This is a genomic window from Streptomyces sp. NPDC002838 (assembly GCF_040295365.1).
Taxonomy (GTDB): domain Bacteria; phylum Actinomycetota; class Actinomycetes; order Streptomycetales; family Streptomycetaceae; genus Streptomyces.
This window is the reverse complement of sequence record NZ_JBEOVF010000011.1, coordinates 1-56,392: the sequence shown is the minus strand read 5'-3', so window position 1 is coordinate 56,392 and position 56,392 is coordinate 1. Positions and strand designations below refer to the sequence as shown.

Here is a 56,392-nt window from a genome sequence, read left to right as displayed (position 1 = left end):
CTCCACCGGGTGCACGCCCACCGCTACAGTCCGTCGAAGGGTCGGACCGTACCAGCCGGTAGCCGGCGAGTAACTGCTTCAGCGGGAGGCACACACCATGTCGCGCGAGTCGGAGTCCGGACTGCCCATCGAGCCGGTCTACGGGCCGGACGCTCTGGAGGGCTGGGACCCGGCCGAGAAGCTGGGCGAGCCGGGCTCGTACCCCTTCACCCGTGGTGTCTATCCGTCGATGTACACGGGCCGTCCGTGGACGATGCGCCAGTACGCCGGCTTCGGTACGGCGACGGAGTCCAACGCCCGCTACAAGCAGCTGATCGCCAACGGCACGATGGGCCTGTCGGTCGCCTTCGACCTGCCCACCCAGATGGGCCACGACTCCGACGCCCCGATCGCGAGCGGCGAGGTCGGCAAGGTGGGCGTGGCCATCGACTCCATCGACGACATGCGGGTGCTGTTCGGCGGGATCCCGCTGGACAAGGTGTCGACGTCGATGACGATCAACGCCCCGGCGGCTCTGCTGCTGCTTCTCTACCAACTGGTGGCGGAGGAGCAGGGCGTGAGCGCCGACAAGCTCACCGGCACGATCCAGAACGACGTGCTGAAGGAGTACATCGCGCGCGGGACGTACATCTTCCCGCCGAAGCCGTCCCTGCGCCTCATCGCCGACATCTTCAAGTACTGCAAGGCCGAGATCCCGAAGTGGAACACGATCTCGATCTCCGGCTACCACATGGCGGAGGCGGGGGCGTCTCCGGCGCAGGAGATCGCGTTCACGCTGGCGGACGGCATCGAGTACGTGCGCACGGCGGTCGCGGCCGGCATGGACGTGGACGACTTCGCGCCCCGTCTGTCGTTCTTCTTCGTCGCGCGTACGACGCTCCTGGAGGAGGTGGCGAAGTTCCGTGCCGCCCGCCGGATCTGGGCGCGGGTGATGCGGGAGGAGTTCGGCGCGAAGAACCCCAAGTCGCTGATGCTGCGGTTCCACACGCAGACGGCGGGGGTGCAGCTGACGGCGCAGCAGCCGGAGGTGAACCTGGTCCGGGTCGCCGTCCAGGGGCTGGCGGCGGTGCTTGGTGGCACGCAGTCGCTGCACACCAACTCCTTCGACGAGGCGATCGCGCTGCCGACGGACAAGAGCGCGCGGCTGGCGTTGCGTACGCAGCAGGTGCTGGCGTACGAGACGGACGTGACGGCGACGGTCGACCCCTTCGCCGGTTCCTACGTCATCGAGAAGATGACGGACGACGTCGAGGCGGCGACCGTCGAGCTGATGGCGAAGGTGGAGGAGCTGGGCGGCGCGGTCAACGCGATCGAGCACGGCTTCCAGAAGTCCGAGATCGAGCGGTCCGCGTACCGCATCGCGCAGGAGACCGACTCCGGCGAGCGGGTCGTCGTCGGCGTCAACCGCTTCCAGCTCGACGAGGAGGAGCCGTACGAGCCGCTCCGCGTGGACCCGGCCATCGAGGCCCAGCAGGCGGAACGGCTGGCGAAGCTGCGGGCGGAGCGGGATCAGGGGGCGGTGGACTCGGCGCTGGCGGCCCTGAAGAAGGCGGCTGAGGGGGAGGACAACGTCCTGTATCCGATGAAGGAGGCGCTGCGGGCTCGGGCGACGGTGGGGGAGGTTTGTAACGCGTTGCGCGGGGTTTGGGGGACTTACGTGCCGTCGGATGCGTTCTGAGCTGGGCGGTTCCCTCGAATGAGTGATCGGGGGCGGAAACCGCACGTCCCCGGTTAATCTCGTCGAGGGTGTTCCCGAAAGGAGGGTGCCGTGGCTGTGATGCTGCACGAGTCGTCGCTTTCTGATGCTGCCGACCGGCTCTGGGAGGAGCTGCCCGGGCACCGGGTGGAGATCCTCAACGGGAGCATTGTCGTGACACCGCCGCCGGATGGGCCGCATCAAGTGACGCTGTCTTGGTTGATCGTGGAGTGCCACAAAGCGGGAGACCGACAGGCAGGGCTCAGAACCGTGTCAGGCATTGGTCTATGGCTGCCGACGGGACCCGAGGATTACGCGGTGCCGGACCTGGCCATTGTCGACGCCGACTTCCGGGACGCTCTCGTCGAGAAGAACTGCTACGCCCCTCACGTCTTCCGGTTGGTCCTGGAGGTGACCTCGTCCAACTGGACCAACGACACGGCAACCAAGGTCGACGTCTACGCCCGGACCAACATCCCCGCCTACCTCGTCGCCGACCGCAGGCACGACGAAGTCCTCCTGTATCGGGACCCCGTTGACGGCAAGTACCCCGACCCCGTCCGCTACAAGCGAGGCCAGACCGTCCCCGTCCCCGAGTCCGTCGGCGTCACCCTCGAACTCTCCGTCGACATCCTCCTCGACGGCGACGACTGAAAATCCAGAGTCGGAGTGTCGTACCCGCATGCGACACTCCTTTCCATGTTCGGCGTCATCGATCTGCCCACCTACCTCGCAGGACTCGTCCTGATCGTCCTGCTGCCCGGCCCCAACTCTTTGTACGTCCTCTCCGTGGCCGCCCGCCGAGGCGTCCGGGCCGGATACACCGCCGCAGCCGGCGTCTGGTGCGGGGACACCGTGCTGATGACGCTCTCGGCCGCCGGAGTGGCTTCTCTCCTCCAGGCCAACGCCGTGCTGTTCGGCATCGTGAAGTACGCCGGAGCCGGGTATCTGACCTGGCTGGCGATCGGGATGCTGCGGGCCGCGTGGGCGATGTGGCGGACCCGGCGGGAGCAGTCCGCCGACGACAGCCCGGCCGCCGGAACCGACGAGCGCCCCTACCGCCGTGCCCTGGTCATCAGTCTGTTCAACCCCAAGGCGATCCTGTTCTTCGTCGCCTTCTTCGTGCAGTTCGTCGACCCGGGGTACGCCTACCCGGCCCTCTCCTTCGTCGTCCTCGGCGCCTTCGCCCAGCTCGCCAGCTTCCTCTACCTCAGCGCGCTGATATTCAGCGGCACGAAGCTGGCCGCCGCCTTCCGACGCCGTAGGCGCCTGGCGGCGGGGGCGACCTCGGCGGCGGGCGCGCTCTTCCTCGGGTTCGCGGCGAAGCTGTCCCTGGCCGGCGCGTAGTCACCGGCGGAGGCCGAGCGGCACGAGGTAGCTCCCGAGCCCGGACGCCGAGTCACCGGCCCAGCCGACGTAACCGTCCGGCCGTGCGGGTCTCCGCACCGTGCCCAGCTTCCAGCCCAGGTTGTACGCCACTACGAACGGCACTTCGAGGAGGGGCCGGCGCTGCTGGTCGCGGGGATCGAGGCGCGGTACGGGGTCGGCTGAGACCGTACCGCCGCCAGGCCCTTGACGACAGGACCTATGCCCGGCTCGTACGAGCCCGCCGCACCGCCCGCGTCACCACCGGCGGCAGCAGGTCCACGGCGATACGCCGGGCGAGCGGGCGTCGGCGCTTCGGCGCCGGTGTCCGGGCCGGTGCCGGCGTCGGTGCCGACGCCGCCTTCGCCGGCTGCGGCGTGGGCTCGACGTAGTGCCGCGAGTGCGGGAACGGCGGCGGCTGCATCCCCTTGGCGCGGGCCCGGACCAGCCGGTGGCCCGCCGCCTCCTGCACGCTCAGACCGACGTCCGTGCGCTGCCTGAGCATGTCCAGCAGCTCCTCCTGGACCGGCTCGGGGTCGCCCCAGGTGCCGTACAGCTTCTGCGTGCTGAGGCAGATCGGGCGCAGACCGCGGTTGAGTACGGCCTCCCATACGGCGACGGAGACGCCCGGGGTGTGTTCGGAGCGGAAGTCGTCGAGGACGACGATCCCGTCGGGCACCAGGATGTCGCGGGCCGCGCCGATGTCGCCGTACACGTGCTCGTACAGGTGCGAGGCGTCGATGTGGACGAAGCGGCAGGTCTTCGGGGCGACCTTGTCGGAGATCACGGAGGTGGGGGCCTCGATCACCGTGGGCAGCTCGTCGTGGAAGGAGAGGTAGTTCCGCTCGAAGGCCTGCCGGGTGAGCGAGGAGTACGACTTCGCCGTCTCGGCCTTGTTGGCGCCGTCGGGCGCCTCGCCGCCGAACAGGTCGCAGACCGTGAACTTCTCGCCGTCCCTCAGATGGTGGCCGGCGAGGATCGCGCTCTTGCCCATGTAGGCGCCGAGTTCCAGCAGGTCGCCCTGGAACCCGTTTGCCTCCTGCCGTTCGAGAAACCAGGTGAACAGGACCTGGTCGAGCGGCGGGAACCAGCCGGGGACGTCCTTGAGCTCGCCGGGGGGCGGGGAGGACTGCTGTGCGTTGACCATGAAGCGAGCCTGCTCACTGGGAGCGGCACAAACTGTCTCCGGACTGAACGTCTGATGAACAACCGCCCGATCGGAGCAACCCCCGGGCTTGGTCCGGACCGGGCCCGGCTCAGCGCATCTTCGCCAGCGCCGCCCGCAGCTTCGGCGTCAGCGGCTTCTCGACGTAGCGGTTCATCAGCCAGGCCAGCGCCAGCATCGACGCGATCGTCAGGGCGAAGGTCTCCGCCGACGGCAGGCCCAGGCCGATGTGCAGGGCGCGCACCACGACCCAGCCCAGGTGCTCGTGGACCAGGTAGAACGGGTACGTCAGCGCCCCCGCCACGGTCAGCCAGCGCCAGTTGGCCCAGCGCAGCCAGCCCAGCGCGATCGCCGCGACGGCGAGGAAGCCGAAGGCGACGACGAGGACGATGCCCAGCGAGGTGCGGTGGGCGAAGGCGTTCGGGTCCGAGGCGTTCCACAGGCTGCGCACCGCGTAGTGCTGCCCGATCAGGAAGCTCACGGCCACGATGCCCCAGCCGTAGACGTCCTTGCGGTCGCGGTGGACGAGGTAGAGGCCGACACCGCCGATGAAGAACGGGGCGTACTCCGGCATGAACACGATGTCGAGCAGCGGCTGGTTCGCGCCCTGCGTGATCGCCGCCGCCAGGGTCCAGCCGGCGCAGAACATGATCACGCGCCGCCGCGAAGCCCCGGGCAGCACGACACACAGCGCGAACAGCGCGTAGAAGCGGACCTCCGCCCACAGCGTCCAGCACACACCCAGCACCCGGTCGACGCCCAGCGGGTACTGAAGCATCGTCAGGTTGACCAGCGTGTCGCTCGGCGACAGCGCCTTGTAGGCGACCATCGGCAGTGCGAACACGGCCGTCACCAGCAGGACCGCCACCCAGTAGGCGGGCAGCAGCCGGGAGGCGCGGGAGGCGAAGAACGACTTCAGGGGCCGCCCCCAGCCGCTCATGCAGATCACGAACCCGCTGATCACGAAGAACACCTGGACGCCGAGGCAGCCGTACGCGAAATAGTTGTGCAGCGTGGGGAACTGCTCCTTCGGCGAGCTCCCCCAGGCATGCGTGATCTCCCCGCCCCGGCCGCCGTAGTGGTACGCCGCCACCATCAGTGCGGCGACCAGCCGCAGCCCGTCCAGGGCGCGCAGGCGGTTCTCCCGGCGTGGTGCCGGCCGTTCCGGCCCGCCGGGCCCGGGCGTGGGCGCATCGATCACCGGGCGGACGGCCATGCTGGTCACGAACATCTCCTCGACGATCCCCGCGACCATCGCCGCGCCGGGCACTCCTGTGGGTTCGCCTCAGCACATTAGTCCGAATCGCAGAGATGTCTTGGTTGACGTTCCAACGATTAGCCGTGTGGTCCCGGTGAGTTCACCTGAATGTCGTTTTGGCTTTCTAAATTCTCCCAGAATCCCCCCACGCCGGGTAAACCCATGAACTCAGCTTGAGCTTGGTAAGAAAACAACAGGAGTGCCATGACGACGGTCCAGAAGAGACGTGCACGCGCGCGTGGAGGGGAGCTGGACGACTGCCTGCGCGCCTGCGCGACGCACAGCGGCAAACTCGTCGGCAGCGTCGACCGCCGCCGCGTCGAACTCGCCGAGCAGCTGCGCAAGCTGCTCGTCGTATGGGGCACGACCTCCGCCGCCGCCCCCGCGCCGCCCGCCCCGACCGGGGCCACCGCGCTGCTCAAGCGGGCCGTCAAGGGCGCCGCCACCCCCGCCTCCGGCATCGGCAACGAACTGCTCGACGCCCTGCTCGCCGTCGCCAACAAGGCGCTGGAGTGCGGCTACGACGACGAGCTGAACCTCGCCCTCGTCATCAGCGACACCGTCCTCGCCCAGCGCAAGAACTCCCGCGCCGGCTGGCGGCTGCGCGCCCGCCTCCTGGAGGCCCTCGGCGAGGAGACCGAGGCCCTGGAGGCCTACGAGCGCTACCTCGCCCTCACCGACAGCGACGGCTTCGGCGTCCGCGCCCGCATCGCCGGCCTGCGTGCCGCGGCGGAGAAGGAGCGGGAACTGCTCGCCCTGCTCAAGCGGCAGTGCCCGCGCGCCCAGGACTTCGCCCGCGGCCCCGCCACCGACGTATGGGCCGAAGGCCTGGCCGCGCACGCCGTCGGCGACTGGACGGAAGCCGAGCCCCGGCTCGTGGGAGCGCTCCTCGCGCTGGCCGCCGACAACGCCTCGGTGAACGACCGGCAGGAGTTGCTGAGCCAGTACCTGGACCTGCGCACCACCGTGGACCAGAACCTTCCCGCCCTCACCGAGGCCGTCGCGCTCTACGCCGAGCAGCGCCGCAACCGCATGCGCGGCCCCGTCACCGACCCCACCGTCGGCGGCGTGCAGTGGATCACCCTCGGCGAGTTCCGCAACCAGATCGCCGGCAAGTCCATCTGCCTGATCGCCAACTCCGGCCGGGTGGGCGCCAGTTCGATGGGCGCCGAGATCGACGCGTACGACCTCGTGGTGCGCTTCAACTCGTACAGGATCGACCCGAAGCACACCGGCAGCCGCACCGACATCCACGCCACCATCCACAAGCACGGCTTCAACTGGGACCAGCGGGTCACCACCCGGCTCGTCTTCGGCGGCGTCTCCGGCGACTGGAAGTACTCCCTGCGCAACCGCCTGGTGCCCGGCGCCCAGACCTACCTCGGCGACGAGTCGCTGCGCTGGCCCGTGCGCAACATCGGCAAGCTCGGCACCGACGTCTGGTCCGGCATCCCGACCACCGGCTTCAACATGCTGTACCTGCTGGACTTCCTGGACGTCAGCCCGACCCTGGACCTGATCGGCTTCGACTTCTACGAGAGCGGCGCCTACCGCGTCCAGGAAGCGATGAAGCTCGCCATCACGTCCGTGCACGAATACACCAGCGAGAAGGAATGGGTCATGCAGCGGGCCCAGAGCGTGACCGACATGAGGATATCCCTGCGATGACCATGACCTCCCCGGCCGGGACCACCGCGGCGGCCCCGGCGACCGACGCGCACGCGCTCACCGGCAAGCGCCGCATCGCCTTCGCGTCCTACGTCGACGAGAACTACCTCCCCGGCTTCCTCGCCCTGCTGCGCAGCCTCGCCCTGTCCAACCCGGGCGTGTGCGAGGACTTCGTCGTTCTCCACGACGACCTGCGCCCCGGCTCCATCGCGAAGATCCGCGCCCTGCACCCGCGCATCGTGCTGCGCCGCGTGAACGCCGACCACTACGACTCGTACAAGAAGGGCGACCAGGACAACTACCTGGTCCGCAAGGCCTACTTCATCCTCGACGTCTTCCGGCTGCGCGAGTACGACACGGTCATCACCCTCGACACCGACATGGTCGTCCTCGGCGACCTGGGCGAACTGCTCAAGCTGCGCGAGGGACTCGCGGCCGTCCCGCAGTTCTTCTACGGGCAGCACAAGCTCAACTCCGGTCTGCTGGTCATCCAGCGCGAGTACCTGAGCGACGAGTTCTGCGCCAGGCTCGACCGCTGCGGCCGCAGCGGCGACTACGAACTCGACAAGCACGACCAGGGCATCCTCAACGCCGTCCTCGACGGCGACTTCGTCCGCCTCGACCCGCGCTACAACTTCGTCAAGCGGCGGCTCTCCGGCGATCTGCCCGTCCCCGACGACACGGCGATCCTGCACTTCACCGGCCGGCACAAGCCGTGGCAGGGGGGCGAGGCCGGGTACGCGCAGGCGGAGGAGCGGTGGCGGTCGTACGACATGTCCGACGCCGAGTTTCACGCCGCATATCTGTCAGCGTCGGGCGGCCTCCACCACGACCTGATCGTGCACTACGGCACCCCGCACGTCGCCCGCACCGGGAATGTCGAGGCCGCCCGCAAGGTCGCCGCCGCTCACATCTCGACCGGCGACTACCAGGACGCCGTCGACATCCTCAGCAGCGTCCGCATCCCCCTCGACGAGGCCTGGCCGCACGAGGTCCTCGGCCACGCCCTGATGAGCGTGTCCCGCTACGACGAGGCCAAGACGCAGCTGCTGCTGGCCACCGCCGCCCCCAACCGGGCCGCCACCGCCTACGCCCGCCTCGCCCAGATGGCCTGGGTGCACGGCGACAACACCGAGGCGCTGCGGTACGCCACGGCCGGTATGTCCGTCGACCCGACCCACCGCTCCAGCCGCCTGTGGGCCCAGCGCGCGGCCGCCGTGCCGTCCCAGGAGCAGGGCAGTGCCGAGGACCAACTGGCGCACGTCGCCTTCTACATGGACCGCCAGGGCAACGCGGGCGACAAGCTGCTGCCGGAGAGCGTCCGCTCCGCCTTCGGGCCGGACACCACCTCCCGCCGCTGGCACTCGGTGCACGCCCACCGCCTGTTCGACGAGGCGGCCCTGCAGCGGGTCAACCGGCGCCGCGGCCTGGTCATCGGCGGCGGCGGCCTGTTCATCCCGGACACCATGCCCAACGGCAACAGCGCCTGGCAGTGGAACGTCCCGGACGAGCTGCTGCGGAAGATCGACGTACCCATCGCGGTCTTCGCGGTGGGCTTCAACGCCTTCGACGGCCAGTCCTACCGTGCCAACCGCTTCCGGGAGTCCCTGCGGCTGCTCGTCGAGCAGTCCTCCTTCTTCGGCCTGCGCAACCACGGCTCGATCGAGAAGGTACGGGCCATGCTCCCGGCCCACCTGCACGACAAGGTGCGCTTCCAGCCGTGCCCGACGACGGTCACGCGCCAGCTGGTGCCGGACTGGCAGGACCCGGCCCGCCGCGACGACACCATCCTGATCAACGCCGCCTACGACCGCGCGGGACTGCGCTTCGGCCACGACTACGGCTACTTCCTGGACCAAATGGCCCAGGTGGTACGGGACTTGGGCGAACTCGCCGAGGTGCGGTGCGTGGCGCACTCGCTCGACGACGAGAAGATCGTCTTCGACCTGCGCCGGCAGCACGGCATCTCGATGCCCGTCATCCCGATGTACGACTTCGAGAACGACGAGATCCGTGACCTGTACGCCCGCACCAAGCTGGTGATCGGCATGCGCGGCCACGCGGGCATGATCCCGTTCGGCTGCGGCACGCCCATCATCAGCCTGATCTCGCACCCGAAGATGGCCTACTTCCTGCGGGACATCGAGCGCCCCGAATGGGGTGTGTCGGTGCACGACCGCCACCTGGCCGCGCGACTGGTGGAACGCTCGAAGGACCTGCTGGCAGACCACGACCGGACGGTCGCCGACGTGCACGGCCGGCAGCAGGAGCTGTGGAAGGTCACCGAGGCGAACGCGGCCGACCTCCGGGTCATCCTGGGCGGCTGACGGACGGCGACCGCCCTGGCCGCTGCCGCCTCCCTGGAGGGGCGGCCGGCGGCCCGGGCGGCCGGGGGCGGACCCCCGCGCGAGGACGGCGATCCGGCTCTCGGGGGGCTGCCGGAACAGGGCAGTGCGGGTCGGCGTGGGCCGGTGTCATGATGACGCCGTCGGCGTCCGGCCTTCCGCCGGGTTGTACGCGAGGCCCAGCTCGCGCAGGATTCGGGTCAGGTCGGCCGGAGCCGCTGCCAGGCGGACCGGGGTGCCCGCGTCGTCGAGTTCGGCGACGTGCCAGCTTCTGCTGATCGTCTCGTCATCTCCCCGGGCGCGCCGCACGTTGACGGCGGTGAGCCGCCCCACCGGGATCGGCCTCTCCGCGAACCGGCCGGGACCGCCGTGGGGCACCACCGCGGGCGGGCCGCCGCCGAGGACGATGTGGGTGCCGAAGCCGTGCGGGTTGTAGTCGGTGTGGTCCAGGAAGCGGGCGGCCAGGAACACCTCTCCCCGCACGGGGGGTGTCTGGACCGCTCCCGTCTCCCCCGGTGTACGGATGCGTGTGGCGCGCCATGCCCAGGCGAACAGGCCCAGGCTGACCAGCGAGCCCGCTGCCCACCACGTGATCGGCGTGCGCGACGAGAACAGGGTGGTGGGGTGGAGGTAGCACAGTGGCAGCAGCCACACGGCGGTGACGACCAGCACGCCCGCGAACGGCAGTGCCGACGGGAGCACCTCGTCGTCGGCCAGCCGGCGCCCGCGCCGGCGCATCAGCAGCAGGGCTCCCGGGTATGCCGCCCCCAGGCCCAGCCCGGCCGCGATGACGGCCACGTCACCGGCGGGCGTCATGTGCTCGCGCCAGGCGTGCCGCTCGCCGGCGACCACCCTGATCCCACCACGCCAGAAGGTCACCTCGACCCGGTCACCGGCCGCGAACCCCTGGGCGCCCTCGTACGAGACGCTGACCCGCCGCACCGGCTCGCCGTCGGCGAAGTACAGCCAGCTGGGCTTCTTGCCCCTCGCGGGCTCGGCCCGCGCGATCACGGCCGGCACGGTGGTCAGGCACTCGCCGCGCGCCGCGGCGGGCGTCTCGGCGGCGCACGGCACGGCCGCCTCCCACGCCCGCCTCTGCGCAGTGGCGCCCGGCACGGACGACGCGGCCAGACCCGCGCCCGCGAACAGCAGCACGCACAGGGTCAGCAGCAGGCGCCGGCCACGCCCGGCAGTGCGGTACGACACGACGGGGAGATGCGTCGACTCGGGCCTGCCGTAGCGGCGGTGCAGTGCTCGGAGCGCCTCCACCTCCGAGTCGAACGCCGGGTCGTCGTATTTCGCGGTCTGCGGCAGGGGCAGGCGCAGCTTGCGTCCGCCGCGCAGCACCAGGTCGACGCGACGCACCTCGCCGTTGCGCGCACGCTGCATTCGTATCTGCAGGTCCGCGACCTCGCTCCACGGCACGTTCCGGCGGCGCAGCATCATCCGGGAGCGCACGCCGTACGCGTCGGCGCGCACCTGAGCCGTGGCCCAGAGGAGCAGCACAACGGCTATCAGCACCACCGTCAGGCCGACGGTCATCCACAGTGCGAACCACTTGCCCCAGCGCTCAGCGTGCAGCAGCACCGTCAGGAGCGCCCAGACCCCCACCACGGCGCCGAATCCGGCGAAGAGTCGGCCGGGGCGTCTGATGAGGGGACGGCAGGTCATGTCGGGCGCTTCTGGCATGCGGAGATCCTGACATGCTGGAATCGCACGCACATGTGCGGTGTGCGGCAACGCCCTGGGCACGGACATTGCCGGGTCGCGGAAGGCACTACCGGCTCGGCGGGCCGGCGACAGCCCGGGATATGACGTCATCCGGCATCCGGGCCGTTCCCGGCATCCCGCTGCGGGTGGTCCAGGATCGGCAGGCCCGGGCCGTACCGTACCGTCCGGCATCCCGCCATCAGCCCCGGCCCGACGTGCCGCTTCCAGCCGTGGTCAGGCGCTCCGCGCCGGCCGGCTGGGCGGGATACGACTACTGCCGCTCCCACTCCCGTTTCTACTCGGGTCTGAAACTGCACCTGGTGTGCACCCCGGCCGGGCTGCCCGTCACCTGGGCCCTCCGACCCGAAGATCGAGGAACGGCAGGTGCTGGCCGCTTTGACCGACGCCGAACGTGCGCCTCCAGGTGCTGCCGTTCCACGCAGGCGGACACCCGTGCATCCCAGGAGCGTTCACGCTCTCCGGCAGCTATCGCATCGAGTCCCCCGGGCTCGGCCGCCTGTCTGTCGGCTTCTGCACGTTGGTGCCGCCCGGCGAGCCGGATCAGGCGCTGTACCTCTTCACCCCGGAGCACGAGGGTCCGCCGCGCGCAGTATGGGCGGCGGCGGTTGCTCGGCGGGCCGGCCGCGGCTGAAGCCGAAGGGCCTGCACCCGGGCGTGCGGGTCCTTCGGCCGTCTGCCGGCGCCTCGCCAGCAACTTCAGGATGAAACGAGCTCAATCTTGCGGCGTGAACAGCAGATTCCGCGTCTTACGCGGCCGGGGCGCGTACCACGGCACGAGGGTCCCATCGGCCTCGGTGACCCAGTTGCAGTCGTAGCGCAGGGGGTTGAACTCGGAGAGGAGCGCGTCCATCTCCGCGTCCCGCAACGCTTCGAGCATCACAGTCGGCCGGTCGCGCTTCAGCACCTGTCGGGCTCCCTCTAGGACCGACATCTCATGGCCCTCGACGTCGATCTTGATGAGGTCCAGCTTGGTATCGGCGAACACCTCGTCCAGGGACAGCAGCCGGATCCGCTTCAGCTCGGCGTCGGCGGCGGCCGCCTCCAGGGTCGAGCCTGTGGAGAGTAGGTTTCCCGAGAAGCGGACGCTGATCTCGGCCCACCCCGCGTGGCTGGAGACCCCAGCCTGATAGAGCTTGACGTTCTGGACGCTGTTCGATCGGACGTTCACCGAGAGGCGGGCGTGGATCTGGTCCACTGGCTCGAAGGCATGCACCTTCGCCTTCGGGTTGGCTAGGGCGGCGATCATCGAGAAATAGCCGACGTGCGCGCCGACGTCGGCGATCGTTGCGCTCTTCGCGGCCAGCTTGGACCAGGTGGCGAGGCTACCGGGCTCGTAACCGAACTCACCGTTCCACAAGGTGTCGAGCGCGACCGCGTCATCATTCACGCAAAACATGACAAACGGTGGACAATGGGGAGAGTCGATCTCGGCGAAGCCCCGGTACGGGTGCTTCTTGCGGTGGGTGCGGATGATGTCACCGGTGGAGACCGGCCGGACCGATGGTGCGTGGGCCAGCATGCGGGCGTTGGCTTCATCGAGCTGGGGTATACGCATCACGCGATCGTAGGGGCGTGATGGCGGGTTGTCCGAGGTTCCGGAGCACTCCGAGAAGGCCAGACCACCGATGTGATCTGGCCTTTTCCGGGGCGTCACCCTGGGGTGCCGCGGTGTTCACCCCTGATTCGCTCAGCGCTTCACGGCCTTCTTCAACGCCCGCGCCCGCCGCACCACCCGCCGCGCGGTCGAGTTGCGCGGTAGAAACGCCAGCCTCTCCGGAATCCCCCCCGGCAACCCCAGCGACGTCAGCCGCTTGCGCTTGAAGTAGCGCTGGGTGCGCGGGCCGAAGTGCTTCGAGAGGTAGCGCTCCGCCACCGGCCGCAGCCTCGGGTAGATCTGCGGCTGCATGCTGAAGCCGACCGCGGTGACCAGGCCGTTCAGCTCGTCGGCGGGGACGGCCCCCTCGCCCTTGCGCTCCTCCAGGTCCGGCAGGAAGGCGTCGGCCAGCACGGCCGGGACCCGGTTGCTGTTCTGGTAGGGCGTCAGCCGGTCAAGGAGCGGCTCGGTGCCGATGCGGGCGACCGGCAGGTCGTAGAAGGAGGAAGCCGTGAACAGCGCGGTCGAGAAGCAGCCGACGACCAGCCCGGGCCGCGCCTGCTCGAACAGCACCTCGGCGAGGACGGGCGTGTCCAGGACGGTGAGGTCGACGCCCAGCTTCTCGGCCTCGGTCTCCAGGACCCGGCTGTAGCGGGCCGGCGCGGTGGGGTGCGGCTTGAAGACGACCGAGCGGTGACCGCGGGCGACCGCGCCCCGCATCATCCGCACGTGCAGGTCCTCTTCCTCCTTGGGGGAGAGGATGTTCAGCGCGGACAGGTACTGGCCCAGCAGCAGCGCCGCGTTGTCCGGCAGGACCGGCAGCTCGGCGACGGTGGCGGTCAGCTCGCCCATCACCTTCAGGAACGCCGGCGCCGGCACCACGTGCGGCGGCACGTCGAACTCGGTCAGCAGCATCGGCGTGAGGCCCGGCACCAGGTCCAGATGGAGCAGGCGCCGCACCCGCGTGCCGACCAGCGGGTCGAGCTTGTTGCGGGTGGGGCCGTAACTCATCAGGCCGTCGGCGTAGACATCGACGGGGGCGCCGGTGAACAGCTGGGCGACGGTGAGGGCGGGGGTGACCTGGATGGACTCCAGGGCGAGTTCCACCCGGTCGTCGCCGAGGCCCCACAGCAGCCGCAGGTAGCGCTCGAAGAGGGGGATGTCGTCGGGGCGCGGGGTCCAGGAGCCGGGGTGGAAGGGGTGAATGGCCTCGTTCCAGGACACCACGTCGTCGAAGTGGCTGCGCAGCGGCTCGAAGCCCGGCATCTCGTCGAGGGGCGGAGTGGTCTCCGGGTTCGTGGAGTTGTTGAAAACCAGAAGTATCCGTCGGTCCGGCTCGGTGAACAGGTCGGAGTCGATCGCGGCGGCCAGGGTGGCGGCGCCGTACAGCGTCGAGGCGCAGAAGATCTGAGTCGTGCGGGGCATCAGGCGGCCGCCTTCGCTGTGGTGGCCCGGCGCCGCAGCCGCCTGAGCTTGGAGGAGCGGCGCATGTCCATGGTCTCGAGTACGTCACCGAGCGCGTCCTGCGGCATGCGCTTTATCGCCGCCGCGCTCATCGCCCGCAGCCGCTTGGCCACGGCCGGTTCCCACTTGGACTCGTCGGAGAGGTGGTGGGCGATGATCGCGCAGTACGTGCGCACCGCCTTCGGCAGCAGCCGGTCGGCGTCCGGATCCGCGGCCGTCTCCTCGATCACCTGGTCGAAGGCGCGGATGAAGTCGAGCTGGCGGACGTCACCGATCTGTGTCAGGGAGGAGGCGACCCCGCGCCGGTAGAACACGCCGAGCAGGCTCACCACGGCGAACGACTCCGCCTCGCGGTGCAGCTTCCAGATCCACGGCCGGTCCTCGGCCGTGCGCAGCCCGTCGGTGAAGTGCAGCACGCCCTTGTCGAGCAGGCGGCGGTGGTAGGCGCCGGCCCAGGCGTAGGCGTAGTCGACCGAGGTGGTGCGGTCGGCGGGCAGGATCGCCTCGCGCGGGTTCATCACCTCGTCACGCAGCCCGACCGGGGCCCGGTGCACGGAACGCGCGCGGGCGGTGGCCTGCACATGGTCGGTGCGGATGAAGTCGCAGCCCAACTCCTCGATGGCGGACACCAGTTCGGAGAGGTAGCCGGGGGCCATCCAGTCGTCGCCGTCCAGGAACGTCAGGTACTCGCCCTGCGCCGCGTCGAGGCCGGTGTTGCGGGCGGTGGCGAGGCCGCCGTTCACCTCGTGGCGGATGTAACGGATCTGGGCGACGTCCGAGAGTTCCTCGGCGGCTCGTTCGAGAATCGCCGGGGTTTCGTCCTTGGATTTGTCGTCCACCAGCACGAACTCGAAGTCGCGCCGGGCGTTCATTCGAAGGCTTCTGAGGGTGTCCGGGGCGTATTGCTGCACGTTGTAGAACGGCACGATCACGGAAAGCTTTGGCACCTGCAAAAGGTTAGAAGGCTGCCCGGCTGCGGAACTTTCCGGTGAGGGTACGGGGGGTGAACTCAATGTGTCGGAACGGTGCATCCCGTGTACTTTCCGCTCTCCGGCGGGCCAGTTCGGCTCGCGGTGGGCTGTTGTTAACTTTTCGTTGATTCACGGTTGGGCCGGACCTAGAAATTGCTTCCTAGCGTCTTCCTCGTGCCACCAAGCAAAACGAAGCCCCCGCGAATCGCCGTCCTCGCGGACTCGGACACCCGCTGGAAATGGGGTGCTCTGACCGCGGACCGCATCGCTCCGGGCCCGTCCATGGAAGCCGCAACGCGCGAGGACGCGCAAGTCCGCCCCGCGCTGAGCGGATTCCTGCTGCGCGGCCGGGCCACGCCCACCGCGCGCCAGCTTCAAGAGGTGGGGGTGCGCGCCGATTCCCTGCGGGAGGTCACGGCCGTCGAATTCCTGCGCGCCATGGCCGAGGAGGAGTACGACGTCGTCGTCGTCGCCCTCGTCGGCGGCGGCGTGCAGGCGATGCTGCACGGCCTCAAGCGCGTGTGGGAGGGCCGCGAGAAGCGTCCCGTCGTCGTCACCGGCTACGTCGGCGTCGTCTACGAGAAGCTCGCCGACGGCCTGCTGCTGCGGCACGGCGCCGACCTCGTCCTCGCCAACTCCCGCCAGGACGCGGAGCGTTTCCGCGCCGTGTACGAAGGGGTGGGCGCCGACTCCTCGTCGGTGACCGAGGTGGCACTGCCGTTCCTGGGGGGCGCCCCCTACGCCGGTGAGCACGACCCCTACACCGTCGTGTTCGCCGCCCAGCCCTCCGTGCCGGACAGCCGCAAGGACCGTACGTACCTGCTGGAGCGGCTCGTCCGGCACGCGCGGCTGCACCCCGAGCGCGAGGTGCTGCTCAAGCTGCGCTCCAAGCCCGGCGAACACACCACGCACATCGAGGAGTTGCCCTACCAGAAGCTGGCGCAGCGACTGGAGCTGCCGTCCAACTTCCGTCTGGTGTACGGCAACATGGGCGAGGTCCTCGACCGGACCGACCTGCTGGTGACCATCAGCTCCACGGCCGCCCTCGAGTCACTGCACCGCCGTGTCCCCACCGTCGTCCTCACCGACCTCGGTGTCCGTGAGGTGCTCGGCAACCACCACTTCGTCGGCTCCGGATGCCTCGCCTCCTGGGACCAGCTCGACGCCGGACACCGGCCGTCGCCCGACGAGGAGTGGGTGGCCCGGCAGGGCGTCGCCGCCGACGGCTCGTACGCGACCGCCTTCGACGCGGCCCGCGAGCGCATCGCCAAGCTGCTCGCCCTGCCCGGCGGCCTGCCGCCCCTCACTCCGTACTACACACCCGCGACCGCGCCCGGCTACCTGCCCGGCATCCTCGCCCGCCACCACCTCGGCCCGGACGGCAGCCCGCTGCCCGGCGCGCCCGCGGCCGACAAGGACCCCGGCCCGGTCCGGCAGATCGTGCGCCGGGCGGCGCGCGGCGCCTACCGGCACGGGGTGCAGCGGGTCGCGCCCGTCATCCGGCGGATGGGCGAGCTGTGAGCCGCCGCCCGATTCCCTTTCAAGGAGCTGAACCCATGTCCAACCCGGAAGCGGGCCAAGGCGCTTCGGTGCGCCGGGTGCTCGCGGTGATCCCCGCCCGCGGCGGCTCCAAGGGCGTCCCCGCGAAGAACCTCGCCCCCGTCGGGGGCGTGCCGCTGGTGGCGCGGGCGGTGCGCGAGTGCCGGGCGACCCGCCTGGTGACGGACGTGGTCGTGTCCACCGACGACCAGACCATCGCGGCGGCGGCCCGCGAGGCCGGCGCGGAGGTCGTGCTGCGGCCGGCCGCCATCGCCGGCGACATGGCGACCTCGGAGGCCGCGGTCCTGCACGCGATGGACGCGCACGAGGCGCTGCACGGGTCGGCTGTCGACGTCGTGCTTCTGGTGCAGTGCACCAGCCCGTTCAGCCTCCGCGAGGACATCGACGGGGTGGCCGGCGCGGTCGTGGAGAACGGGGCCGACACGGCGGTGACCGTGGCGCCCTTCCACGGGTTCATCTGGCGGGACGCGGATGAGACGGCTGATCAGGCCGACACCGGTGAGGTGAGCGGCGGTTACGGCGTCAACCACGACAAGTCCTTCCGCCCCCGCCGCCAGGACCGCCCCCAGGACCTGCTGGAGACCGGCGCCGCCTACGCGATGGACGCGGCCGGCTTCCGCAAGCACCAGCACCGCTTCTTCGGCCACACGGAGCTCGTACGCACCGACCCGGCCCGCGTGCTGGAGATCGACGACCCGCACGACCTCGCCCGCGCCCGGGCACTGGCGCCGCTGTTCGACGCCGACCGGCCAGGCGCCCTCCCGACCGCCGACGACATCGACGCGGTCGTACTGGACTTCGACGGCACCCAGACCGATGACCGGGTGCTGATCGACGCCGATGGAAAGGAGTTCGTCTCCGTGCACCGCGGAGACGGCCTCGGCATCGCCGCCCTGCGCAAGAGCGGCCTGAACATGCTGATCCTGTCCACGGAAGTGAACCCGGTCGTCGCCGCCCGGGCCCGGAAGCTCAAGATCCCGGTCCTGCACGGCATCGACCGCAAGGACCTCGCGCTGAAGCAGTGGTGCGAGGAGCAGGGCATCGCGCCTGAGCGCGTGCTCTACGTCGGCAACGACGTCAACGACCTCCCGTGCTTCGCCCTCGTCGGCTGGCCCGTGGCGGTCGCGAGCGCCCACGACGTCGTGCGCGGCGCCGCACGCGCGGTCACCACCGTCCCCGGTGGCGACGGCGCGATCCGAGAGATCGCCAGCTGGATCCTCGGGCCTTCTCTCGACATCCCCGCCAAGTCCCCTAAGTAAGGACAGTTCCTGCCATGAGCACCAACTCCCGTCTGCGTCAGTTCGGTTCGAAGACCGCCGGCCCGGGCCAGCCGGTCTACATCACCGGCGAGATCGGCATCAACCACAACGGTGAGCTGGGGAACGCCTTCAAGCTGATCGACGCGGCCGCCGAGGCCGGCTGCGACGCCGTCAAGTTCCAGAAGCGCACCCCGGAGATCTGCACCCCGCGCGACCAGTGGGACATCGAGCGCGACACCCCCTGGGGCCGGATGACGTACATCGACTACCGCCACCGCGTGGAGTTCGGCGAGGACGAGTACCGCCAGATCGACGACTACTGCAAGACCAAGAACATCGACTGGTTCGCCTCCCCGTGGGACACCGAGGCCGTCGCCTTCCTGGAGAAGTTCGACGTCCCCGCCCACAAGGTGGCCTCCGCCTCCCTGACCGACGACGAGCTGCTGCGCGCCCTGCGCTCGACGGGCCGTACGGTCATCCTCTCCACCGGCATGTCGACCCCGAAGCAGATCCGCCACGCGGTCGAGGTCCTCGGCAGCGACAACATCCTGCTCTGCCACGCCACGTCGACCTACCCGGCCAAGGCCGAGGAGCTCAACCTGCGCGTGATCAACACCCTCCAGCAGGAGTACCCGAACGTCCCGATCGGTTACTCCGGCCACGAGACCGGCCTGCAGACCACCCTGGCCGCCGTCGCCCTCGGCGCCACCTTCGTCGAGCGCCACATCACCCTGGACCGCGCCATGTGGGGCTCCGACCAGGCCGCCTCGGTCGAGCCGCAGGGCCTCACGCGCCTGGTGCGCGACATCCGCACCATCGAGGCCTCCCTCGGTGACGGCGTGAAGAAGGTCTACGAGTCCGAGCTCGGCCCGATGAAGAAGCTGCGCCGCGTCACCGGCGTCATCGCCGAGGCGGAGATCGCCGCGGCGGCGGGCGAGCCGGTCTCGGTCTGAGCCCGGTCCGAACCCGTTCTGAACCTGTTTTGAACCACCCCCCACCAGAGAATCCCTTACGACGGGACGGTCGTATTTAGATGAGCCCCCGCGCCGGGTCCGCCGGCCCACGCACTCTCGCCTTCGTGGAGAGTCCGGTACAGCTGCTGAACGTGCTGGAGTGGGCGCACGCGCATGCGCCCGGCGCGGGGCTCACCCTCGTCGTCCTGTCCCCGATCGACCCCATGACCCGCGGCCAGCTGCGCCGCATGTCCGAACTCGCCCGCGAGGAGGGCCACGAGGTCCGCTGGGAGGAGGCGCGGGGCGGTGCCATGGCCCCGTTCCAGACCATCGGCGGCCTGGCCGGGATGCTCCGCAGGGCCGACCGGGTCGTCCTGGGTGACCCCTTTTCCCGCTACGTACAGCTGCTGCTGACGATCACCAAGGCCCGCGACCTGGTCGTCGTCGACGACGGCACGGCCACGATGGAGTTCGTCGCCCAGCTGGCCAGCGGCGAGCGCCTGGTGCGCTGGCACCGCAAGGGCGGCCGCCCCGGCCCCCGCGACCTGGTCTTCGCGCCGGTGTCGTCCGCGGCCCGCAAACGTCTGACCCCGGGCGAGGACCGCCGGGTGGAGATCTTCTCCTCCATGCCCATGGGGGAGATGCCTCCGGGCGTGACGGTGACCGCGAACTCCTTCGCCTGGACCCGCTCCCGCTTCGGCCCGCCCCGCATCACCAAGGGCGCCGACATGGTCGGCACCTCGCTGGTGGAGACGGGCGTGGTGGACGGCGACCGGTACCTGGAGGCCGTCGCCTCCCTGGCGAAGGCCCACGGCGCCACCCGCTACTTCGCCCACCGCCGCGAGAGCACCGAGAAGCTCCACCGGCTGGCCGTGGAGACGGGCCTGGAGATCGTCCGCCCCGACCTCCCCCTCGAACTGATCGCCCGCCGTGGCCCGGTCGGCCGAACCATCCTGAGTTTTCCGTCGACCGTCGTCCACACCCTGCCGCTCGCGCTCTCCGGCACGGAGGTCAAGGTGGCGGTGTGCGACATCGACCCCGGGTGGCTGACGGAGACCGCCTCGCCGCGGGCCCAGGGCTTCCTGTCGGGAGTGACGGGGACGGCCCGCGACGTGCACCGGCTGTCGGCGGTCACCGCGGTGTGACGTACCCCCTATGTCGGCTTTCTCACCAAAAGGAACGCCCGAGGCCGCGTCTCCTCCTCGTACGGCTCCCGCAGCACCCGCGCGTGCACCTGGAGGCCCGCCGCGGTGAGCTGGCCGGCCACCGCGTCCGGCGTACGAAGGTAGTAGTCGAGCGAGATCTCCTGCCCGAACCGCTCCGTCAGGTGCAGGTGCTCCTCCTTGTCGCCGGCCTGGAAGACGAGCAGCACATGGCCGCCGGGCACCAGCACCCGGTGGAACTCGGCGAACGTCTCCGGCAGGCGGTCGTCCGGGACGTGGATGATCGAATAGAGGGCGGCGATCCCGCCGAGGGTCCCGTCCGGCAGGTCCAGGGACGTCATCGAGCCCACGTGAAAGCGCAGGTCGGGGTGGGCCCGGCGGGCCAGCTCCACCATCCGGGGCGAGACATCGACACCGAACACCGACAGGCCCAGCGCGTGCAGTCGCGCGGTGATGTGGCCGGGGCCGCTGCCCAGGTCCGCCACGGGGGCCGACCCGGTGGCGCGCACCTGCTCGGCGAAGGCCGTGACGAGCGCGCGGTCCAGGGGTCTGTCGCCGAGCCGGTCGGCGTGGCGCTCGCTGTAGGGGGCGGCGATCGCGTCGTACGACGTACGGGTGGCCGTTAAGAAATCCGGGCTCTCGATACTCACGCTCCCGCACCCTACTGAGGCGACCACCACACCCACCCGACCTACAGATGAACAGTCCGACAGGTGAACAGACCGGTCTCACTCGCGCGAGGCGTGGTATGCGTGAGGTAGTGGATGGGTGTCATGCGGCGTGTCACCGGCGTCACCCGGCATCCACTCGGCCGGAAGTCGGGCGAGTGTACCCATCCGGAACGGTACATATGCGTTCGGCGGTCAGATTTTCTTCCCCTGACGGGCTGATCTTTTGTTGATCGAGGTCAGTCGACCGCCCGGGCGTCCTACCCTTCAGAGGGTGAACCACTTGATGTCACTACAGTCCGAGGCCGATCTTCCCGGGGAAGCCCTGCTTCCCGGGGCGCTCCCCGAGGCGCTCCGTGCCGAGCTCATCGCCTTCCGGCGCGATCTGCACATGCACCCCGAACTCGGCAACCAGGAGTTCCGCACCACCGCGGCGATCAAGGAGCGGCTGGAGAAGGCCGGCCTGAAGCCGCGCGTGCTCGCCGTCGGGACCGGCCTCGTCTGTGACATCGGTGACTCGGACGGGGGGCAGCCCATGCTCGCCCTGCGCGCCGACATCGACGGCCTGCCCATCCCGGACATGAAGACCGAGTGTCCGTACCGCTCCACCGTGCCGGACCGCGCCCACGCCTGCGGGCACGACGTGCACACGGCCGTGGTGCTGGGCGCCGGACTCGTGCTCGCCGACCTGCACAGACAGGGGCTGCTGCCGCGGCCCGTGCGGCTGCTCTTCCAGCCCGCGGAGGAGGTGCTGCCCGGCGGCGCCGCCGACGCCATCGACTGCGGAGTGCTCGAAGGGGTCGGGCGGATGATCGCCGTGCACTGCGACCCCCGGGTCGACGCCGGGAGGATCGGACTGCGGGCGGGGGCCATCACCTCCGCCTGCGACCGGCTGGAGATCGCCCTCGAGGGCCCCGGCGGGCACACCGCCCGCCCCCACCTGACCACCGACCTGGTGACGGCAGCCGCCCGCGTCGTCACCGACGTGCCCGCCATCGTCGCCCGCCGCGTCGACACCCGCGCCGGGATGGCCGTGACCTGGGGCCGGATCGAGTCCGGCCACGCCCCGAACGTGATCCCGCAGCACGCCGAGCTCTCCGCGACCGTACGGTGCCTGGACATCGACGCGTGGCGGCAGGCGCCCGACATCGTGGTCGCCGCGATCGACGAGGTCGCCAACCTGCACCGCGCCAAGTCGGAGATCAACTACGTGCGCGGGGTCCCGCCCGTGGTCAACGACGCCGGGACGATCGACCTGCTCCGGGACGCCATGACGGCACGCCGGGGCGCGGACTCCGTCGAGGGCACCGAGCAGAGCCTCGGCGGGGAGGACTTCTCCTGGTACCTGGAGCACGTGCCCGGCGCCATGGCCCGCCTCGGCGTCCGCCCGCCCGGCGAGCGGACCGTACGGGACCTCCACCAGGGCGACTTCGACGTCGACGAGTCGGCGATCACCGTGGGCGTGGAACTCTTCACCGCGGCCGCGCTCATCGACGGCGGACCGTAGGCGTTCGGCTACTGAGGTTTTCGATCGTCGCTAATCTGCACGGGTGACCACCGACCTCACCCTCCTGCCACGTGTCGCCTATCGCGGACAGGAAGTCACCGCGCCCCGGCTCCGCGGCCTCCTCGCGCTGCTCGCGGGCGACTTGCGCACGGGCTGCAGCACCGAACGGCTGGTGGCAGGGCTGTGGCCGGACGAGTTGCCGGAGCGGCCGGCGAAGGCGGTGCAGGTCCTCGTGTCCCGGGCGCGGGCGCAGCTGGGCGCCGACGTCCTCGCCAGCACGCCGACCGGATACCGGCTCACCCTCGCCGAGGACCAGGTCGACACCTCCGCCCTGCTGCTGCACGCCGCCGCCAGCGCGGACCGGGCCAGGGCCGGGGACCACGCCGGATCGCTGGCCGCGGCCGAGGCCGGGCTCGCGCTGTGGGAGGGCACCCCTGACGGGGCCTACGACACCGACGACCCCGTAGCCGCGCTGCGCACCGAGCGCGCCCCCGTCCGCGGCACTCTCATACGCGCGCGGGCGCTCGCGCTCGCCCGCCTCGGACGGCACGCGGAGGCGGCCGGGCCGCTGGCCGTGGCCGCCGCGGAGCATCCGCGCGACGAGGAAGTGCTCGCCGAGCTGCTGCGCGGCGAGGCGGCGACGGCGGGCCCGTCCGCCGCGCTGATGCGCTACGAGGCGTACCGCCGAGAGCTGCGCGACGAGCTCGGCACGGATCCGGGCGCCGGACTCAAGGCCGTACAGCAGGAGCTGCTGCGCGGTGAGGCGCCGGTGGTCAGGCACGGCGTGCCGCACGAGCCGAACCCGCTCCTCGGCCGGGACGAGGACATCGCGGCGGTGGAGCGGCTGCTGCGCGCCTCCCGCGCCGTCACCGTCGTCGGTCCCGGCGGCCTCGGCAAGACCCGGCTCGCGCACGCCGTCAGCCGCCGGGCCGAGCAGCGCGTGGTGTATTTCGTGCCGCTCGCCGGCGTCACTGCGGACGAGGACGTGGCCGCGGAGGTGGCTTCCGCGCTCGGTGCGGGCGAGGGGCGGCCCGGCGTCATGAGCGGCCACGCCCCGGCCGACCCGGTGTCCGGCATCCTCGGCGTGCTCGGCTCCGGGCCCGCTCTGCTGGCGCTGGACAACTGCGAGCAGGTCGTCCGGGGCGCCGCCGACCTCGTACAGGCCCTGGTCTCGTCCTCGAAGGACCTGCGGGTGCTCGCCACCAGCCGGGCCCCCCTCGGCCTCACATCAGAGGCGGTGTACGCGCTGCCGGAGCTCGGTCTCGGCACCTCGGTCGAGCTGTTCACGCAGCGGGCCCGGGCCGCCCGGCCCGGCGTGGAGCTGCCGCCGGAGGCGGTGGCCGGGCTGTGCCGCCACCTCGACGGGCTGCCGCTCGCCGTGGAGCTGGCCGCGGCGCGGGTGCGAGTGCTGTCGGTGCCGGAGATCGCCCGCCGCCTCGGCGACCGGTTCGCGCTGCTGCGCGGCGGGGCGCGGGACGTGCCGGAGCGCCACCGCACGCTGCACGCGGTCGTGGACTGGAGCTGGAACCTGCTCGCGGAGGACGCCAGGGCGGCGCTGCGCACGCTGTCCGTCTTCCCCGGCGGCTTCTCGGGCGAGGCGGCGGAGCAGGTGCTGGGCGAGGACGCGCTGTTCCTGCTGGAGCAGTTGGCCGATCAGTCGCTGCTCACCGTCGCCGACACCCCGGCCGGCGTGCGGTTCCGGATGCTGGAAACCGTACGGGAGTTCAGCGCGGCCCGGCGTGCGGAGGCGGGCGAGGACGAGGAGGCCGTCGGCCGGTTCGTCGCCTGGGCGCGGGACTTCGGGGTCGCGTACCACGACTGGCTCTTCGGCTCGGAACCGCTGGCCGCCTGGGAGCGGATCAGGGCCGAGCAGGACAACCTGGTGCTGGCCCTGCGGCACGCCCTGGCCCGTACGGACGGCCCCACCATCGCCGCCCTCACCGCCGTCCTCGCCGCCCTGTGGTCCACCGGCTCCAACTACCCCCGCCTCACCACCCTCGCCGCGGACACCGGCCCGCCGCTGTCGCACTACTACCCCGAGCCCGAATACGTCGAAGTCACCCGCGCCGCCGCCGTGATGTGCACGGCGAGCCTGTTCATGGGCTACGGCCCGCACGCCGTACGCCAGCTCGTCACCCTCCGGCGGCTGCCCCCGGCCCCGCCGGACACCCTGGTGCGCGCCATCGCGGTGGTGCTGAGCGCGATCCCCGAGATGCAGCCTCCCGACTACGAAGTGCTGCGGAAGCTCTGCGACAGCGAGCAGCCGCTGCTCGCCGGCATCGCCGAGGGCGTCGCCACCTACGTCTGGGAGTACGAGCACGACATCGACCGCGCGCTCGCCTCGGCTCGCCGGATCATCGCCGCACTGGCGCCGGTCGACAACCCGTTCCTCCAGGTCATGGGCCACGCCCGGCTGGGTGACCTGTGCTTGCAGACGGAGCAGGGCGAGGCCGCGTACGGGCACCTCAAGGCGGCGCTCGACGTGCTGCCGCGGCTCGGTGACGAGCACGACTCCATCGGCGTCCGCTGGGGCCTCGTCCTCGCCTGCCTGCAGCGCGGCGACCCCGACGAGGCCGAGTACTGGCTGCGGCAGGCGGAGGGCGACAACACCCCGCAGAAGGACGACTTCTACAGCGCCGACCCCGGCGGCCGCGCCGAGATCGCGCTCGCCCGCGGGCTGACGGAGGTCGGGCTCGGCTTGTGGCGCAGCGCCGTGGAGGCGATGCCCGAGGCCGGCTCGATGCACAGCGGTGACCCCTTCCTCGACCGGTGGGTGCTGCAGATCCAGTCGGCGGCGGTGACGGCGCACGCGCACGCGGGCCGTCTGGGGCTGGTCGCGGAGCCGGTCGAGCGGTTGCGGCAGGGGCTGCGGACCCTGCTCTCCGGTCCGTCCGGCTCGCCCATGGAGCTCCCTGTGTTCGGGACGGTGCTGCACGCGCTGGGTATGGTGGGGCTCGCGTCCGGCGATGCCGGTGCCGTACGGATGATCGCGCTGGCCGAACGGCTGCGGGTGCTGCGCGAGTTCCAGCCGACGATGTCGGCGGACCGCGCCCGGAAGGCGGCCGAGGACGCCGACAGGGCGGCGTACGCCGACGCGGTGTCGGAGTACGCCGCCCTGGAGCGGGACGAGCTGCGGGAGGCGGCCCGCGCTGTCATGGCGGTTACTTCGGGTCGCGGTTGAACAACGCCGTCGACCAGCGGTAGCCGAGCGCGGTCAGGCCGACGCACCAGGCGATCGCGATCCACCCGTTGTTGCCGATCTCGGTGCCGAGCAGCAGGCCGCGCAGGGTCTCGATGGCCGGTGTGAACGGCTGGTACTCGGCGATCGGCTGGAACCAGCCCGGCATCGTGTCGGCCGGGATGAAGGCGCTGGAGATGAGCGGCAGGAGGATCAGCGGCATGGCCATGTTGCTGGCCGCCTCGGGGTTCGGGCTGGCCATGCCCATGCCGACCGCGATCCAGGTGAGTGCCAGGGCGAACAGCGTGATCAGCCCGAACGCCGCAAACCACTCCAGGGCTGTGGCGTCCGTGGACCGGAAGCCGATGGCCACGGCGACGGCGCCCACGAGGACCAGGCTGGCGAGTACCTGCAGCACGCTGCCGACGACGTGCCCGATGAGCAGAGAGCCTCGGTAGACCGCCATCGTGCGGAAGCGGGCGATGAGGCCCTCGGTCATGTCCATGGAGACGGAGATCGCGGCCCCGATCACGGTGCTGCCGATGGTCATCAGCAGCAGGCCCGGGACGACGTAGGCGATGTAGTCGGAGCGGTCGGCGCCACCGCCACCGATGCCCGCGCTCATCACGTCTCCGAAGATGTAGACGAAGAGCAGCAGCAGCATGATCGGCGTGAGTAGCAGGTTCAGGGTCATGGACGGGTAGCGCCGCGCGTGCAGCAGGTTGCGGCGCAGCATCGTGTTCGAGTCGCGTACGGCATGGGAGAGGGCGCTCATCGGACAGTCTCCTTGGGCTGGTTGGTCTTGGGCCGGGCGGTGCCGCCGGTCAGGGCGAAGAACACGTCGTCGAGGTCGGGGGTGTGCACGGTCAGCTCGTCCGCCTCGACGCCGGCCGAGTCCAGCCAGTCGAGGATGGAGCGCAGCTCGCGCTGGCTGCCGTCGCTGGGGATCTGCAGCGACAGCGCCTCGTCGTCCCTGGTGGCTTCGCGCAGGGCGACGGCGGCGGACTGGTACGCCGCCGGGTCGGTGAAGCGGAGCCGGACATGTCCGCCCGGGATGAGCCGCTTCAGCTCCTCGGCGGTGCCCTGGGCGGCGATCTTGCCGTCGTTGAGCACCGCGATGCGGTCGGCGAGCTCGTCGGCCTCCTCCAGGTACTGGGTGGTGAGGAAGACGGTGACGCCGCCGGAGACCAGCTCGCGGATGATCCCCCACATGTTGTGGCGGCTGCGCGGGTCGAGGCCGGTGGTCGGCTCGTCGAGGAAGATGATCCGCGGGTCGCCGACCAGGGTCATCGCGATGTCGAGGCGGCGCTTCATGCCGCCGGAGTAGGTGGAGACGGGCTTCTTCGCGGCCTCCACCAGGTCGAAGCGCTCAAGCAGCTCGACGGCGGTGCGGCGGCCCTCGTGGCGCGAGAGGTGGTGCAGGTCCGCCATGAGGAGCATGTTCTCCTCGCCGGTGATCAGTCCGTCGACGGCGGAGAACTGCCCGGTGACCCCGATCGCGGCGCGCACGGCCTGCGGGTCGGTGGCCAGGTCGTGGCCGCCGACGTGCAGGTCGCCGGCGTCGGCGGTGATGAGGGTGGAGAGGATCTTTACGGCGGTGGTCTTCCCGGCGCCGTTCGGGCCGAGCAGGGAGAAGACCGTGCCGGCCGGCACCGCCAGGTCGATGCCGTCGAGGACCGTCTTGTCCCCGTAGGCCTTGCGCAGCCCCTTGGCCGCGATGGCGGGTGAGTGCGAAGTCGTTGTCGTCATGCCGCAGAGGTTGCGGCAGGGCGCATTCAGCGCGGTTTCACGATGGTTTCAGCGCGCTGGACACCGGGGTTGCCTCGGAAGACGCGACCCGTGACCGCCTGTCGCTGAGGGCAGTCGGGAGGGCGACGAGGTGTGGACAGGGACCTGCGCAACTAGTCTGTTTACGGCTGAGAAGGTGACAAGGACGTAACCGGCGCCACGAATGGATAACGTCCAGCGGTACCCCGTTCCCAGGAGTGTCTACGCGCGTTACTCTGCGCCGAACTGAGCACCCTCTGCGGGGCTGTGGAGAATGGGGAACTTCTGATGCGTCCGATATCCAAACTGACCCGCGTCGCGGTGGGGGTCGCGTCGCTCGCACTCGCCGCAACGGCCTGCGGTGGCACCAGCAGTGAGAACAGTGACGCCGGTGCCAAGGAGGACCTTGGGCTCGCCATCGCCTACGACATCGGCGGCAAGGGCGACCAGTCCTTCAACGACGCCGCGTACTCCGGCCTGCAGAAGGCCCAGAAGGAGTTCGGCTACAAGACCGACGACGTCGAGCCCACCGAGGGCGAGACGGACGCCGACAAGGAGCAGCGCCTGGCCTCGCTGGCGCGGCAGGGGTACAACCCCGTCATCGGCATCGGCTACGCCTACGGCACGGCGATGAAGAACGTGGCCGCGAAGTACCCGAAGACCACCTTCGGCATCGTCGACTCCGTGGTCGAGGGCGACAACGTCGCCTCCCTCGTCTTCGCCGAGGAGCAGGCCTCCTACCTCGCCGGCGTCGCCGCGGCCAAGGCCACCAAGACGAACACCGTCGGCTTCGTGGGCGGTGTCGACATCCCGCTGATCCACAAGTTCGAGGCCGGCTACAAGCAGGGCGTCCAGGAGACCAGCGGCGGCAAGGTCAAGGTCATCTCGCAGTACCTGACCCAGACCGCCGAGGAGGGCGGCTTCTCCAGCCCGGACAAGGGCAAGGCCGCCGCCGAGGGCCAGATCGAGAAGAAGGCCGACGTCGTCTACCAGGCGGCCGGTCTGTCCGGTCAGGGCGTGATCGAGGCCGCCGCCAAGGCGAAGGTCTGGGCGATCGGCGTCGACTCCGACCAGTACCAGCAGGCGGCCCTCGCGTCGTACAAGAACTACATCCTGACCTCCGCCCTGAAGGACGTCGGCGGCGCGGTGTACGCCCTGGCCAAGTCCGTCGAGGACGACAAGCCGCTGACCGGCACCCAGACCTTCGACCTGAAGGTGAACGGCGTCGGCCTGGCCGAGAGCAACCCCGAGTTCGCGAAGATCGCGGGCCTCTCCGCCGCGGTGGCCGAGGCCAAGACGGGCATCATCGACGGGACGATCAAGGTCAAGACCGAGTAGTACGCCGAGTACGGCGAGGTCATGAGCGGGGGGGGGCCCCGGGGGGGCCCCCCCCGCTGTGTCGTACGCCTCGGCCACGGCCCGATAACAAGGTGGACAGAAGGGGTTTTCAGGCAGGTCTACGCGCGTTAATCTGCGGCGAAGCCAGTGCCGCAGCCGAACCAGTCCGGCGCTGGGCGACCCCGGGGAAGTGCGCGCACGTCCCCACGTCGCCGGCACGCCGAGAGCACGCACCGGCGGCGACGCAAGCCGCTACCGCGGCGGGCACGGGAACGCATCCGCATCACCCCGGACCCGCTAGTACGACAGGAGCACCACACATGCGCCGGATTTCCCGGATCACGGTCGCAGGCGCAGCGACCGCCTCTCTGGCCCTCGCCCTCGCCGCCTGCGGCTCCACCTCGACCTCCGGCTCGTCGGACGAGAAGGGCAACATGGGTCTCGCCATCGCGTACGACGTCGGCGGCAAGGGCGACCAGTCCTTCAACGACGCGGCGTACGCGGGCCTGGAGCGGGCGGAGAAGGAGTTCGGCTACGACACGGCCGACATCGAGCCCACCGAGGGCGAGACGGACGCCGACAAGACCCAGCGCCTGGTCTCGCTGGCGAAGCAGGGCCACAACCCGGTGATCGGCGTCGGCTACGCGTACGCGCCGGCCGTCAAGGAGGCCGCGGCGAAGTACCCGGACGTCACGTTCGGCATCGTGGACGACTCCACGATCAGCGCGAAGAACGTGGCCGACCTGGTCTTCTCCGAGGAGCAGGCCTCCTACCTCGCCGGTGTCGCCGCGGCCAAGAGCACCAAGTCGAACGTCGTCGGCTTCGTCGGCGGTGTGGACATCCCGCTGATCCACAAGTTCCAGGCGGGCTTCGCGCAGGGCGTCAAGGACACCAACCCCAAGGTCCAGGTCCTGTCCCAGTACCTGACCCAGACGGCCGAGGAGGGCGGTTTCTCCAGCCCGGACAAGGGCAAAACGGCCGCCGAGGGCCAGATCGAGAAGAAGGCCGACGTCGTCTACGCGGCCGCCGGTCTGTCCGGTCAGGGCGTGATCGAGGCCGCCGCCGCCAACAAGGTGTGGGCGATCGGCGTCGACTCCGACCAGTACAAGCAGGAAGCCCTCGCCAAGTACAAGGACTCCATCCTGACCTCGGCGATGAAGGACGTCGCCAAGGCGGTGTACAACCTGGCTAAGTCGGTCGAGGACGGCAAGCCCGAGACCGGTATCGTCAGGGGCGATCTGAAGACCGGCGAGGTGAGCCTGTCGAACTCCAACCCGAAGTTCGCGGATGACGCCGAGGTCCAGGAAGCCATCAAGACGGCCAAGGAGAAGATCATCAGCGGCGAGATCAAGGTCAAGAGCAGCTGATCCTGCAACACCCTGAGCAGCGTGTAACCGCGGGGTTACGTCCGCTCAACGGGGTACGGGGAGGCTGTCTCCCCGTACCCCGTTGTCACGGGCGTCGGGCCCCTTTCGATGCCGTAGGGGCGCTACGCGCGTAGGCGACCCCCGTCCCCAGGAGAGTGCGCCATCAACGCGTCCAGCAGCCCTCCGGCCGGAGCGGCGGTCAACGGTCAGACGACCGCCGTCGAACTCGCCGGGATCACCAAGCGTTTCCCGGGCGTCGTGGCCAACCACGACATCCACCTCACCGTCCGCAAGGGCACCGTCCACGCCCTCGTCGGCGAGAACGGTGCCGGCAAGTCGACGCTGATGAAGATCCTCTACGGCATGCAGAAGCCGGACGAGGGCACCATCGCGATCGACGGCGAACAGGTCTCCTTCTCCTCGCCGGCCGACGCCATCGCCCGCGGCATCGGCATGGTGCACCAGCACTTCATGCTCGCCGACAACCTGACGGTGCTCGAGAACGTGGTCCTGGGCAGCGAGAAGCTGTACGGCATCGGCGCCCGCGCCCGCCGCAAGATCAAGGAGATCTCCGAGCGCTACGGCCTCGAGGTCCGCCCCGACGTCCTGGTCGAGGAGCTCGGTGTCGCCGCCCGCCAGCGCGTGGAGATCCTCAAGGTCCTCTACCGCGGCGCCCGCACGCTGATCCTGGACGAGCCGACGGCCGTCCTGGTGCCGCAGGAGGTGGACGCGCTCTTCCAGAACCTGCGGGAGCTCAGGGCCGAGGGCCTGTCGGTCATCTTCATCTCCCACAAGCTCGGCGAGGTCCTCTCCGTCGCCGACGAGATCACCGTCATCCGCCGCGGCACGACCGTCGGCACGGCCGTGCCCGCCGAGACCACCTCGCGTCAGCTCGCCGAGATGATGGTCGGCAGCGAACTGCCCACACCCGAGACCGCCGGGTCCACGGTCACCGACCGCCCCGTCATCACCGTGGACAAGCTGCGCCTTGAGGCGGTGGGCGGCAAGGCCCTCCTCGACGACATCAGCTTCACCATCCACGCGGGCGAGGTCCTCGGCATCGCCGGCGTCGAGGGCAACGGCCAGACCGAGCTGGTCGACGCGCTCATCGGCCTCAAGCACGCCGACTCCGGCACGATCACGCTGATCGACGAGGAGATCACCGCCTGGCCCACCCGCAGGCGTCGCGAGGAGGGCATCGGCTACATCCCCGAGGACCGCCACCGCCACGGCCTGCTCCTGGAAGCCCCCCTCTGGGAGAACCGCATCCTCGGCCACGTCACCGAGAAGCCCAACGCCAAGGGCGTCTGGCTCGACCCGAAGGCCGCCCAGGACGACACCCGCCGGATCGTCGAGGCGTACGACGTCCGCACCCCCGGCATCGACGTCACCGCCGCTTCCCTCTCCGGCGGCAACCAGCAGAAGCTGATCGTCGGCCGCGAGATGAGCCACAAGCCGCGCTTCCTCATCGCCGCCCACCCCACCCGCGGTGTGGACGTCGGCGCGCAGGCCGCGATCTGGGACCACATCCGCGAGGCCCGCCGCGAGGGCCTGGCCGTGCTGCTGATCTCCGCCGACCTCGACGAGCTGATCGGCCTGTCCGACACCCTCCGTGTGATCTACAACGGCAGGCTGGTCGCCGACGCCGACCCGGCCACCATCACCCCGGAGGAGCTCGGCTCCGCCATGACCGGTGCCGCGACCGGTCACCTGGAACACGAAGAGACCCCCGAGATCCGCAAGTCTCCCGAGGCTCCGGAAGACGAGGCCCGCTGATGAAGAAGTTCGACAGGGAGCGCGTGCTCCTCGCGGTGGCCGGCCCGGTCATCGCGCTCGCCGTGGCCTTCGCCCTGAGCTCGGTCGTACTGATCGCCTCGGGCAAGAACCCGGTCGAGCCGTACACGCTGATGTTCGAGCAGGCCTCGTTCTCCGACATCCAGGTCCTGATCATCAACCAGGCCTCGATGTACTACATCGCCGCGCTCGCGGTGGCCGTCGGCTTCCGGATGAACCTGTTCAACATCGGCGTCGACGGCCAGTACCAGCTCGCCGCCATGATGGCCGCGATCGTCGGCGCCCACGCCAACCTGCCGGCCGCCCTCCAGGTCCCGCTGCTGCTCCTGACCGCCGTGTGCACCGGCGCCTTCTGGTCCGGCATCGCCGGTGTCCTCAAGGTCACCCGCGGGGTCAGCGAGGTCGTCGCGACGATCATGCTCAACGCGATCGCCACCTCCGTCATCGCCTACCTGTGGCTGCCGAGCGTCTTCGGCGTCAAGGTCGGCAACAACAACACCACCGGCGAGATGCACAAGTCGGGCTGGATCCCCGGCATCGACATGGGCGCGGCCGGCGAGATCTACGGCCTGGTCATCCTCGCCGTGCTGCTCGGCATCGGCTACTGGGTCGTCCTCAACCGCACCCGCTTCGGCTTCGACCTGCGCGCCTCCGGTGCCTCGGAGTCCGCCGCCGCGGCCAGCGGCGTCGACCCCAAGCGCATGGTGCTCACCGCCATGCTGCTCTCCGGCGCCATCGCCGGTCTCGCGGGCCTGCCGATCCTGCTCGGCGACGCCCACACCTACAACCTGAACTTCCCCACCGGCATCGGCTTCCTCGGCATCGGCATCGCCCTGCTCGGCCGCAACAGCCCCGTAGGCATCGCCTTCGCCGCCCTGCTGTGGGCCTGGCTCGACAAGGCCTCGCCCGAGCTGGACTTCCACGGCTACGACAAGGAGATCGCGGTCATCATGCAGGGCCTGATCGTCCTCTCGGTCGTCGTCTCCTACGAGGCCGTCCGCGAGTGGGGCCTGCGCCGCCAGCAGCGCCGGGTCGGCGCGGAGCTGGCCGCCGGTCACGTCCTCGGCTCCTCCGACTCCACCGACGGCAACAACTCCCAGAAGGAGGTGGCTGGCCGATGACCACCGCGACCGACGTCAACCAGCCCACGCTGCAGCCCGCGGCGCCGACCGGCCGCCGCCTGTCGCTGCCCGTCCTGCTGCTGGTCATCGCCGGAGCCCTGGCGCTGACCTCGATCGTGCGCATCATCACCGGCGCCGACGGCATCACCAACGTCAGCCAGATGTCCACCGCGCTCCAGCTCGCCGTCCCGATCGGCCTCGCCGGTCTCGGCGGCCTGTGGGCCGAGCGCGCGGGCGTCATCAACATCGGCCTCGAGGGCATGATGATCCTCGGCACCTGGTTCGGCGCCTGGGCCGGATTCCAGTGGGGCCCGTGGACCGGTGTCCTGGTCGGCATCCTCGGCGGCGCGATCGGCGGCCTCGTGCACGCCGTCGTCACCATCACCTTCAACGTCAACCACATCGTCTCCGGTGTGGCCATCAACATCCTCGCCCTCGGCGCCACCCGCTACCTCGCCCCCCTCGCCTTCGAGGGTCACCAGGGCGGCTCGGCCAAGCAGTCCCCGCCGGTGGAATCGCTCGGCAACTTCACGGTGCCGGGCCTGTCCGACGGGCTGAGGGACCTCAACGCGCACGGCTGGTTCTTCATCTCGGACATCGCGGGCCTGCTCGGCGGCCTGGTCACCAATGTCTCCTGGCTGACTCTCATCGCCGTCGCGCTGATCCCCGCGAGCTGGTGGATCCTGTGGCGCACCGCCTTCGGCCTGCGTCTGCGCTCCTGCGGTGAGAACCCCGTCGCCGCCGAGTCCCTCGGCGTCAACGTCTACAAGTACAAGTACCTGGCCGTGATGATCTCCGGCGGCCTGGCCGGCCTCGGCGGCGTCTTCCTGTCCATCGTGGCCAACCCGTTCTACCTGGAGGGCCAGGTCAGCGGTCGCGGCTTCATCGGTCTCGCCGCGATGATCTTCGGCAACTGGATGCCGGGCGGACTCGCCATCGGCGCCGGCCTGTTCGGCTACACCGACAGCCTCAACCTGCGCGGCGGCTCCGCGAACGTCCACGCGCTGCTGCTGCTCGGGGCGCTGCTGCTGATCATCGGCGCGATCTGGCTGGCGATCCGGAAGAAGTACGTCCAGGCCGCGATCACCGTGGTCGTCGGCGCCCTGGTCTTCGCCTGGTACGCCGGCACCGACGAGGTCCCGAACCAGGTCGTCTCCGCCACGCCGTACGTCATCACCCTCGTCGTCCTCGCCCTGTCGGCCCAGCGCCTGCGGATGCCGAGGGCGAACGGCATGCCGTACCGGAAGGGGCAGGGCAAGTGACCGACGTCGACTGGGAGGCGCTGCGTACGGCGGCCCGGGACGCCATGTCCCGGGCGTACGCCCCGTACTCGGGCTACCCGGTCGGCGCCGCCGCCCTGGTCGACGACGGCCGCACGGTGACGGGCTGCAATGTGGAGAACGCCTCCTACGGCATCGGCCTGTGCGCCGAGTGCGGGCTGGTCTCGCAGCTGCAGCTCACCGGCGGCGGCCGGCTGACGCACTTCGTCTGCGTGGACGGCCGGGGCGAGGTCCTCGTCCCGTGCGGCCGCTGCCGGCAGCTGCTGTACGAGTTCGGCGGCGCGGGCATGCTCCTGGAGACCCCGGCGGGCATCCTGCCGCTGTCCCAGATGCTGCCGCAGGCCTTCGGGCCGGGGCATCTCACCAAGTAACTCCCGTGCGGCCCCTCCGAGTTGCTGGCGCCAGTAGCTCGGGGGGCCGTGCGGTTTCTGAATGCTTTTTCGGAAGGAAGGCCAAGCCATGGCCATGGACGCCATCTCCGTCATCCGCACCAAGCGGGATCGCGGTGAGCTCAGCGACGAGCAGATCGACTGGGTCATCGACGCGTACACCCGCGGGGAGGTCGCCGACGAGCAGATGTCCGCGCTCGCCATGGCGATCCTGCTCAACGGCATGAACCGCCGCGAGATCGCCCGCTGGACGGCCGCGATGATCGCCTCCGGCGAGCGCATGGACTTCTCGACGCTGTCCCGCCCGACCGCGGACAAGCACTCGACGGGCGGCGTCGGCGACAAGATCACCCTCCCGCTGGCCCCGCTGGTGGCGGCCTGCGGCGCGGCGGTCCCGCAGCTCTCGGGCCGGGGCCTGGGCCACACCGGCGGCACGCTGGACAAGCTGGAGTCGATCCCCGGCTGGCGCGCGCTGCTCTCGAACGAGGAGATGCTGTCGGTCCTGGACGGCACCGGCGCGGTGATCTGCGCGGCGGGCGACGGCCTGGCCCCGGCGGACAAGAAGCTCTACGCACTTCGCGACGTGACGGGCACGGTCGAGGCGATCCCCCTGATCGCGTCCTCGATCATGTCGAAGAAGATCGCGGAGGGCACCGGCTCGCTGGTCCTGGACGTGAAGGTGGGCACGGGCGCCTTCATGAAGACGCTGGAGGACGCCCGCGAACTGGCGTCGACGATGGTCGGCCTGGGCACGGACCACGGAGTGAGGACGGTGGCGCTCCTGACGGACATGTCGACGCCGCTGGGCCTGACGGCGGGCAACGCGCTGGAGGTCAGGGAGTCGGTGGAGGTCCTGGCGGGCGGAGGACCTTCTGATGTGGTGGAACTGACTCTGGCCCTGGCGCGCGAGATGCTCGACGCGGCCGGTGTGAAGGACGCCGACCCGGCGAAGGCCCTGGCCGACGGCTCGGCGATGGACGTCTGGCGCCGAATGATCGCGGCCCAGGGCGGCGACCCGGACGCGCCGCTGCCGACGTCGCGCGAGCAGCACGTGGTGAAGGCGGGCGCCTCGGGCGTCCTGACCCGCCTCGACGCGTACGACATCGGCATCGCCGCCTGGCGCCTGGGCGCCGGCCGCGCCCGCAAGGAGGACCCGGTGCAGGCGGGCGCGGGCGTGGAGATGCACGCCAAGCCCGGCGACACGGTGACGGAGGGCCAGCCCCTGCTGACGCTCCACACGGACACGCCGGAGCGCTTCGCGTACGCGCTGGAGGCCGTGGAGGGCTCGTACGACATCGCGGCGCCGGGGACAGACTTCACGGCGTCGCCGGTGGTGCTGGAGCGTATCGCCTGACGTTCGGTATCCAATGACATGCGGCGTCGGATGACGTGCCGTATTGACTGACGTACGGGGAGAGGGGCCGGGGCTTCGTCGGAAGCCCCGGCCCTTTTCCCTGGGCCGGCCGCCCTTGGCCCGCGTCAGCCGAGCAGCGCGGCCACCGCCACCAGTACCGGCACCGACAGCACCGTCGACAGCAGTATCGAGTCCCGGGCCAACCCCTCACCCACGCGATAGCGGCTCGCGTACGTGAAGATGTTCTGGGCGGCAGGCAGAGCCGAGGTCACCACCACGTCGAGCAAGGGCGCCCCGCGCAGCCCGAACACCCCCACCGCCAGCGCCCAGGCCACCGCCGGCTGGACCACCGACTTCAGGGCGACCGACAGCACGACCGGGTGCCGGTCGGCACCCCGGCCGGGCATCGCGCTGCCGCACAGGGAGATGCCGAAGGCGAGCAGGACCGCCGGGACGGACATGTTGCCGATCAGGGTCAGCGGGTCCAGGACGGGGGAGGGGATGTGAACGCCCGTCGCCGACACCGCGACCCCGGCCAGTGAGCCCGCCGCTATCGGGTTGCGCAGGGGCGTGAGCAGGCGCTGCCACACAGGACCCTTTTCGCCCTCCCCCTTGCCCGCCAGGTCCAGGATCGTCAGGGCGACGGGCGTGAGGACGAGGAGCTGGAAGAGCAGCACCGGCGCCACCAGCGAGGCGTCGCCCAGCACGTACACGGCGATCGGGATGCCGAGATTGCCGGAGTTGACGTAGCTGGAGCACAGCGCGCCGATGGTCGTCCGGCCCAGGCCCCAGCCCCGTACGACACCCACCGCGACGAAGACCCCCGCCGCCGCTGCCGTGCTCAGCGCGGTCACCAGCAGGCGGCTGGAGAAGATCAGCGACAGATCGGTCCCCGCCAGCGTGGTGAACAGCAGGGCCGGCGAGGCGACGTGGAAGGCGAGCCTGGTCAGCACCTCGCGGCCGTGCTCGCCGAGATGGCCGCGCCGGCCGATCACATAGCCGACGCCGATGACGACGGCGATCACCGCGAAGCCCGTCAGCACCCCCCGCACGGAATCTCCCCGAAGGTGAGGAGGCCGTCGGCCGGGCAGGGAGAGGCTGATCTGTGGGGCATACACCCAACCCTCCGGGGAAGGCGGGGCGCAGGTCAATGTGATCTTGATCGGCTCCGAGGAGTTCCGATGAGTTACGCCTGCCCGCGCGGTCTACAGATCGTGGACGCCATGACACCCGCTGTACTCGTGCTGACCGGCCCCGTCACCAGGGACGAGGTGACCGGGCTGTGCGACGATCTGCGGGCGCTGCTGGAAGCCACGGGGGCCCGAGGGCCCAGCGTCGTGGTGTGCGATGTCGGAGGACTCGGGCCGCCGGGGCTGGGCGCCGTCGACCTGCTGGCACGGCTGGAGCTCACCGCCCGGCGGGCCGGGGGCAGGATCCGGCTGCGCGACCCCGACCCCGCCCTACGCGCCCTCCTCGACCTGGTCGGACTCCGCTTCGAGGTGGAGGGGCAGCCCGAACAGCGGGAACCAGCGCTGGGTGTCGAGGAAGCAGTGGAACCCGGTGATCCGGCCCTCTGATATCTCCAGCACCTGCACCGCCCAAGGGCTGAAGCCGCCCTTCTCCGGGTCCGGCTTGTACTGGGCGAACCCCGGCAGGCCGTTGACCTGGACGGGCAGCAGACGCGAGCCGGCGCAGGGGGCGCCGAGCGTCGTCATGAAGCCCGTGATGTCCTGGTGGCCGGTCAGCCACAGGTCGAACGGCGGCATCGTCATGACGGCGTCCTCGTGCAGCAGGGTCGTCAGCGCCGTCATGTCATAGCCCTCGAACGCCGCCACATAGCGCTCCAGGAGCTTTTGCTGCTTCTCGTCCAGCGGGTCGGAGACGGCCGCGTCGGCGCCCTGCCCGTCCCGCTCGGCGAGCGTCGCCCGGGCCCGCTGCAACGCGCTGTTGACCGAGGGGACCGAGGTGCCGAGCAGCTCGGCGACCTCGCTCGCCTTCCAGGCCAGCACCTCGCGCAGGATCAGTACGGCACGCTGCTTGGGCGGGAGCTGCTGCAGGGCGGCCATGAAGGCGAGCCGTACGGATTCCTTGGCGACGGCTGCCTCTGCCGGGTCGTCGGTCGTGGGGAGCACGCGTGCGTCGGGCATGGGTTCCAGCCAGGTGTTGTCCGGGCGGGGGGAGAGGGCGGCCTGGGCGAGGGGGGTGGACTCGGTGAGGTCCATGGGCCGGGCGCGCTTGTTGCCGGCCGTCAGCATGTCCAGGCAGACGTTCGTCGCGATGCGGTAGAGCCACGAGCGGAGGCTGGAGCGGCCCTCGAACTTGTCGTAGCTGCGCCAGGCTCGGACCATTGTGTCCTGGACCGCGTCCTCGGCCTCGAAGGAGGAGCCGAGCATGCGGTAGCAGTAGCCGGTCAGTTCTGTTCGGTGTTTCTCGAGCCTGACGTCGAGGTCTGTCGTCGTCGCCGTGCTGTTGGTCATCGTCCACCCACCCCTGTGGCCTTCCCTGTCCGCGCGCCTCTTTGCGCCCAGCACTTCGGAAGCTACCGCACAGGACTGACAATGGCTCTCGGGCTTGGAAAGGGGGCAGGTCAAGGGACTGTGGGCCACCCGCAGAGCGCTCAGCGGCGCAGTCCTCCTGTCGCCGACTGAGCGTCTTCGGGGGCCTTCATCTACCGCAGCCCAGTCAACTGCCGACGGCGTTCGCCATGCGGCTTGCAGAGCGCTCGCCACTGGATGTGACGCCACGCTTGCATCCAACCGCCCGCTGGGCGGCAGGGGCGATTGACTGCGCCCCGCACCTACGTGGTCAGGCGTTGCCATGCAACCGGGTCCACCGACGTAGTCGGAACTGTGCCTTCAGGCGACTCCCACGTGGGACAGCCAAAGTAACGTCACTGAACGGAGTTTGACAACTTCAGCGAGTGACGTTGGACTCTTGCCGCCCGTGTCCCGAACACCGTGATCGTCACCACGCCCAGCACCGCCAGCAGACCAACCCCCACAGTCCCGGCCCAACCGCCCGCATGGAACGCCACCGCCCCCACCGTGCTCCCCGCACTGGAGCCGACGTAGTACGCCGACTGATACAGCGCCGACGCCTGCGCCCGCCCCCGCGTCGCCGTCTTGCTGACCGCCGACGACGCGACCGCGTGCCCCGCGAAGAAACCCCCGGTGATCAGGACCAGCCCCAGCAGCACCAACGGCAGCGACCCGGCCAACGACAGCACCAGCCCCGCAGCCGTCGTACCGCCCGCCGCGTACAGCGCACCCCGCCGACCCAGCCGGCCGACCAACCGTCCCGCCGTCGACGCCGACACCGTACCGACCAGGTAGACCAGGAAGATCGAGCCGACGACACCCTGCGGCAGCCCGAAGGGAGCCTCCGTCAGCCGGTACCCGATGACCGTGTACACGCCGCCGAACACCGTCATGAACAGCGCCCCGATCGCATACAACCGGCGCAACAGCGGGTCGGACAGGTGGTCACGGACCGTACGGGCCAGAACACGCGGCCGCAGCGACCCCGCCACGAAGTGCTTCGGCGCCGGCAACAACGCCCGGAACGCCACCGCGCACGCCACCGCGATCGCGCCGATCACACCGACGGCGACCCGCCAGCCCCACTCCTGCGCGACCCACCCGGTGATGACGCGACCGCTCATCCCGCCGACACTGTTGCCCGCGACGAACAGCCCGATCGCCGTCACCAGCGCCTTCGGCCGGACTTCCTCCGCCAGATACGCCGTCGCCGACGCGGGCAGACCGGCCAGCGCCGCACCCTGAACGGCCCGCAGCAAGACCAGCGCGGTCAGTGAGGGGGCGAAGGGGACCAGGAGACCCACGGTCACCGCGACCGCCAGCGAGGCCGTCATCACCGTACGGCGGCCGAAGCGTTCCGACAGGGCGCTCATCGGCAGGACGAACAGCGCCAGCCCGCCGGTCGCGGCCGCCACCGTCCAGCTCGCCTCGCTCGCCGCCACCCCGAACTCGCCCGAGATCAGCGGCAGGAGCGCCTGCGTGGAGTACAGGAGGGCGAAGGTCGCGACACCGGCGAGGAAGAGGGCGAAGCTCATCCGGCGGTAGCCGGGGCCGCCCGGGGCCATGCGGGAGTCGACGACAGGGGCAGGGGTTGCGGCGCCCACGATGGTGGACGCCCCGGTACTGGCGGGAGACATGCTTCGAAGCTACGTACGCCCCCACTGATCCGTCCAATGCATGGAAACGCCATAATCGTTCCCATGGCGCATCAACACAGGTCACAGGCTCACCTGTCACCGTCCAGTGACACACAAGACATGGCGGAGACGGTGGACACGGCGGACATGTCGAGGCTGCTCGCCCCCCGCCTCGCCTACTTCGCCGGCGTGGCCCGCACCGAGCACGTCACGCGCGCCGCCCAGGAGATGCAGGTCCCGCAGTCCACCCTCTCCCGCGCCATGGTCCGGCTCGAACAGGACCTGGGTGTCGACCTGTTCGCCCGCCGCGGCCGTACGGTCTCCCTGACCCCCGCCGGCCGCACCTTCCTCGCTTCCGTCGAACGCGCCCTCGCCGAGATCGAGCGCGCCGCCGAAGAGGTCCGCGCCGACGCCGACCCCACCGCCGGCAAGGTCGCCTTCGGTTTCCTGCACACCATGGGCGCCGAAACCGTGCCGGGCCTCATCCAGGCCTTCCGCGCCGACCACCCGCGCGTCCGCTTCAGCCTCGTCCAGAACTACGGCGAGGCGATGATCGAGCGCCTGCGAGCGGGCGAACTGGACCTCTGCCTGACCTCCCCCGTCCCCGACGCCCCCGACCTCGTGGCCCGCCGCCTCGACGAACAGAAGCTCCGCCTCGTCGTCCCGGCCGACCACCGCCTCGCCGCCCGCAGACGCATCCGCCTCGCCGAGGCCGCCGACGAAACCTTCGTCACCCTGGAACCCGGCTACGGACTCCGCCGCATCACGGACGACCTCTGCCAGGAGGCCGGCTTCCGTCCCCGGGTCGCCTTCGAGGGAGAGGAGGCGGAAACCCTGAGGGGCTTGGTGGCGGCAGGCCTGGGGGTGGCTCTCCTACCCCCACCGGCAGTACCACGCCCGGGGGTGGTGGAACTGACGGTCACAGCCCCGAGAGCGGCGAGAGAGATCGGCGTGGCCTGGCTGGACGGCCACCCGGACACCCCGCCGGTGGCAGCCTTCAAGAAGTTCCTGCTTTCAAGAAGGGGCAACTTGCTGCCCTAAGGGGCGCGGGGCTGTGTTGAATATGCGGCTCCGCCGCGTGGGCGCGAGCAACCACACACAACCCGCACTCCGCCGACAACCCGAAGCCCCCCGAACCTACCGCCTCAACGACCGACCGAACCCAGCAGCCAACGGCATCCGCAACCCCAAAGGAGGCGGAGCCGCCAACGCATCCCGAACAGGCCGAGAAAGCGCCCGCCCGAACAACGTCCCCATCACAAAGTCCTCAGCCAACGCATGCACCTCATCCCGATGCTGATGCAACCCGTGCCCATCGGAGTGCACCTCGAACCGGCACACCTCCCGGTTCGCCTTCTTCGCCCGAGCCGCCAGCCGGAACGACAACTCCGGATCCGTACGCTCGTCATTCGTGCCGTGCACGACCAGCACCCGCCGCCCCACCAGCTGCTTCACCGGTTCGGGCGGTGCGGCAACGTCCTCCTCGGGCAGCCAAGGGGCCATCGCGACCACGGAGTTGACGGCCTCGTGCCCGCCCGCGTGCAGCGCCGCGCGGCCGCCCATGTCGACGCCGGCGAGGCAGACGGGGACGTCGCCGTAGCGCCGTACGACCTCCTCGACGGCCCAGGACGTGTCCTGGGCCAGATGGGCCTCGCTGCCGTTCCAGCCGCGATAGCGGTAGTGGACGACATGTGCGGCGAGACCCTCCTCGCGGCCCGCGCGGGCGAGGCGGCGGCCCAGCGCCCGTACGGACGCCGTCGCCAGCATGGGGGACGGTCTGCGGTGGGAGACCTCGTCGCCGCCGGGGAGCAGCAGAACCACCCCGCTCACCGCCGTCGGCTCCGGACCGAGCGCCCGCCCCAGCCGGGCCGTGCGAACCGGCGTCGCTTGCTGTGCCATGACAGAACAGTGTCAGAAGAGACGGTGTACGCCACCAGTCGGTGCGGTCACCGTTACGTATCGACGGATTCGTACAGCGCGCGATCTACGCGCGTAGGAGGTAAGGTGCGGAAATGACGAGCCAGACTGCCCCGATGGGAAACACCCCGAGCTCGGATCAGATCCGCCGGGCGCCCAAGGTTCTGCTGCACGACCACCTCGACGGCGGGCTGCGTCCCGGCACGATCGTCGACCTCGCCCGGGAGACCGGGTACGCCCACCTGCCCGAGACCGACCCCGACAAGCTCGGCGTCTGGTTCCGCGAAGCCGCCGACTCCGGTTCCCTGGAACGGTACTTGGAGACCTTCTCGCACACCGTCGGCGTCATGCAGACCCGTGACGCCCTCGTCCGGGTCGCCGCCGAGTGCGCCGAGGATCTCGCCGAGGACGGGGTCGTGTACGCCGAGGTGCGGTACGCCCCCGAGCAGCACCTCAATGGCGGCCTCACCCTCGAAGAGGTCGTCGAGGCCGTCAACGAGGGCTTCCTGGAAGGGGAGCGGCGGGCCAAGGAGAACGGCCACCGCATCCGCGTGGGCGCCCTGCTCACCGCCATGCGGCACGCGGCCCGCGCCCTGGAGATCGCCGAACTCGCCAACCGCTACCGGGATCTGGGGGTCGTCGGCTTCGACATCGCGGGCGCGGAGGCGGGCTACCCGCCCACCCGGCACCTCGACGCCTTCGAGTACCTCAAGCGCGAGAACAACCACTTCACCATCCATGCCGGTGAGGCCTTCGGACTGCCGTCCATCTGGCAGGCCCTGCAGTGGTGCGGCGCCGACCGGCTCGGCCACGGCGTCCGCATCATCGACGACATCCAGGTCCACGAGGACGGCTCGGTGAAGCTCGGACGGCTGGCCTCGTACGTACGGGACAAGCGGATCCCGCTGGAGATGTGCCCCAGCTCCAATCTCCAGACGGGAGCCGCCGATTCGTACGCCGAGCACCCGATCGGGCTCCTGCGCCGACTGCACTTCCGCGCGACCGTGAACACGGACAACAGGCTCATGTCCGGCACCAGCATGAGCCGGGAATTCGAGCACCTTGTCGAGGCATTCGGTTATACGCTCGACGACATGCAGTGGTTCTCCGTCAATGCGATGAAATCCGCATTCATTCCTTTCGATGAACGGCTCGCCATGATCAATGACGTCATCAAGCCCGGATATGCCGAGCTGAAGTCCGCATGGCTGTTCCAGCAGACCGCTTCCACCAGCAGGTCTGTGCGCACGGAGGGCTGATCGGGGGAAGGCGGGGTCGCGGAATGCGGGCGGGCGTTCACAATCCGTCCGCATTTCGATGTTTGCGGCAGGTGGCTGGGCATGTTTACGGTCGTGGACCGCTCATATCCCCGTAACTCATTTCGAGGACGCATTTCATGAAGCAGTCTGCTGCCAAGACCCTCGGTGTCGCCGCCCTCGGTGCCGCCTTCGCCGCCGCCGGTGCGGGTGCCGCGAACGCCGCGCCGGCCGTGCCGGACGCCACCCAGGCGCTGGACGGCATCACCAAGACGCTCCCGACGGAGAACGTCGGCAAGACGCTCCCGTCGAAGAACGTCGGCAAGGCGCTGCCGACGAAGAACGTCGGCAAGACGCTGCCTGCGGGGAACCTCGGCAAGGCGCTGCCCGGTGCCGGTCAGACGCTGTCCCAGGCGCAGCCGGCGCTCGCCGCGGGTCAGGCCGCCACGCAGTCGACCGTCGAGAAGGTGATGACCGGCGGTCCGACCGCTCCGGTGTCCGGGCTCCTCGGCGGTATGCCGGTGAAGGGGCTGCCCAAGCAGGCCCTGCCCGTGAACGGCGTTTCGCTCGGCTGATCCGCGCCGCCTCGTACGCGCCGGTGGGGCGCACCCCTCGGACACAGGGTGCGCCCCACCGGCGTACGGCTGTACGGGCGGTCACCAGGCCGTGCGGGCCGCCTTCCCCTCCGAGGGGAACAGGATCCACAGCGCGATGTACAGCAGGAACTGCGGTCCCGGCAGCAGACAGGAGACCAGGAAGATCACGCGCATGGTCGTCGCGGAGGTGCCGAAGCGCTGCGCCAGCGCGGCACACACTCCGCCGATCATGCGACCGTTGGTGGGGCGGGCGAGGCGGGACATATCGGCTCCTTGTTTTCGCGTGTCTTGTGTGGGCCGGTTGGCTGCCCATCTGCCTACAACACTACGGAACCGAAACGGACGTAGCGTCGCTCTATGGGGCGATCCCGACCCTGGGAATCGTCGGGGTCCTACCCTGAGCCGCTTCCTCGTGACGGACGGAGCCGAGCCGGGTGCGCTCCTTCCCGCGGCGGAGCCAGGCACGGGCGGCCGGTACGAACACGGCGTGCGCCAGGCCCACGCCCGCCGTGTTCAGCAGGAGTGAGTCGATGTCGACGACCTGTCCCGGCACCGCCGTCTGGAGCAGCTCTATGCCCAGCGAGATCAGGGCACCGGCGGCGGTCGTCCGCAGGAGCGAGGCGAGCGGGGAGACCGCGAGCCTGCCGTGGACCATGGGGAGCAGGACGCCCAGCGGGGCGAGCAGCCCGAGTCCTTCGACGATGCGCCGGACGCCTTCCTGCCAGCCCAGCGCGAGATCGGACCGGATGCCGTCGAGCGGATGCAGGTTGGGCGGCATCACCCAGGGGACGTCCAGCGGACGCAGCGTGAACCAGGCGACGAACGCCAGGTGTGCGGCGAGGAGGACACCCCCCGTCACACGGATGCGGATCGCGGCGCTGCCGCCGATGGAGCCTTGACGCTGCACGATCCCCTAGACGCGGCCTCCGGCACGGTCGGTTCCGGGATGCCCAGGAGCACGGCATGAGGCTTGCGCCACACGCTCCTTTTCCGGCTCGTGCGTCCTCGTGCGTCAGGCGCCCGCGACCTCGCCGGACGGCGGCTCCGTGCTGCCCGGCCGGGAGCGGACCTCGTCCGTGCACTCGTAGCGGCGCGGCGGCCCGCCGTCCGGCCCGCCGAGGATCACCGAGCCGTCGCCCTCGGCGGCCGCCGAGTCGGAGAACGTGCAGACCAGCTGGGCGAGGGCGTAGGAGGTGAGGTCGCCGGGCGCGGTACTCAGACGGAGTGCGTCCTCGGGGTCCCGGGATCGCGGCCCGCTCACCGTCATTCCGCCGCGTACGTCGGTGGTGTACCCGGCCTCCTTCTCCGCGGGCGACGGCGTCGCGGCGAGCTCGTCGAGCAGGCCCTGCGCCACCAGCACCCGCCGCTGGGAGTCCGCCGTACCGTCCGGGACGCGCACGGTCCGGTCGACGGCCACCAGCGACGAGCCGCACAGCAGGAACACCTGCACCGGCAGCCCGCGCGAGGCCTGCGCCGCGACGTCCGGCTCGGTCAGGGAGCAGCGCACCCGGGAGGGCGCGGGACCGAAGTCGGTCGGCACCTCCGTGGCCCGGATGCCGCATCCGGTGAGGAGCCCGGCGAGCACAGGGAGCGCGAGCAGGCGTCGTACGTTCATCAGGCGTCCCCCTTGCCCTTGTCGCCTTCCTCGGTCTCCTCCATCAGTGCCGAGGCGTCCCGAGGAAGCCGCAGTGTGAACACCGCGCCGCCCTCGGGGGAGTTGGCGGCGGTTATCCCGCCGCCGTGGATGTGCGCGTTCTCCAGGGCGATGGACAGGCCCAGGCCGCTGCCCTCGGAGCGCGGCCGGGAGGCGCTGGCCTTGTAGAACCGGTCGAAGACGTGCGGCAGGACGTCCTCGGGGATGCCGGGCCCGTGGTCCCGTACCCCGATCACGACCTCCTCGTCCGCCTCCCGTACGGAGACCCGCACCGGCGAGCCGCCGTGCTTGAGGGCGTTGCCGATCAGGTTCGCCATGATCACGTCCAGGCGGCGCGGGTCGAGGCGGGCGTGGATGCCGCGCTCGGTGTCCAGCTCCACCGCGTCCAGCCAGGCCCGCGCGTCGATGCACGCGGTGATCTGGTCGGCGACGTCGACGTCGTCCAGGACCAGCCGGGCGGTGCCCGCGTCGAAGCGGGTGACCTCCATGAGGTTCTCGACGAGGTCGTTGAGCCGTCGGGTCTCGCTGACGACGAGCCGTACGGCGGGCTCGATCATCGGGTCCATGGACCCGGACTCCGCCTCCAGCTCCTCCTCCAGCACCTCCGTGACGGCGGTGATGGCGGTGAGCGGCGTACGCAGCTCATGGCTCATGTCGGCCACGAAGCGCCGGGACGCCTCGTCCCGCGCGGCCATGTCGGCGACCCGCTTCTCCAGCGCCTCGGCCGCGTTGTTGAACGTCCGGGAGAGGTCGGCGAGTTCGTCGGTGCCGGACACCCGCAGCCGGGTGTCCAGCTTGCCCTCGCCGAGTCGGCGGGCGGCGACACCCAGCCGGTGCACCGGCTTCAGTACGGTCGTGGCGGCGGCCTGCGCGAGCAGCGCGGAGCCGATCAGCGCGAGGCCGGTGGCGATGCCGAGCGACCAGGCCAGCGAGTTGAGGTCCTTCGCCTCCGGCTCCAGCGACTTGAGTATGTAGCCGGTCGGCCCGCCGCCGATCACCTTCGTGCCGGCCACCAGGTACGGAGTGCCGTTCTTGACCACCCGCTGCCAGTACAGGTGGTACGCGTACTTGTTGGTCGAGTTGACCGTCTGCTCCTTGTTCACCGCCTCGCGCAGCGACGCCGGCACGTCCTGCAGCGAAAAACCGTTCAGGGCACCGGAGTTGCCGTACACCGTCTTGCCGCTCGCGTCCTCGGCGACGAGCAGCACGCTGAAGCGCTGGCTGCTGTTGGCCATCTGGCCGGCGGTGTGCTGCAGCTCGTCCTGCGACGGGCTCTCCGGCAGCGCGCCCGCGCGGTTCTGCATCTCCTGCTCGAAGTCGCGCAGCAAGGCGTCCTGGGTGCGGGTGAGCACGGCCTCGCGGTTGAGCCAGTAGGCGATCCCGGACGCGGACACGGCGGCGGTCAGCGCCACCAGCCCGAAGACGACGACCAGGCGCAGGCGCAGGCTGGTGAAACGCAGCCGTGACCAGCTTCCCTTGCGAGCCGCGGCCCAGCCGCGGAAACCCCCTTGAGCTTCGGTCACTGAGGAGTGTCCAGCCGATAGCCCACGCCACGCACGGTACGGATCAGCGTCGGGGACGACGGCACGTCCTCGACCTTGGCGCGCAGCCGCTGCACACAGGCGTCCACCAGCCGCGAGTCGCCGAGGTAGTCGTGCTCCCACACCAGCCGCAGCAACTGCTGCCGCGACAGCGCCTGCCCCGGCCGCCGGCTCAGCTCCAGCAGCAGCCTGAGCTCGGTCGGCGTGAGCTGGAGATCCTCGCCGTTCTTGGTCACCGTCATGGCCGCGCGGTCGATCACGAGGCTGCCGAACGTGGCCGCGTCGTTCGCCTCCCGCTCGCCACGCCGCAGCACGGCCCGGATCCGGGCGTCGAGCACCCGCCCCTGGACGGGCTTGACGACGTAGTCGTCGGCGCCGGACTCCAGTCCGACCACGACGTCGATGTCGTCGCTCCGCGCGGTCAGCAGAATGATCGGCAGCTGGTCCGTGCGCCGGATGCGCCGGCACACCTCGAACCCGTCGATGCCGGGCAGCATCACGTCCAGCACGATCAGATCCGGCCGCTGCTCGCGCAGCAGCTTCAGACCGTCCTCACCGCTGGCAGCGGTGGCCACCCGGTGACCCTGGCGCGTCAGAGAGAGCTCCAGGGCCGTCCGGATGGCGTCGTCGTCCTCGATCAGCAACAGGGAAGGCACGGGCTCATTCTGGCCCATGGGGGGCCGGGGTTTCGACACCTGTCTTCTACCGGCCGGTATCTGTATTTCTGCGGGCCGCTAGCGCTCTTGTCTGTGTGGGGGCTGTGCCGAGCCTGCGAGCAACGTCCGGAGAGGACCCCTGTGACAGGTCTGTGACAGTCGACGGACACGGCCATGAAGTGGCCCGGGCAAGCTTTTCGGCACAGGCAAGGAAGCAAGAGGCAACAAACCGAAAACCGGTAAGTCCACGACGGGGGGCGCGAGATGAACACGCTGCACGGCAACAGCACCAGCGCAGTGATCACGCGTCTGCACGACGTGAACGCGAACCGGGGTTCCGAGAAGTCCGGTGCCGTGAGCGGGCGGGGGTGCGCTCGCGGCACCGGGCGTCAGCACACCGCGTACATGACGGTGGTTGACGTCCACACGGGGGAAGCTCACGGGGGAGCCGCGTACGGGGAGGCCACGGGGGAGCGTCGATCGCGGTCGGAGGCGGAGTTCACCGCCTACGTCCAGGAGCGCCGCGCCTCCCTGTACGCAACCGCCTACCACCTCACCGGTGACCGCTTCGAGGCCGAGGACCTGCTGCAGAGCGCGCTGTTCTCGACGTACAAGGCGTGGGACCGGATCAGTGACAAGGCGGCGGTCGGCGGATACCTCCGCCGCACCATGACCAACCTGCACATCAGCGCGTGGCGCCGCCGCAAGCTGAACGAATACCCGACCGAGGAACTGCCGGAGACGCCCTCCGACACGGACGCGATGCGCGGCACCGAACTGCGCGCGGTCCTGTGGCAGGCGCTGGCCCGGCTGCCGGAACTCCAGCGCACCATGCTGGTCCTGCGCTACTACGAGGGCCGCACGGACCCGGAGATCGCGGAGATCCTCGACATCAGTGTCGGCACGGTGAAGTCCAGCATCTGGCGGTCGCTCCGCCGGCTGCGCGAGGACGAGGTCCTCAGCTTCGGCCGTGACGAGGAAGACGCCTTCGGGGAGCTCGTCGCCTGAGGGTCTGGGGGGGAAGTACGGGGGAGCGGTAACTGGGGGGACCCAACGGGGGTCACGGGGGACCAACGGGGGCCAACGGGGGAAGTACCACGGGGGAGCAGCAAGAGAGCGGGGCTGGAGGGCCGGGGGGTCCGTCCGGTCCCGCTTTTGCGTCCGTACGACCGCCAGACCGCCAGACCGCCAGGTCCGCGTCCGTACGGCCGTCAGGCCGCCGTACGCGCCGTCGCCCACCGTCCCGCGGCAGCGGACGCCAGGCGGCCCATCGCCTCGTCCCGGTCGCAGGCGTACGCCCCCAGCGCCGTCTGGCGGGCCACGATGGAGCGCTCGGCGCGCATCAGGCGCCAGCCGCGGCGCAACAGGAACGGGACGGACTTGCGGCCTTCCTTCAGATCGCGGAGGAAGCGGCGGCGGAAGGTCCTGACCGGGCCGCGGCTCAGACACAGGGCGTCGGCCAGCAAGCCCAGCTCCCGGCAGCGCGAGACGATCTCGGCGGCGAAGACGCCCTCCGCGATGAACAGCGGGGTACGCCCCACCTCCACCGACTCCTCGCCGGTACGGGCGCTCAGCGAGATGTCGTAGACGGGAACCTTCGCACGGCCGGTGCGGCACAGGTCCACGATCGCGGTGACCGCCGTGTCCGCGTCCCACGAGTCGGGGTGGTCCCAGTCGATGTCCGAACTCCCGGCCACCAGCGGCAGCGTCGGGTCGTCGCCCTCCTTGTAGAAGTCGTCGAGCCGCAGCACCGGAAGGCCGGAGCGGGCCGCGAGGAGGGACTTGCCGGAGCCGGAAGGGCCGCAGAGCAGCACGACTCGCGTCGGTATGGGTGGATGGGAGCTCACGGGACACCAGTGTGAGGCATCGACCGGGCCCGAACGACCCCGCGGTTCGGCTTTGAAGCGCGCGTCACACCTCGACTACTGTTCGTGCTGACCCGATTACTCTCTGCATGAAAAGGTGGCAGCGATGGCCCGACACGCGTCCCTCCGCACCCCGACCGCCCAGCGTGCGCTGGTCGTCCTGGCGACCGCCGGAATGGCCCTGGGGGCAGGCGCGGCAGCGGCCTCCGCGGACGCCGGGACAAGCGCCGGCGCGGGGCACGACCGCCCCGCCTCGCGAGGCGAACTCCACCCGCAGGCCCGCCCCGAGTCGGCAACCAGCCTGGTCGGCCACGTCACGGGCCCGGTCTCGGAGGCGCAGCTCAACCCGCTCGCGGGCTCGGGCGCCGACCCGCTCGACAACACCGTCGACGCGGAAGTGGGCGACTTCAAACCGGTGTCCTTGAAGAGGCTGACCGGGCCGGTCGCGCAGGCGCCGTCGGTCGGCAGGACCCCGGTGGTCGGCCCGGTGACGCGGCTGCCGCAGAGCTGAGGGCGACAGCGGCGGAGAGCCGCGCCTTCCCCGGACGGGGGGAAGGCGCGGCTCTCCGGTCTGGGTGTGCTGTCCCGGCACGCCTGGGTCGGCGCTCAGTACGAGGAGCCGGACGCGCCCAGTGAACCCGTCGGGTGCCAGACCGTCTTCGTCTCCAGGAACGCCGTCATGCGCTCGATGCCCGGCGTCTGCGCGTAATCCACAGGCTGTGGACGCAGGACGCGCTTGAGGTTGTCCGCCGCCGCGATCTCCAGTTCCTTCGCCAGTACGTCGTCGGCACCGGCCAGGTCGATGGCGTTGACGTCCTGGTGGGCCGCGAGGGGCGTCGCGATCTCCGCCGTACGGCCGGAGAGGACGTTGACCACGCCGCCGGGGACGTCCGAGGTGGCCAGTACCTCGCCGAGGGAGAGAGCCGGGAGCGGGGACTGCTCGGAGGCCACCACGACCGCCGTGTTGCCCGTCGCGATCACCGGGGCGACGACGGAGACCAGGCCCAGGAAGGACGACTCCTGAGGGGCGACGATCGCCACGACGCCCGTCGGCTCCGGAGTGGAGAGGTTGAAGAACGGGCCCGCCACCGGGTTGCCACCACCGACCACTTGGGCGATCTTGTCGGTCCAGCCCGCGTACCAGACCCAGCGGTCGATGGTCGCGTCGACCTGCACGGCGGCCTTGGACTTCGACAGGCCCTCGGCGTCGGCGACCTCACGGACGAACTGCTCCCTGCGGCCCTCCAGCATCTCCGCGACGCGGTAGAGGATCTGGCCGCGGTTGTATGCCGTCGCGCCGGACCACGCCCCGAACGCCTTGCGGGCCGCGACCACCGCGTCCCGGGCGTCCTTGCGGGAGGAGAGCGGTGCGTTGGCCAGCCACTTGCCCTTGGAGTCGGTCACCTCGTACACCCGGCCGCTCTCGGAACGCGGGAACTTCCCGCCGACGTACAGCTTGTAGGTCTTGAAGACACTGAGCCGCTGTTCGGACTTCTCAGACATCGAGGTACGCCTCCAGGCCGTGGCGGCCGCCCTCGCGGCCGAAGCCCGACTCCTTGTAACCGCCGAACGGCGAGGTCGGGTCGAACTTGTTGAACGTGTTGGACCAGATCACGCCCGCGCGGAGCTTGTTCGCCACCGCCAGGATGCGGGAGCCCTTCTCCGTCCAGATGCCCGCCGACAGGCCGTACGGGGTGTTGTTGGCCTTGGCGACCGCCTCGTCCGGGGTGCGGAAGGAGAGGACGGACAGCACCGGGCCGAAGATCTCGTCACGGGCGATGGTGTGCGCCTGGGTGACGTTCGTGAACAGCGTCGGGGCGAACCAGTAGCCGGAGGAGGGCAGTTCGCAGGCCGGGGACCAGCGCTCGGCGCCCTCCGCCTCGCCCTGCTCGGTGAGTGCCGTGATCCGGGCCAGCTGCTCGGCGGAGTTGATCGCGCCGATGTCCGTGTTCTTGTCCAGGGGGTCGCCCAGGCGGAGGGTGGAGAGGCGGCGCTTGAGGGAGTCCAGGAGTTCGTCCTGGATCGACTCCTGGACCAGGAGGCGGGAGCCCGCGCAGCAGACCTGGCCCTGGTTGAAGAAGATGCCGTTCACGATGCCCTCGACGGCCTGGTCGATCGGGGCGTCGTCGAAGACGATGTTGGCGCCCTTGCCGCCGAGTTCCAGGGTGAGCTTCTTGCGGCTGCCGGCGACCGTGCGGGCGATCTCCTTGCCCACGGCCGTGGAGCCGGTGAAGGCGACCTTGTCGACGTCGGGGTGCGCGATGAGCGCGGCTCCCGTACGGCCGTCACCCGTCACGATGTTCACGACGCCCTTCGGCAGGCCTGCCTGGCGGCAGATGTCCGCGAAGAACAACGCCGACAGGGGTGTGGTCTCCGCCGGCTTCAGGACGACCGTGTTGCCGGTCGCCAGGGCCGGGGCGATCTTCCACGCCAGCATCAGGAGGGGGAAGTTCCAGGGGATGACCTGGCCTGCGACACCGAGGGGCCTGGGGTTCGCGCCGAAGCCCGCGTGGTCGAGCTTGTCGGCCCAGCCCGCGTAGTAGAAGAAGTGGGCGGCGACCAGGGGGAGGTCGGCGTCCCTCGTCTCCTTGATGGGCTTGCCGTTGTCGAGGGTTTCCAGGACGGCCAGTTCGCGGCTGCGTTCCTGGATGATCCGGGCGATGCGGAAGAGGTACTTCGCGCGCTCCGAGCCCGGGAGCGCCGACCACTTCTCGAAGGCCTTGCGGGCGGCCTTGACCGCGCGGTCGATGTCCGCCTCGTCGGCCTGGGCGACCTCGGAGAGAACCTCTTCGGTGGAGGGGGAGACGGTCTTGAAGACCTTGCCGTCGGCCGCCTCCGTGAACTCGCCGTCGATGAACAGGCCGTAGGACGGGGCGATGTCGACGATCGCGCGGGACTCGGGTGCGGGCGCGTATTCGAATACGGATGCCATGGTGATCAGTCCACCGTCACGTAGTCGGGGCCGGAGTAGCGGCCGGTGGCCAGCTTCTGGCGCTGCATCAGCAGGTCGTTGAGGAGCGAGGAGGCGCCGAAGCGGAACCAGTGGTTGTCCAGCCAGTCCCCGCCGACGGTCTCGTTGACCAGGACCAGGAACTTGATCGCGTCCTTGCTGGTGCGGATGCCGCCGGCCGGCTTCACGCCGACCTGTACCCCGGTCTGGGCGCGGAAGTCGCGTACGGCCTCCAGCATGAGGAGGGTGTTCGCGGGGGTGGCGTTGACGGCGACCTTGCCGGTGGACGTCTTGATGAAGTCCGCCCCGGCGAGCATGCCGAGCCAGCTGGCGCGGCGGATGTTGTCGTACGTCGACAGTTCGCCCGTCTCGAAGATGACCTTCAGGCGGGCGGAGGTCCCGCAGGTCTCCTTCACGGCGACGATCTCGTCGTACACCTTCATGTACCGGCCCGCGAGGAACGCTCCTCGGTCGATGACCATGTCGATCTCGTCGGCGCCCGCCGCCACCGCCTCGCGGACGTCGGCCAGCTTGACCGCGAGCGGGGCACGGCCCGCCGGGAAGGCCGTGGCGACCGAGGCGATCTTCACGGTGGAGCCGGCGACGGCCTCCTTGGCGGCGGACACCATGTCGGGGTAGACACAGACGGCCGCGGTCGCGGGGGTCGTACGGTCGGTCGGGTCGGGGCGGACCGCCTTCGCGCCGAGCGCCCGGACCTTGCCCGGGGTGTCCGCGCCTTCCAGCGTCGTCAGGTCGACCATCGAGATGGCGAGGTCGATGGCGTACGCCTTCGCGGTCGTCTTGATGGAACGGGTGCCGAGCGAGGCGGCGCGTGCCTCCAGGCCGACCGCGTCGACGCCGGGCAGCCCGTGGAGGAAGCGGCGCAGTGTGCTGTCGGACGTGGTGACGTCCGCGAGGGTGTGAGCTGCGGTGGGTGCAGTCGTGGGCATGGTCACCAGACGAGCATATCTACGCGCGTAGCGGCTGTACACCCCCGGCGGACATATCGGTGCTCATCCTGTGGGGCGGCATCGCGTATGGGCTTGGGTGGTACCGCGTCCGAGTGTGGGCGGGGGCTTCGGGCAGAATCGGGGCCATGACGACCCCGGATCATCAGTCACCGTCGCCGCAGCCCCCGGTACCGCCTTCCAGGGACCGGATTTACCGGTCGTCCGGGGGCATCGCCGGTGGTGTCCTCCTGCTCGGCATCGCCGGGTGGCTCGGTGTCGACGCGATCGTCACGGGGGAGGGGCGGACGCCTTGGCTGGCTCTGGCCACGCTGATCTTCGTGGTGCCGTTGGTCGCGGCCTTCACGCTGCGGCCCGCCGTGTTCGCGGGGGACGACCGGCTGCGTATCCGCAATCCGTTCCGGGTCATCGTGCTGCCGTGGGGGGAGATCGAGTCGTTGCGTTCCGGCTATGCGAACGAGGTGGTGGCCAGGTCCGGCAAGAAGTACCAGCTGTGGGCCATTCCCGTTTCGCTGCGGGCGCGCAAGAGGGCGGCTCGGCGTGAGGCGCGCAGGGGTGCCGAGGGCGGGAGCGCGAGGGGCGGTGCCGCCGGTGGTGGGCGGGGCGGCGGTGCGTTCGGTGGGCTGGGCGGTGGTGCCTTCGCGGGGCGGACGCCGGTGCCGGACGGGCCTGTGCGGGCCGAGGGCGACAGGATCATGGACGAGCTGCGGGAACTGCTGGAGGCGCGAGGGCCGGCGGAGACGTCCCAGGGTGAGGTGAGTGTGCGGTGGGCTTACGAGGTCGCGGGGCCTGCGGTGACTGGGGCGGTGTTGTTGGCGATTCTGGTGGCGGTGGGGTGAAGCGGGCGGGGGCGTGGTGGGTGTGGACGCCACCGCGTCAACCGGCCTTTGAGAATCGCTCTTCGGGTGCCCCTGCGTGCGGTTGAGGCAGGGGCACCGACTTGTGCGGCTCGATTGTCGCGGGACTCAGATGCCGGCCGCTGTCGACAGGTCTCGCTTGATCGTCGTCAGCAGGTTCGTCGCCTTTGTGCGGGCCGTGGGGAGGTCGGCGTGTGTGGCGACGGGGACGACCACTTCCAGGTAGCACTTCAGCTTCGGTTCCGTGCCGCTGGGGCGGACGATGACGCGGGCGCCGTCGAGGGCGTAGCGGAGGCCGTCCGTGGGCGGGAGCTTGTCCGTGCCTTGTGTGAGGTCCTCGGTGCGGGTGATGGGGAGGCCCGCGAGGTGGGTCGGGGGGTGCTCGCGCAGGCGTCGCATCGCGCTTGAGATGAGGGAGAGGTCCTCCACGCGGACCGAGAGCTGGTCGGTGGCGTGCAGGCCGTGTTCCACCGCGATGTCGTACAGGAGGTCCAGGAGGGTGCGGTTCTGTGACTTGAGGACGGAGGCCAGTTCCGTGATCAGGAGCGCGGCTGTGATGCCGTCCTTGTCCCGTACGCCGTCCGGGTCGACGCAGTAGCCGAGGGCTTCCTCGTAGCCGTAGCGGAGGCCTTCCACGCGGGCGATCCACTTGAAGCCGGTGAGGGTCTCCTCGTAGGGGAGGTTCGCCTTTTCGGCGATGCGGCCGAGGAGGGAGGAGGAGACGATGGATTCGGCGAAGGTGCCGTGCGCTCCGCGGTTCACCAGGTGGGTGGCGAGGAGGGCGCCGACCTCGTCACCCCGGAGCATGCGCCAGTCCGTGCCGTCTTTTACGGCTACCGCGCAGCGGTCCGCGTCCGGGTCGTTCGCGATGATCAGGTCCGGGTTCGTCTCGCGGGCCTTCGCGAAGGCGAGGTCCATCGCGCCGGGCTCTTCCGGGTTGGGGAAGGCGACGGTGGGGAAGTCCGGGTCGGGCTCGGCCTGTTCGGGGACGAGGGCGGGTTCCGGGAAGCCGGCGCGGGCCAAGGCGGCGAGGAGGGTGTCCTTGCCGACGCCGTGCATCGCTGTGTAGACCGTGCGGGCGGTGCGGGGGGAGTCGGGGGCGAGGACGGCGTCCGTGCGGGCGAGGTAGGCGTTGAGGACGGTGTCGTCGAGGGTTTCCCAGCCGGTGGTGGGGCGGAGGACGGTGGTGAGGCTGGGGATGGCGTCGATTTCGGCTGCGATCTCGGCGTCCGCCGGGGGGACGATCTGGGAGCCGTCGCCGAGGTAGACCTTGTAGCCGTTGTCGCGGGGTGGGTTGTGGCTGGCGGTGACCTCTACGCCGGCCACCGCGCCGAGGTACCTGATGGCGAAGGCGAGGACGGGGGTGGGGAGGGGGCGGGGGAGGATGGCCGCGCGGAGTCCGGCGCCGGTCATGACGGCGGCGGTGTCCTGGGCGAAGTCGGTGGACTTGTGGCGGGCGTCGTAGCCGATGACGACGAGGCCGTCGGTGTGGCCGTTCTTCTTGAGGTACGCGGCGAGGCCGGCGGCTGCTCGGATGACCACGGAGCGGTTCATGCGCATCGGGCCGGCGCCCAGTTCGCCGCGGAGGCCTGCGGTGCCGAACTGGAGGGTGCCGCTGAAGCGTGCGCTGAGCTCTTGGACGTCCTGGGCTTCGATGAGCTTGGCGAGTTCGTCGCGGGTTTCCGCGTCGGGGTCCTCGGTCAGCCATGCCTTGGCCCGGGCGATGAGATCGTCGTGCACGTCGGGTCAGCCTCTCGTTGTGGTTCGTGCGGGTGCGGGGGCCTCCGGCGGTTGGGCCGGGGATACCTGCGGCGGCCTGTGCGGGTGGGGTGGGGGTGCGGATGCCTGCGGCGGCCTGTGCAGGTGGGGTGGGGGTGCGTGTAGCGCCTTGTGTGGGGTGGTGGGTCGGGGCCGTGTCGGGGGGTGTCCGTCCTCGGAACGGCGCGGAATCGGTCACCTACCAGGGTGCCCGTGTTGACGCGCCAACCGCTGCGGGCGGACAC

General features: G+C 70.4%; 50 protein-coding genes and 1 pseudogene. 27 read left to right on the top strand and 24 right to left on the bottom strand.

What is annotated here, in order from left to right:
- Positions 1-97 precede the first annotated feature (97 nt).
- The 3 genes from ABT063_RS16875 (at position 98) to leuE (ending at position 3,043) form a co-directional block, all read left to right on the top strand.
- The gene (locus tag ABT063_RS16875; protein WP_351058113.1) at positions 98-1,678 is read left to right on the top strand and encodes an acyl-CoA mutase large subunit family protein; all 1,581 of its coding nucleotides are present in this window, start codon (positions 98-100) and stop codon (positions 1,676-1,678) included.
- A gap of 99 nt (positions 1,679-1,777) precedes the next feature.
- Entirely contained in the window at positions 1,778-2,350 is a 573-nt protein-coding gene (locus ABT063_RS16870) for a Uma2 family endonuclease (protein WP_351058233.1), read from the top strand.
- A gap of 45 nt (positions 2,351-2,395) precedes the next feature.
- A complete protein-coding gene (leuE, locus tag ABT063_RS16865; RefSeq protein WP_351058112.1) occupies positions 2,396-3,043 on the top strand; it encodes a leucine efflux protein LeuE in 648 nt (215 codons plus the stop codon).
- Here leuE and ABT063_RS16860 read toward each other — a convergent pair whose 3' ends face one another.
- From ABT063_RS16860 to ABT063_RS16850, 3 genes are all read right to left on the bottom strand, one after another.
- Entirely contained in the window at positions 3,044-3,187 is a 144-nt protein-coding gene (locus tag ABT063_RS16860) for a hypothetical protein (RefSeq protein ID WP_351058111.1), read from the bottom strand.
- A 94-nt stretch (positions 3,188-3,281) separates the two neighbouring features.
- Positions 3,282-4,208, bottom strand: a complete 927-nt coding sequence (locus ABT063_RS16855) for a class I SAM-dependent methyltransferase (protein WP_351058110.1) — start codon at positions 4,206-4,208, stop codon at positions 3,282-3,284.
- Between the two features lie 109 nt (positions 4,209-4,317).
- Positions 4,318-5,442 carry an acyltransferase family protein gene (locus ABT063_RS16850; protein ID WP_351058232.1) on the bottom strand — a complete coding sequence of 375 codons (1,125 nt, stop codon included), beginning with the start codon at positions 5,440-5,442 and terminating at the stop codon, positions 4,318-4,320.
- A 246-nt stretch (positions 5,443-5,688) separates the two neighbouring features.
- On the opposite strand from ABT063_RS16850, the gene ABT063_RS16845 reads away from it, so the two are divergent.
- Entirely contained in the window at positions 5,689-7,152 is a 1,464-nt protein-coding gene (locus ABT063_RS16845) for a glycosyltransferase family 29 protein (protein WP_351058109.1), read from the top strand.
- Entirely contained in the window at positions 7,149-9,479 is a 2,331-nt protein-coding gene (locus ABT063_RS16840; RefSeq protein ID WP_351058108.1) for a glycosyltransferase, read from the top strand. Before ABT063_RS16845 ends, ABT063_RS16840 begins: the two co-directional genes overlap by 4 nt.
- A 147-nt stretch (positions 9,480-9,626) precedes the next feature.
- Here ABT063_RS16840 and ABT063_RS16835 read toward each other — a convergent pair whose 3' ends face one another.
- On the bottom strand, positions 9,627-11,186 hold the full coding sequence (locus ABT063_RS16835) for a PH domain-containing protein (protein ID WP_351058107.1): 1,560 nt from the start codon (positions 11,184-11,186) through the stop codon (positions 9,627-9,629).
- A gap of 254 nt (positions 11,187-11,440) precedes the next feature.
- On the opposite strand from ABT063_RS16835, the pseudogene ABT063_RS16830 reads away from it, so the two are divergent.
- Together ABT063_RS16830 and ABT063_RS16825 are read left to right on the top strand one after the other, a co-directional pair.
- A pseudogene (locus ABT063_RS16830) lies at positions 11,441-11,618 on the top strand (IS982 family transposase); the annotation flags it as partial.
- A 1-nt stretch (position 11,619) separates the two neighbouring features.
- Positions 11,620-11,859 (top strand): hypothetical protein, encoded by a 240-nt coding sequence (locus ABT063_RS16825; protein WP_351058250.1) that lies wholly within the window; start codon positions 11,620-11,622, stop codon positions 11,857-11,859.
- 81 nt (positions 11,860-11,940) lie between these two features.
- Here ABT063_RS16825 and ABT063_RS16820 read toward each other — a convergent pair whose 3' ends face one another.
- The 3 genes from ABT063_RS16820 to ABT063_RS16810 all read right to left on the bottom strand — a co-directional run bounded on the left by ABT063_RS16820 (position 11,941) and on the right by ABT063_RS16810 (position 15,233).
- Positions 11,941-12,783, bottom strand: a complete 843-nt coding sequence (locus ABT063_RS16820; protein WP_351058106.1) for an FkbM family methyltransferase — start codon at positions 12,781-12,783, stop codon at positions 11,941-11,943.
- Between the two features lie 132 nt (positions 12,784-12,915).
- On the bottom strand, positions 12,916-14,247 hold the full coding sequence (locus ABT063_RS16815; protein ID WP_351058105.1) for an alpha-2,8-polysialyltransferase family protein: 1,332 nt from the start codon (positions 14,245-14,247) through the stop codon (positions 12,916-12,918).
- A complete protein-coding gene (locus ABT063_RS16810) occupies positions 14,247-15,233 on the bottom strand; it encodes a glycosyltransferase family 2 protein (RefSeq protein WP_351058104.1) in 987 nt (328 codons plus the stop codon). The genes ABT063_RS16815 and ABT063_RS16810 overlap by 1 nt, the downstream gene beginning before the upstream one ends.
- A 198-nt stretch (positions 15,234-15,431) precedes the next feature.
- Between ABT063_RS16810 and ABT063_RS16805 the strand changes: the two genes are divergently transcribed.
- From ABT063_RS16805 to ABT063_RS16790, 4 genes are all read left to right on the top strand, one after another.
- Positions 15,432-16,778 carry a DUF6716 putative glycosyltransferase gene (locus ABT063_RS16805; RefSeq protein ID WP_351058103.1) on the top strand — a complete coding sequence of 449 codons (1,347 nt, stop codon included), beginning with the start codon at positions 15,432-15,434 and terminating at the stop codon, positions 16,776-16,778.
- A gap of 35 nt (positions 16,779-16,813) precedes the next feature.
- Positions 16,814-18,076, top strand: a complete 1,263-nt coding sequence (locus ABT063_RS16800) for a cytidylyltransferase domain-containing protein (RefSeq protein WP_351058102.1) — start codon at positions 16,814-16,816, stop codon at positions 18,074-18,076.
- A gap of 14 nt (positions 18,077-18,090) precedes the next feature.
- A complete protein-coding gene (locus tag ABT063_RS16795; RefSeq protein ID WP_351058101.1) occupies positions 18,091-19,029 on the top strand; it encodes an N-acetylneuraminate synthase family protein in 939 nt (312 codons plus the stop codon).
- Between the two features lie 80 nt (positions 19,030-19,109).
- A complete protein-coding gene (locus ABT063_RS16790) occupies positions 19,110-20,174 on the top strand; it encodes a hypothetical protein (protein WP_351058100.1) in 1,065 nt (354 codons plus the stop codon).
- A gap of 8 nt (positions 20,175-20,182) precedes the next feature.
- On the opposite strand, the gene ABT063_RS16785 is transcribed toward ABT063_RS16790, so the two are convergent.
- Complete coding sequence (locus tag ABT063_RS16785) at positions 20,183-20,842, bottom strand: class I SAM-dependent DNA methyltransferase (RefSeq protein ID WP_351058099.1); 660 nt, start codon at positions 20,840-20,842, stop codon at positions 20,183-20,185.
- A gap of 304 nt (positions 20,843-21,146) precedes the next feature.
- Between ABT063_RS16785 and ABT063_RS16780 the strand changes: the two genes are divergently transcribed.
- Together ABT063_RS16780 and ABT063_RS16775 are read left to right on the top strand one after the other, a co-directional pair.
- Entirely contained in the window at positions 21,147-22,367 is a 1,221-nt protein-coding gene (locus tag ABT063_RS16780) for a M20 family metallopeptidase (RefSeq protein ID WP_351058098.1), read from the top strand.
- Positions 22,368-22,410: 43 nt separating this feature from the next.
- Positions 22,411-25,548 carry an ATP-binding protein gene (locus tag ABT063_RS16775; protein ID WP_351058097.1) on the top strand — a complete coding sequence of 1,046 codons (3,138 nt, stop codon included), beginning with the start codon at positions 22,411-22,413 and terminating at the stop codon, positions 25,546-25,548.
- Here ABT063_RS16775 and ABT063_RS16770 read toward each other — a convergent pair.
- Positions 25,529-26,320, bottom strand: coding sequence for an ABC transporter permease (locus ABT063_RS16770; RefSeq protein WP_351058096.1), 792 nt, complete (start codon positions 26,318-26,320; stop codon positions 25,529-25,531). The genes ABT063_RS16775 and ABT063_RS16770 overlap by 20 nt on opposite strands.
- Positions 26,317-27,294, bottom strand: coding sequence for an ATP-binding cassette domain-containing protein (locus tag ABT063_RS16765; RefSeq protein ID WP_351058095.1), 978 nt, complete (start codon positions 27,292-27,294; stop codon positions 26,317-26,319). Before ABT063_RS16765 ends, ABT063_RS16770 begins: the two co-directional genes overlap by 4 nt.
- Positions 27,295-27,600: 306 nt before the next feature.
- Between ABT063_RS16765 and ABT063_RS16760 the strand changes: the two genes are divergently transcribed.
- The 7 genes from ABT063_RS16760 to ABT063_RS16730 all read left to right on the top strand — a co-directional run bounded on the left by ABT063_RS16760 (position 27,601) and on the right by ABT063_RS16730 (position 35,955).
- Entirely contained in the window at positions 27,601-28,650 is a 1,050-nt protein-coding gene (locus tag ABT063_RS16760; RefSeq protein WP_351058094.1) for a BMP family lipoprotein, read from the top strand.
- A 320-nt stretch (positions 28,651-28,970) separates the two neighbouring features.
- Entirely contained in the window at positions 28,971-30,017 is a 1,047-nt protein-coding gene (locus ABT063_RS16755) for a BMP family lipoprotein (RefSeq protein ID WP_351058093.1), read from the top strand.
- Between the two features lie 162 nt (positions 30,018-30,179).
- Complete coding sequence (locus tag ABT063_RS16750; RefSeq protein WP_351058231.1) at positions 30,180-31,793, top strand: ABC transporter ATP-binding protein; 1,614 nt, start codon at positions 30,180-30,182, stop codon at positions 31,791-31,793.
- Positions 31,793-32,932, top strand: coding sequence for an ABC transporter permease (locus ABT063_RS16745; protein WP_351058092.1), 1,140 nt, complete (start codon positions 31,793-31,795; stop codon positions 32,930-32,932). Before ABT063_RS16750 ends, ABT063_RS16745 begins: the two co-directional genes overlap by 1 nt.
- Positions 32,929-34,194: an ABC transporter permease gene (locus ABT063_RS16740; protein WP_351058091.1), complete on the top strand. Its 1,266-nt coding sequence runs from the start codon at positions 32,929-32,931 to the stop codon at positions 34,192-34,194. The genes ABT063_RS16745 and ABT063_RS16740 overlap by 4 nt, the downstream gene beginning before the upstream one ends.
- Complete coding sequence (locus ABT063_RS16735; RefSeq protein WP_351058090.1) at positions 34,191-34,583, top strand: cytidine deaminase; 393 nt, start codon at positions 34,191-34,193, stop codon at positions 34,581-34,583. The genes ABT063_RS16740 and ABT063_RS16735 overlap by 4 nt, the downstream gene beginning before the upstream one ends.
- Before the next feature lie 94 nt (positions 34,584-34,677).
- Positions 34,678-35,955 carry a thymidine phosphorylase gene (locus ABT063_RS16730; RefSeq protein ID WP_351058230.1) on the top strand — a complete coding sequence of 426 codons (1,278 nt, stop codon included), beginning with the start codon at positions 34,678-34,680 and terminating at the stop codon, positions 35,953-35,955.
- A 125-nt stretch (positions 35,956-36,080) separates the two neighbouring features.
- Here the strand turns inward: ABT063_RS16730 and ABT063_RS16725 are convergent, their stop codons facing one another.
- Positions 36,081-37,007 (bottom strand): AEC family transporter, encoded by a 927-nt coding sequence (locus ABT063_RS16725; protein WP_351058089.1) that lies wholly within the window; start codon positions 37,005-37,007, stop codon positions 36,081-36,083.
- Between the two features lie 129 nt (positions 37,008-37,136).
- Between ABT063_RS16725 and ABT063_RS16720 the strand changes: the two genes are divergently transcribed.
- A complete protein-coding gene (locus tag ABT063_RS16720; RefSeq protein ID WP_351058088.1) occupies positions 37,137-37,532 on the top strand; it encodes an STAS domain-containing protein in 396 nt (131 codons plus the stop codon).
- Here ABT063_RS16720 and ABT063_RS16715 read toward each other — a convergent pair.
- Complete coding sequence (locus ABT063_RS16715) at positions 37,416-38,432, bottom strand: sigma-70 family RNA polymerase sigma factor (RefSeq protein ID WP_351058087.1); 1,017 nt, start codon at positions 38,430-38,432, stop codon at positions 37,416-37,418. The two genes, ABT063_RS16720 and ABT063_RS16715, sit on opposite strands and share 117 nt — an antisense overlap.
- Before the next feature lie 413 nt (positions 38,433-38,845).
- Positions 38,846-40,129: an MFS transporter gene (locus ABT063_RS16710; RefSeq protein WP_351058086.1), complete on the bottom strand. Its 1,284-nt coding sequence runs from the start codon at positions 40,127-40,129 to the stop codon at positions 38,846-38,848.
- Between the two features lie 63 nt (positions 40,130-40,192).
- Between ABT063_RS16710 and ABT063_RS16705 the strand changes: the two genes are divergently transcribed.
- Positions 40,193-41,170, top strand: a complete 978-nt coding sequence (locus ABT063_RS16705; RefSeq protein WP_351058085.1) for a LysR family transcriptional regulator — start codon at positions 40,193-40,195, stop codon at positions 41,168-41,170.
- Positions 41,171-41,266: 96 nt separating this feature from the next.
- Here the strand turns inward: ABT063_RS16705 and ABT063_RS16700 are convergent, their stop codons facing one another.
- Positions 41,267-42,028 carry a prolyl oligopeptidase family serine peptidase gene (locus ABT063_RS16700; protein ID WP_351058084.1) on the bottom strand — a complete coding sequence of 254 codons (762 nt, stop codon included), beginning with the start codon at positions 42,026-42,028 and terminating at the stop codon, positions 41,267-41,269.
- 113 nt (positions 42,029-42,141) lie between these two features.
- Here ABT063_RS16700 and ABT063_RS16695 point away from each other — a divergent pair, with 113 nt between their 5' ends.
- Both ABT063_RS16695 and ABT063_RS16690 read left to right on the top strand, forming a co-directional pair.
- Positions 42,142-43,305 carry an adenosine deaminase gene (locus tag ABT063_RS16695; RefSeq protein ID WP_351058083.1) on the top strand — a complete coding sequence of 388 codons (1,164 nt, stop codon included), beginning with the start codon at positions 42,142-42,144 and terminating at the stop codon, positions 43,303-43,305.
- A 137-nt stretch (positions 43,306-43,442) separates the two neighbouring features.
- Entirely contained in the window at positions 43,443-43,877 is a 435-nt protein-coding gene (locus ABT063_RS16690; RefSeq protein ID WP_351058082.1) for an ATP-binding protein, read from the top strand.
- Between the two features lie 81 nt (positions 43,878-43,958).
- On the opposite strand, the gene ABT063_RS16685 is transcribed toward ABT063_RS16690, so the two are convergent.
- The 5 genes from ABT063_RS16685 to afsQ1 form a co-directional block, all read right to left on the bottom strand.
- Complete coding sequence (locus ABT063_RS16685; protein ID WP_351058081.1) at positions 43,959-44,162, bottom strand: PspC domain-containing protein; 204 nt, start codon at positions 44,160-44,162, stop codon at positions 43,959-43,961.
- A 91-nt stretch (positions 44,163-44,253) separates the two neighbouring features.
- Positions 44,254-44,805: a VanZ family protein gene (locus ABT063_RS16680; RefSeq protein WP_351058080.1), complete on the bottom strand. Its 552-nt coding sequence runs from the start codon at positions 44,803-44,805 to the stop codon at positions 44,254-44,256.
- Between the two features lie 105 nt (positions 44,806-44,910).
- A complete protein-coding gene (locus ABT063_RS16675) occupies positions 44,911-45,513 on the bottom strand; it encodes a hypothetical protein (protein WP_351058079.1) in 603 nt (200 codons plus the stop codon).
- Positions 45,513-47,075 carry an ATP-binding protein gene (locus ABT063_RS16670; RefSeq protein ID WP_351058078.1) on the bottom strand — a complete coding sequence of 521 codons (1,563 nt, stop codon included), beginning with the start codon at positions 47,073-47,075 and terminating at the stop codon, positions 45,513-45,515. Before ABT063_RS16670 ends, ABT063_RS16675 begins: the two co-directional genes overlap by 1 nt.
- Positions 47,072-47,749: a two-component system response regulator AfsQ1 gene (afsQ1, locus tag ABT063_RS16665; RefSeq protein WP_174864780.1), complete on the bottom strand. Its 678-nt coding sequence runs from the start codon at positions 47,747-47,749 to the stop codon at positions 47,072-47,074. The genes ABT063_RS16670 and afsQ1 overlap by 4 nt, the downstream gene beginning before the upstream one ends.
- Before the next feature lie 264 nt (positions 47,750-48,013).
- Between afsQ1 and ABT063_RS16660 the strand changes: the two genes are divergently transcribed.
- Positions 48,014-48,757, top strand: a complete 744-nt coding sequence (locus ABT063_RS16660) for a SigE family RNA polymerase sigma factor (RefSeq protein WP_351058077.1) — start codon at positions 48,014-48,016, stop codon at positions 48,755-48,757.
- Positions 48,758-48,960: 203 nt separating this feature from the next.
- Here ABT063_RS16660 and ABT063_RS16655 read toward each other — a convergent pair whose 3' ends face one another.
- Positions 48,961-49,596 (bottom strand): uridine kinase family protein, encoded by a 636-nt coding sequence (locus tag ABT063_RS16655; RefSeq protein WP_351058076.1) that lies wholly within the window; start codon positions 49,594-49,596, stop codon positions 48,961-48,963.
- Positions 49,597-49,720: 124 nt separating this feature from the next.
- Between ABT063_RS16655 and ABT063_RS16650 the strand changes: the two genes are divergently transcribed.
- A complete protein-coding gene (locus ABT063_RS16650; RefSeq protein ID WP_351058075.1) occupies positions 49,721-50,125 on the top strand; it encodes a hypothetical protein in 405 nt (134 codons plus the stop codon).
- A 95-nt stretch (positions 50,126-50,220) separates the two neighbouring features.
- On the opposite strand, the gene ABT063_RS16645 is transcribed toward ABT063_RS16650, so the two are convergent.
- From ABT063_RS16645 to deoC, 3 genes are read right to left on the bottom strand one after another with little or no spacing between them, the layout of a single operon-like run.
- The gene (locus tag ABT063_RS16645; RefSeq protein WP_351058074.1) at positions 50,221-51,117 is read right to left on the bottom strand and encodes an aldehyde dehydrogenase family protein; all 897 of its coding nucleotides are present in this window, start codon (positions 51,115-51,117) and stop codon (positions 50,221-50,223) included.
- Positions 51,110-52,546, bottom strand: a complete 1,437-nt coding sequence (locus tag ABT063_RS16640) for an aldehyde dehydrogenase family protein (RefSeq protein WP_351058073.1) — start codon at positions 52,544-52,546, stop codon at positions 51,110-51,112. The genes ABT063_RS16645 and ABT063_RS16640 overlap by 8 nt, the downstream gene beginning before the upstream one ends.
- 5 nt (positions 52,547-52,551) lie before the next feature.
- A complete protein-coding gene (gene deoC, locus ABT063_RS16635; RefSeq protein WP_351058229.1) occupies positions 52,552-53,514 on the bottom strand; it encodes a deoxyribose-phosphate aldolase in 963 nt (320 codons plus the stop codon).
- Between the two features lie 146 nt (positions 53,515-53,660).
- Between deoC and ABT063_RS16630 the strand changes: the two genes are divergently transcribed.
- Positions 53,661-54,371 carry a PH domain-containing protein gene (locus ABT063_RS16630; protein ID WP_351058072.1) on the top strand — a complete coding sequence of 237 codons (711 nt, stop codon included), beginning with the start codon at positions 53,661-53,663 and terminating at the stop codon, positions 54,369-54,371.
- A gap of 126 nt (positions 54,372-54,497) precedes the next feature.
- On the opposite strand, the gene ABT063_RS16625 is transcribed toward ABT063_RS16630, so the two are convergent.
- Positions 54,498-56,129 (bottom strand): phospho-sugar mutase, encoded by a 1,632-nt coding sequence (locus ABT063_RS16625; RefSeq protein WP_351058071.1) that lies wholly within the window; start codon positions 56,127-56,129, stop codon positions 54,498-54,500.
- Positions 56,130-56,392 lie beyond the last annotated feature (263 nt).

Bases quoted from the DNA above. Each gene is read 5' to 3' on its own strand.
- ABT063_RS16875 (WP_351058113.1), top strand. From the start codon at position 98: ATGTCGCGCGAGTCGGAGTCCGGACTGCCCATCGAGCCGGTCTACGGG.
- ABT063_RS16870 (WP_351058233.1), top strand. From the start codon at position 1,778: ATGCTGCACGAGTCGTCGCTTTCTGATGCTGCCGACCGGCTCTGGGAG.
- leuE (WP_351058112.1), top strand. From the start codon at position 2,396: ATGTTCGGCGTCATCGATCTGCCCACCTACCTCGCAGGACTCGTCCTG.
- ABT063_RS16855 (WP_351058110.1), bottom strand. From the start codon at position 4,208: ATGGTCAACGCACAGCAGTCCTCCCCGCCCCCCGGCGAGCTCAAGGAC.
- ABT063_RS16850 (WP_351058232.1), bottom strand. From the start codon at position 5,442: ATGGCCGTCCGCCCGGTGATCGATGCGCCCACGCCCGGGCCCGGCGGG.
- ABT063_RS16845 (WP_351058109.1), top strand. From the start codon at position 5,689: ATGACGACGGTCCAGAAGAGACGTGCACGCGCGCGTGGAGGGGAGCTG.
- ABT063_RS16840 (WP_351058108.1), top strand. From the start codon at position 7,149: ATGACCATGACCTCCCCGGCCGGGACCACCGCGGCGGCCCCGGCGACC.
- ABT063_RS16835 (WP_351058107.1), bottom strand. From the start codon at position 11,186: ATGCCAGAAGCGCCCGACATGACCTGCCGTCCCCTCATCAGACGCCCC.
- ABT063_RS16820 (WP_351058106.1), bottom strand. From the start codon at position 12,783: ATGCGTATACCCCAGCTCGATGAAGCCAACGCCCGCATGCTGGCCCAC.
- ABT063_RS16815 (WP_351058105.1), bottom strand. From the start codon at position 14,247: ATGCCCCGCACGACTCAGATCTTCTGCGCCTCGACGCTGTACGGCGCC.
- ABT063_RS16800 (WP_351058102.1), top strand. From the start codon at position 16,814: ATGTCCAACCCGGAAGCGGGCCAAGGCGCTTCGGTGCGCCGGGTGCTC.
- ABT063_RS16795 (WP_351058101.1), top strand. From the start codon at position 18,091: ATGAGCACCAACTCCCGTCTGCGTCAGTTCGGTTCGAAGACCGCCGGC.
- ABT063_RS16790 (WP_351058100.1), top strand. From the start codon at position 19,110: ATGAGCCCCCGCGCCGGGTCCGCCGGCCCACGCACTCTCGCCTTCGTG.
- ABT063_RS16780 (WP_351058098.1), top strand. From the start codon at position 21,147: ATGTCACTACAGTCCGAGGCCGATCTTCCCGGGGAAGCCCTGCTTCCC.
- ABT063_RS16770 (WP_351058096.1), bottom strand. From the start codon at position 26,320: ATGAGCGCCCTCTCCCATGCCGTACGCGACTCGAACACGATGCTGCGC.
- ABT063_RS16765 (WP_351058095.1), bottom strand. From the start codon at position 27,294: ATGACGACAACGACTTCGCACTCACCCGCCATCGCGGCCAAGGGGCTG.
- ABT063_RS16760 (WP_351058094.1), top strand. From the start codon at position 27,601: ATGCGTCCGATATCCAAACTGACCCGCGTCGCGGTGGGGGTCGCGTCG.
- ABT063_RS16755 (WP_351058093.1), top strand. From the start codon at position 28,971: ATGCGCCGGATTTCCCGGATCACGGTCGCAGGCGCAGCGACCGCCTCT.
- ABT063_RS16745 (WP_351058092.1), top strand. From the start codon at position 31,793: ATGAAGAAGTTCGACAGGGAGCGCGTGCTCCTCGCGGTGGCCGGCCCG.
- ABT063_RS16740 (WP_351058091.1), top strand. From the start codon at position 32,929: ATGACCACCGCGACCGACGTCAACCAGCCCACGCTGCAGCCCGCGGCG.
- ABT063_RS16730 (WP_351058230.1), top strand. From the start codon at position 34,678: ATGGACGCCATCTCCGTCATCCGCACCAAGCGGGATCGCGGTGAGCTC.
- ABT063_RS16720 (WP_351058088.1), top strand. From the start codon at position 37,137: ATGAGTTACGCCTGCCCGCGCGGTCTACAGATCGTGGACGCCATGACA.
- ABT063_RS16715 (WP_351058087.1), bottom strand. From the start codon at position 38,432: ATGACCAACAGCACGGCGACGACGACAGACCTCGACGTCAGGCTCGAG.
- ABT063_RS16710 (WP_351058086.1), bottom strand. From the start codon at position 40,129: ATGTCTCCCGCCAGTACCGGGGCGTCCACCATCGTGGGCGCCGCAACC.
- ABT063_RS16705 (WP_351058085.1), top strand. From the start codon at position 40,193: ATGGCGCATCAACACAGGTCACAGGCTCACCTGTCACCGTCCAGTGAC.
- ABT063_RS16700 (WP_351058084.1), bottom strand. From the start codon at position 42,028: ATGGCACAGCAAGCGACGCCGGTTCGCACGGCCCGGCTGGGGCGGGCG.
- ABT063_RS16695 (WP_351058083.1), top strand. From the start codon at position 42,142: ATGACGAGCCAGACTGCCCCGATGGGAAACACCCCGAGCTCGGATCAG.
- ABT063_RS16690 (WP_351058082.1), top strand. From the start codon at position 43,443: ATGAAGCAGTCTGCTGCCAAGACCCTCGGTGTCGCCGCCCTCGGTGCC.
- ABT063_RS16685 (WP_351058081.1), bottom strand. From the start codon at position 44,162: ATGTCCCGCCTCGCCCGCCCCACCAACGGTCGCATGATCGGCGGAGTG.
- ABT063_RS16675 (WP_351058079.1), bottom strand. From the start codon at position 45,513: ATGAACGTACGACGCCTGCTCGCGCTCCCTGTGCTCGCCGGGCTCCTC.
- ABT063_RS16660 (WP_351058077.1), top strand. From the start codon at position 48,014: ATGAACACGCTGCACGGCAACAGCACCAGCGCAGTGATCACGCGTCTG.
- ABT063_RS16650 (WP_351058075.1), top strand. From the start codon at position 49,721: ATGGCCCGACACGCGTCCCTCCGCACCCCGACCGCCCAGCGTGCGCTG.
- ABT063_RS16645 (WP_351058074.1), bottom strand. From the start codon at position 51,117: ATGTCTGAGAAGTCCGAACAGCGGCTCAGTGTCTTCAAGACCTACAAG.
- ABT063_RS16640 (WP_351058073.1), bottom strand. From the start codon at position 52,546: ATGGCATCCGTATTCGAATACGCGCCCGCACCCGAGTCCCGCGCGATC.
- deoC (WP_351058229.1), bottom strand. From the start codon at position 53,514: ATGCCCACGACTGCACCCACCGCAGCTCACACCCTCGCGGACGTCACC.
- ABT063_RS16630 (WP_351058072.1), top strand. From the start codon at position 53,661: ATGACGACCCCGGATCATCAGTCACCGTCGCCGCAGCCCCCGGTACCG.